Genomic DNA, 55,250 nt, shown 5'->3' with positions numbered 1-55,250 from the left:
CGCCACTGTCATCTGAGTTCACTGGATGATGCTGAATCGGATGGGCTCCGGCCCTCTGTCCGACCCGCCGTCCTGCGAGGTTACCTGCGAGGTTTGATGACGAACGTGACCGCCACCCCGAGGAAACTCCGGTCGATCTACCGCTCCCGGCTCCGGCCGTTGCTGGCCAGCACGCTGATGGCCGCGCTTCCTGCCCTCATGGTGCCTGCGCTTGTCACCCCGTTGCTTCTGACACCGGCCCTCATTACACAGGCTGAGGCAACGCAGAACACCCAGGCACCGGAACCGCAGCGCCCGGGCACACCGGACGACCTCAACATCACCCAGGCCGGCAGCTACCTTTCCGGACGGCTGGCGACCCGCGTCAATGATTTTGCCTCGGCGGCCGCGTTCTTTGAGGAAACACTCGCGACCGATCCGGAAAACCCGTTCCTGCTGGAACGCACCTTCATGCTGAAGATGGCCAATGGCGAAATCGACATCGCCACCGAACTGGCCCTCGACATGGACGCGATGAAGATCAGCAATCACCTCGGCCATCTGGTGACCGCCGTCAGCCTCGCCCAGGACGGAAAGTTCCGCTCTGCTGCCTCGGCGCTGAAGACGGACCCGGGCGGCGGACCGCTGGCAGAACTGACGCAGACGCTGGCCAAGGCGTGGATGGAAGCCGGTGCCGGGGAAGTCGACAAGGCCCTGTCGCGGATCGACGGTCTCAAGGGCCCCGAATGGTTCGACGTGTTCAAGGCCAACCATGCGGCGCTGATAGCGCAGAACGCTGGCCGGCCCAAGCTGGCGCTGGAGCGCATCGAGGCCGCCTATAACGCTGACCGCGGTGCACTGCGCGTTGCCGATTCCTACGCCCGCCTTCTGGCGACCAATGGCAAGAAGAAGGAAGCGCTGGCGGTCCTCGCTGAGTATGACGAGATCGTCCCCGGCCATCCGCTGCTCAAGCGCAGCCGCGAGCTGATCGAGTCCGGCAAGAAGATCCCGCCGCTGGTCAAGAGCCCGCTGCTGGGCGTTGCCGAGCTGCTCAACGGCCTCGGCTCTGCCATCGGCCGCGATGGCGCAGAGGAACTGGCTGCGGCCTACCTGCATCTGTCGCTTTATCTCGATCCGGACGCCGACTTTGCCGCCATCGCCCTCGGCGGGCTTTACGAGCGCATGGAGAACCCCGAGCGCGCCATCGAGGCGCTGGAACAGGTGCCCGATACCTCGCCGCTGAAGCGCGATGCAGAGATCCAGGTCGGTCTCAACTTCAACGCTATGGAGAAGGTGGACGAGGCCCGGGCGCATCTGGAGGCCCTGATCAAGCAGGACCCGAGCGATCTGGAGGCGGTCACGTCGCTGGGCAACGTGCTCAGGGCGCACAAGATGTTCGCTGAGGCCGAGAAGGTCTATACGGGCGGCATCGAACAGCTGTCTAAGGCCGAAGGCCAGCACTGGATCCTCTTCTACTACCGCGGCATCTGCCGCGAGCGGCTGAAGCAGTGGGAAGGCTCGGAAGCGGACCTGCGCCAGGCGCTGGCGCTCTATCCCGACCAGCCCATGGTCCTGAACTATCTCGGCTATTCGCTGGTTGACCAGAACCTGAAGCTGGACGAGGCGCTTGGCATGATCAAGAAGGCCGTCGCCCTGCGCCCGAGCGATGGCTACATCGTCGACAGCCTGGGCTGGGCCTATTACCGGCTTGGCCGCTACGAGGACGCCGTCAAGGAACTGGAACGGGCCGTCGAACTGCGCCCCGGCGATCCGACCATCAACGATCACCTCGGCGATGCCTACTGGAAGATCGGCCGCACCCTCGAAGCCCGGTTCCAGTGGAACCATGCCCGTGACCTGAAGCCGGAGCCTGAAGATCTGCCGAAGATCCTCGACAAGATCGCCAATGGCCTGAAGGACGAGCCGGCAACGCCCACGGCCGCCAACACCAGTGGCAACGGCGGCTGAGGTTGCGATGAGCGACAGGGATGAAAGCCCGGAGGCGCGGCGCGGACCGCCGCCGCCCCGGGTGCAGCTGGCGCGCGCCAAGGTCAATCTCGCATTGCATGTCACCGGACAGAGGGCAGATGGCTATCATCTGCTCGACAGTCTGGTGGTGTTTCCGGCCATCGGCGACGTGCTGCTGCTCGAACCCGCAGATCAGCTGGATCTGGCCATCGAGGGCCCGTTTGCCGGCGAGCTGAAAGGCGAAGATCCCGCCAGCAACCTCGTCCTGCGCGCCGTTCGGGCCTTGGCCCGGCGGCTGGAGATGGCGGAGCCGGCCTATCACCTGCGTCTCACCAAGCGCCTGCCGGTTGCCTCCGGCATCGGCGGCGGCTCGGCCGATGCGGCGGCAGCCCTGCGCTTGATGGCCCAGCACAGCGGCACGCCCGTTCCCGATGCAATGCTGGCGGAGATCGCGGCCAGCCTCGGCGCCGATGTGCCGGTGTGCCTCAGTCAGAGTGCCAGCCGCATGCGCGGCATCGGCGAGGAACTGTCGCCCTTGCCGAAACTGCCCCAGCTCGGTCTGGTTCTGGTCAACCCGCGCCAGAAGGTGGCAACGCCGGACGTATTCAAGGCCCTGACAAGACGCGACAATACCGCCCTGCCGGACCTTCCGGACGGCTTTGCCGACGCCGCCGCGCTGCTGGAGTATCTCAACAACGCGCGCAATGACCTTGAAGCACCGGCCATCTCCATATGTCCGGCCATCGGCGAGGTCCTGACGATTCTGAAGGCTGATCCACGCGTTTCCCTCGCGCGAATGTCCGGATCAGGTGCGACCTGCTTTGCCCTCTGCGCGGCGGCTGAGGTTCAAGGGCTGGTCAGCGACCTGTCACGCAAGCATCCCGGCTGGTGGGTTGCGGGAAGCCCAACGCTGCAGGCGTGACGTCTTGACCAACAGAAAAGGTCCCGGCTCAAGGCCGGGACAGCGCGGAGAGTAGTCTGGTTTCGATGACCGGAACCGGCTGGTTCGCGTCAGCTGACGCGGGCGATGCAGAATTCGACGGCATCGGCCAGTGCCTGACGGTGCGCGGTGTCCGGCAGCGCCTCAAGAGCAGCCAGGGCGCTGCCACCGTAGTGGCGCGCGCGCAGGATGGTCTCCTCGATCGCCCCATGCTGGCGCAGCAAGGCGATTGCATGGTCGAGATCGCCTTCGCGAATGTCGCCGGTTTCGAGGCACCTCTTCCAGAAGGCGCGGTCCTCGTCGGAGCCGCGCTCCAGCGCCACAACCACCGGCAAGGTGATCTTGCCTTCCCGGAAATCATCACCAACCTGCTTGCCGAGGTCAGCGGACGACCCGCCATAATCAAGGGCATCGTCGACGAGCTGGAACGCAAGGCCAAGGTCCATGCCATAGCGGCGGGCGGCGGCGCAAATCTCGGCGCTCTGGCCGGAAATCACCGGACCAACCTCGGCGGCAGCGGCAAACAGCGCCGCCGTCTTGGCTTCGATGACCTTGAGATAAGCGGCTTCCGTGGTGGCGATGTTCTTGGCCGCGCCCAGCTGCATCACCTCGCCTTCCGCGATCACGGCGGAGGCTTCGGCCAGAATGCGCAAGGCCTCGAGCGAGCCGACATCGACCATCATCTTGAAGGCCTGGCCGAGCAGATAGTCACCGACCAGAACGCTGGCCTGGTTGCCCCAGAGCTTGCGGGCGGCCAGCTTGCCCCGACGCATGTCGCTCTCGTCGACCACATCGTCATGCAGAAGCGTGGCGGTGTGCATGAACTCGACGCTGGCTGCCAGGATGACATGGCCGTTGCCGGCGTAGCCGAACATGCCGGCAAGCGCGAGGGTCAGCATCGGCCGGAGCCGTTTGCCACCGGAATCGATCAGATGCTTGGCGATGACCGGGATCAGCTCGACATTCGAACCCGCCTTCGACAGGATCAACTCGTTGACCTTCTGCATGTCGGCGGCAACGAGGTCCACGAGCAACTGGATGCCCGCCTTTGCGCGGTTTCTGTCCTGTGCGGAAGCGACAAGGGCTGCCAAATGCACTCTCCCAACGGGTCTGGCGAGGGGTCTGGTTTTGGCGGACAATAGGCACCTCGGCCGTCCGGGGCAAGGGAACAATCGTTTGACAAACCGTTGAACGAACTTGTCCACGATGCAGCAGGGAGAATAATGCTTGGCCTTGCCAAGGCCAGCGATGGCCAACATCTCTTCAGGGATCCGGATGATCATGGAAGAACTGCTCAGAACCAATGATCCCGTGATCATTTCTGTCGTCGCCTCCCTGCTGGGTCAGGCCGGCATTGCGCATTTTGTCGCGGATGGCAACATGAGCATCCTCGAGGGATCCCTTGGCATCATCCCGCGCCGCGTGCTGGTCGACAGCGACGACATCGACGCGGCCCGCCGCCTGATGCGCGACGCCGATCTCGGCCATGAACTGAGCGAGCCCCGGGCGTGAGTGACGACATCGACGCAAGGATGAGCCTGGGCGAGGACGCGGAGCCTGCCACCACGCGTGATGCGTTCCTGGGCGGCCTTGTCATGGTGGAACAGCCTGCCAAAGGCCGCCACCGGGCCGGTCTTGATGCGGTCTATCTCGCCGCCGCGCTGCCAGAGGGCACATCCGGACATGTGGTGGATCTGGGGGCCGGTGTCGGCACCGCCGGCTTCTGTGCCGCCGCGCGTCTGCCCGGCATCCGCGTCACGCTGGTCGACAATGATCCGCTGGTGCTCGAACTGGCCCGCCGCAGCCTGACCGATCCGCTGAACGCGGCCTTTGCGGGCCGTGTCGCGGTTCTGGCGGCAGACATCACCGCCAAGGGCAGCGCGCGCCATGCCGCCGGCCTGACGCCGGGCATGGCCGATCACCTGATCATGAACCCGCCCTACTACCCCGCGCACCAGTTCCGCTCCTCCCCGGCCAGCCGCAGGGCCGACGCCCACATGCTGGACGAGCGCGGGCTTGAACCTTGGGCCCGCACCGCGACAGATATCCTGCGCGAGGGCGGGTCATTGACGGTCATCTTCCGCGCCGACGGCCTGCAGGAGGTGCTGGATGTGCTGCAGGGCCGCTTCGGTGCCATCGACATCATCCCCTTGCGTCCGCGTCCGGACGCTGCCGCAACCCGCATCCTGCTGCGCGCCATCCGCGCCAGCCGTGCGCCCTTGCGCCTGATGCCGGGATTCGTGCTGCATGACGGTGACGGCTCGGACTTTCTCCCCGAGGCGAGGGCGGTCATGCGCGACGGCAAGGGGCTGGACCTGCAGCCAAGACCTTGAGTGGCAGATTTGGGGTCCAACCCCGCAGCATTTGAAATCTTCCCGTAGATCTTGGCACGAGGATGCTTCGGCAGCGTCACGACGGCGATGACGATGCAGACCTGATTGCATGAGAAATGCCAAGGAGTACGCTCATGTCGGAAACCGATCCGCTTATCCAGGCCCGCCAGCACATCGAGAAGCACCTGATCAAACGGGCCTCGACCGATGCCGCTTTCCGCGACCTGCTGAAGTCCAACCCGCATGCGGCCATCAAGGAACTGATCGGCACTGACCCGATCCCGTCCTACAAGATCACCGTGATCGAGGAAGCTCCGGGCGAGGCTGTTCTCGTGCTGCCGCGGTCCATCGCACAGGACGAGCTGCCGGATGAACTGCTCGATTTCGCGTCGGGCGGCACCGGCTTCTCGGCTTTCATCCTCTACGGCCCCCCTTATCCGAAGGGCCAGGGCTGCAAGAAGTGAGACAACAGGACTTCACCTGCATCGGCAAGGTGAAGTCCGGCCCACCTTCCGCGTCGCATTGGTGACGCCGAGCAGGTGCGGACCGCCAGAATTTTTGGCAACAGACGGACGGGCAGAGCCAAGCTCTGCCCGCTTTTTCATGCGCCCGTCGGCGTCAATGGATCAGGAATTCGCCCTTGGCGTAGCGCACGTCCATCGGGCCGATCAGGTCCTTGTGGGCAACGCGGACCGAGTGGATCAGAGCCTCGATCTCCCGCTCCCAGTAGGCGAGGAACCGGCGCAGCTCGGGAAACTGCGGTGCCTTGTCCTCGGTCTGCCAGAGAAAACTTTGCAAGAGCGCCGGATGGTCCGGCATGCGGTAGAGAATCTCTGCTGTCAGGATGCCGTATCCGGCGAACTGGCGGCGAAAACTTTCACTTGCCTGCATGGGTCACCTCATGACGTGGTTGCCACGAGGAAAGTGTCACGCCGGCGAAGTAAATGCGCAATTAAGAAATTGCCATATCACCTTAATGTTCAATATGTTAGCAGCACCTTTCCGCGAGTGCTGCCAACCCGTCCTTATTGAGCAGCCGGTCCACCCAGCGACTTCAGATAGGCGACGAAAGCGTCGATCTCGTCCGGCTCCAGCACCAGTTCCGGCATGTTTTCATGGCCGGCGACGATGCCTTCAGCCAGGCTCTCCTCAAGCTGCTCGACCGGATAGCGCTGCCACAGGTTCCGGAAGGCGGGCGCTGTCGCCATCGGGCTGGCCCCGTCGCGGCCAAGCGCATGACAGGTGGCGCAGTTCATTTCGGCAATGCCACGGCCGAGCTCGACCGGATCCAGCACCGGCTGGTTGTCGGTGGTTGCGGCATTGGCGAAACCGGACAGGCCCGTCAACAGACCAATGGTCAATGCGGCCGCAGGCCGGCGCAACACGTCGAATCGCATCGGGATCTCCCTCTTCGTCCCAGGGGGAAAGTGGCGGGCGCACCGCGCCGCCACAAGTCAGGCAAAACCCCAAGCACAAGCTTGGCGCGGCAGCAGCGTCACAATGTACCGCAGGGTGAGACGGTTTGCGGCCCTCGTCCGCGTTTCACCGCTGCCCAAGAGCAACGGCGCCTTATATGATCAGTTTGCGGGACTGCCCGCCAACAACTGCCCGCCCCGCGACCGGGAGTGGAGGGCAGCGACACATGCCGGGAGACCCCATGACGCCGACCCATCACGCGCCCAGCGCCCTGCCCGCCTCCATCGATGCCACTCTGGGGCTGCTGACCAGCGGCGGCTATGTCGCCAACCGGGCCTTGGCAACCGTGCTGCATCTGGCCCTGAAGATGGGCCGGCCTCTGTTTCTGGAAGGCGAGGCCGGCGTCGGCAAGACCGAGATCGCCAAGGTTCTGGCGGCGACTCTCGGCCGCGACCTGATCCGCCTGCAGTGCTATGAGGGGCTCGACATTTCCGCCGCCGTCTACGAGTGGAACTATGCCGCGCAGATGGTGGAGATCCGCGTTGCAGAGGCCTCCGGCGACACCGACCACAGCGCCCTGTCGCGCTCCATCTTCGATGAACGCTTCCTGATCAAGCGCCCGGTGCTCAGGGCACTGGAACCGTCGCTGAAGGGACCGCCGGTGTTCCTGATCGACGAGCTGGACCGCGCCGACGAGGCCTTCGAAGCGTTTCTGCTGGAAGTTCTGTCCGACAATCAGGTGACGATCCCCGAGCTTGGCACCATCCGCGCTGCCGAGCCGCCGATCGTCATCATCACCACCAACCGCACCCGCGAGATCCATGACGCGCTGAAGCGGCGCTGCCTCTATCACTGGGTCGACTATCCGGATGCGGAGCGGGAACTCGCCATCGTCCGGGGCAAAGTGCCCGGTGCCTCGGAACGGCTGACGGCGGAGATTGTCGCCTTCGTCCAGCGCCTGCGCGCCACCGAAGACCTGTTCAAGCAGCCGGGCGTCGCCGAAACGCTGGACTGGGCCACGGCGTTGACGGAACTCAACGAACTGGCCCTTGATCCCGACATGGCCTCTGACACGCTGGGCGTGCTGCTGAAATACCAGGACGACATCGAGCGGGTGCGCGGCTCGCGCCTGCGCCAGATCGTCGAGGACATCCGCAAGGAAGGCGCCCGCGACCTCGGCCAGCGCCCGGCCGGCGGGGCCTGAGCCGATGACCACTGCGGGACCGCTGACGACAGAGGCAGAGCGGCGCGGACGGATGGTGGAGAACATCGTCCATTTCGCCCGCACCCTGCGCCGCGCCGGACTGCCCGCCGGACCGGCCACTGTGGTGGAAGCCGTGCGCGCGGTCGAAGTGAGCGGCATCGAGAGCCGCGACGACCTCTACTGGACGCTGCATGCCCTGTTCGTGCAGAAGCGCGAGCACCGGGTGCTCTTCGACGAGGCCTTCCGCATCTACTGGCAGAGCCGCGGGCTGATCGAGAAGATGCTGGCGATCCTGTCGCCCGTCGCCCCGCCGCGTGGCGCCCCTGAAAAGGCCAAGGCCGGCCAGACCCGCGTCGCCCAGGCCTTCCAGGCCGCGCGCGAGCGGCGCGAGACGCTGGCCGAGCAGCCCGAGGTGGAGGTGGATGCCCGCTTTACCGTGTCGGGCCGCGAACTGCTGCAGGCCAAGGACTTTGCCCAGATGACCGCCGCCGAAATCACAGAGGCGAAGGCGGCGCTAAGGGCGATGCGGATCCCGAAGGACCTGATCTTGCACCGCCGCCGTGTCGCGGCCCCGCGCGGCCAGATCGACCCGCGCCGCACGTTGCGGGCGTCCTTACGCGCCGGCGGTGCCATCATCGACCTGAAGCACCGCGCGCGACAGGAAAAGCTGCCGCCCATCGTGGCGCTCTGCGACATCTCCGGGTCGATGAGCCAATATAGCCGCATCCTCTTGCATTTCCTGCATGGGATGACGGAGACGCGGCGTGACGTGCACACGTTCCTGTTCGGCACGCGGCTCACCAACGTCACCCGTTCGCTGCGCATGAAGGACCCGGACGAGGCGCTGGAAGCCTGCTCGGCCGGTGTCGCCGACTGGTCCGGCGGCACGCGCATCGCCACGGCGCTGCACCTGTTCAACCGCCACTGGTCGCGCCGGGTGCTGTCCGGCGGGCCGACCGTGCTGCTGATCACCGACGGGCTGGAGCGGGAGACCGACGAGGATCTTGCCCGCGAGATGGACCGGCTGCACCGCTCCTGCCGCCGGCTGATCTGGCTCAACCCGCTGCTGCGCTTCGACGGCTTCGAGCCCAAGGCCCGCGGTATCCGCGCCATGCTGCCGCATGTGGACGAATTCCGCGCCGTCCATTCGCTGGAGGCCGTCACCGATCTGGTGAAGGCCCTGTCGGGAACCGGAAACACCGACGCGAAGGTTGATCCCAGAGCCTGGCTCAAGGTGCGGTAGGAGCGTCGCGCGGGACGGAGCGTCCTTGCCGTGCCCCTGCGCTCAGAACACCCAGCCCCATACGAGCGGCAGGAGCAGCGCGGTTGCAAGCGCGTTGAGGCCCATGGCAAGTCCCGCGAAGGCGCCTTCGAGATCGCTCATCTGCAGCGCGCGCGCCGTGCCGATGCCATGCGCCGCCGTGCCGATGGCAAGCCCGCGCGAGGCCGGATCGCGTACGCCGAGGAGCGTCAGCAGCAGCGGGCCCAGCGCTGCTCCGATCACCCCGGTGATCATCACCAGCACAGCGGTGAGCGAGGGCAACCCGCCGAGCTTGTCGGCAATGCCCATGGCAACGGCCACCGTGACCGACTTCGGGGCGAGCGAGGCGAGAATGTCCGGCCCGGCCCCGAAAAAGGCACCGATGGCCACCGCCGTTGCCGCCGCCACCGCGCCGCCGGTGATGAGGCTGACCGTGATGGCAAGGGCCGAGCGCCGCACCCGTTCGATCTGCCGGTAGAGCGGCAAGGCCAGCGCAACGGTGGCCGGCCCAAGCAGGAAATGGACGAACTGCGCGCCCTCGAAATAGGTGCTGTAGTCGGTGCCGGTGACGAGCAACAATCCGACCAGCAACAGAACTGCCAGCAGCACCGGATTGGCAAGCGGGCTGAAGCCTGCCCTGGCCGAGATCCACATGCCGCATTGATAGGCGATCAGCGTCATGGTCAGCGCCGTCAGCGGGCTGGCAGCGAGATAGACCCAGAGTTCGGTCAGGCTGGCCGGCGCGCTCATGGCCGGTCTCCCGTCTCGCCCGTGCCCTCACCCGCCCGGGCCCGCTGGCGCCGGGTAAGCAGATGCATCAGGAGGCCAGTGACGGCGATGGCGATCAGCGTGCTGCCAAGAAGGGCCGCGCCCAGCGCCTTTGCCTCCCGCGCGATCAGCCCCATATGCAGCACGACGCCGACGCCGGCGGGAATGAACAGCAGCGACAGGTTGGAGAGAAACGCATCCCCCACCCGCGTCAGACCCTCTGGAATGCCGCCCCGGATGACGAGCCCGGCAAACAGCAGGATCATGCCGATCACCGGCCCCGGCATCGGCAGGCCAAGCCCGACGACAATCAGCTCGCCCGCGAGCTGGCAGACGAGAATGACAGTGAGATAGAACAACATCGCCCGCTCCGGCCCCTTCAGGAATCAAGGCTACAGAGTGTCCGGGCCAGCCGTCGGGCACAAGGTGGCAATGGGGCGCGGGAGCAGCCTACTGCGCCGACCGCAAAGGCTGCCGCAAAATGATCTTGCAGCGGTCCGATGCAACACGGCTCCAGTCATCGAGATAGACCTCGTGATAGCGCCCCTCCGGCTCAAGCCCCATGCGGGGCAGAAAATCGTCGTAAAGCCTTGCCAAAGTTTCAGGAATACCTGCTGGCGGTCCGACATGCAGCGTCTGGACGCATCTGCCCTCGGCCGTAACGTCGTAGCGGATCGGCCCAGCACCCTGGAGTTCGGCCTGCATGTCGGAGACAGACCGGGCCAAGTGATCGGCATCGGCCCAGATCGGCAAGGTAATCTGTACCCGCCAGTTCCAAGCCTCTCTGTTGCCCGCAGCAAGGTCGCGCATGTCTTGAGCCCAGTAGAGGATCTCCAGGGGAGCTTCGACAAAAGACTTGCCAGCGCGTTGACGCGCTTCGCGCCGGATCGGATAGATCGCCGTGAAAAGCGCTTTCACTGCAGGTTCAATCGCGGCCTGCACGGGAGGCCCGTCCCCATCGAGGACGGCGAACGGGAGCTTCGGCACTTCGACAATACTGAAGCCCCCCGCCGGAGGCGCATAGAGCGTGCGCAGCAGGGTTCTGTCCTTGGTCAAGTCGATCAGTCCATCGCCTAGCATGGCTTGCTCCTCATGTAGTCCAGGGTGGTGGTGATCCAGTGGCGTTCGGCCGCCAGCTGGCCCGCCAGGAAATCGAACAAGACCTCGACGTGATCCGGCATAGGCTGCCTTTGCCGACGCACGGACTCGAGCCGATCAATTTCCTGCGAAATGGATGAGAGGCGCGCTTCGAGGGCGCCCAGCGCCGCATCAAGCGTCAACGATTGCCAATGGACCATTCCCAGCAAGAGCGATGAAGAACTGGGGCGGTAGGCGCCAAGGGCTGAAACAGTCTGCTGCAGCAGAATTTCACGGCCAGCGGGAGTGATCGAGAACACCTTTCGTGCCTTGGCTCCGGCAGGCACCCCGGCAGACACAAAGCCCGCCTTCTCCAGCTTGCCGAGCACGAAATAGATCGATGAGAAGCCGATCTGCGTCCACTCGCGCATCCCGCGTTTTTCGATCAGCTGTTCCAGCTCATAGCCATGACGCGGCATCTCATCGACGAGCCCGAGCAGCAGCAGTTCAGCATCTGTAAGTCGCGTCTCCATATTCTAGTGCTAGAATATAAAATGGTGTTGGTCAAGTCAGCGCGTAGCGTGGCACCGGCGACCGACTTGCCAGTTTCAACGCTTGGGCACGGATGTTTGGAAAATGGCAGTCTAACGGCTTCGGAGCCTCATGCAGCCGATTTGAAGCCGGAAGAGACAGAGGCGGACGGTAGCGAGCGCTGGCTCAAAGCACGACGATGAAATATCCGCCTTACGGCAACGCCACGACCGGCGTGTTGACGGCGACGCGCTGGAACAGGTCGGCGATGTCGTCGTTATGCATGCGGATGCAGCCGTAGGAGACCGGGCGGCCGATGCTGTCGGGGCGATTGGTGCCGTGAATGGCAAATTCGCCGCCGGACAGGGTCAGCGCGGCGATGCCCATCGGATTGTTGGGCGCGCCGCCGGGAATGCGATCCGGCAAGGACGGGATGTCGCGCTTCACCTCGGCCGGCGGGATCCAGGCCGGCGTGACATATTTGCCGTCGACATAGGTCTGGCCGGTCCAGCTCTTGCCGCGCTTGCCGACCGCGACGGGATAGGCAAGCGCCCTGCCTTGCCCCACGACCAGATAGAGCCGCCGCTCGCCGTTGCGCACGACGATGGTGCCGGGGGCAAAGCGCGGGTCCTCGAAATGCACGAGCGTGCCGCCAGCATGGGCCGGACGGACCGTTGCCTCGGCAAGACCGAGAAGACTGACAAGCGCAAGACATGCGCCATATGAAACGAGGCGAAGCCTCCGCCCACCGCGATTTTCTGCCATTGCCATCCGCCGCCTGAACCAGACAAGACCTGCGGCAAGACTAGCAGTGGCCCGTTCGCGCGGCACCCGGCGGCGGGCAAAATCTGAACAAAGGGTTAATTGGTGACGTCAGCGGGCCGGAAGGCGCCGTCGCGCCAGTCAAAGAAGGCATAGCCCGGCATGTCCGCATCCCCGTCCGGGGTAAAGGCGACAGGGCCGATCACCGTCTCGAACCGGCCTTGCTGCAGGGCCGCTGCGACCTCGGCGAACTCCGTGTTTCCGGCATCAGCGACCGCTGCAGCATAGAGTTCGAGTGCGGCATAGGCCGGCAAGGTATAGCCGAGCGCCTCGTCCTTGCGGGCGCGCAGGCGCTCGACAATGTCCTGGGCGGCGGCAAGCCCTGTCGCATCGGGGAGGAAGCTGACGCTGATGCCGCTGGCGGCCTCACCTGCGGCAGCACCATATTCGGTGCTCATCACCGCATCGCCGGCAATGACAGGCACGTTCAGCCCGAGCCCGGCAAGTGCAGCCTTGAGATTGCCCGTATCGGCAGCGTGGGCGGCGATGAAGACGGCGTCGATGGTCTCGCCCTTCAACGTGGAGGCCAGGCCGCGAAAATCCTTTTCCCCCGGCTCGAAGGTCAGGTTTACGGCCTCGCGCAGACCGCCAGCATTGATCTTTTCCTTCACCGCATCGGACAGCGCCTTGCCATAGGCACTGCGGTCCGCGATCAGCGCGACGCGCTCCGTGCCAAACTGCTTCAGGAGCAGATCGGCGAGCGCTGTCGCCTGCGCGTCCTCGCGCCGCGCCAGACGGAAGAGGCCAGGGCCGGCGCGATCCTCGGTCAGACGGGGCGACAGGGTTGCCGGGCTGATCTGGACGATCCCGGCCTCGGCATAGACCTTGGCGGCTGCCAGCGAAGCTGCCGAGCAGACGTGACCGACGACGAGGCGAACCTTGCGGCCAACCAGCTGGTTGGCGACGGCCTCGGCCTTCTTCGCCTCGCAGCCATCGTCGACCGCTTCCAGCTTCAGCTTCTCGCCTGCAACCCCGCCACGGGCATTCAGATCCGCGATCGCCTCGCGCACGCCCGACAGCAGCTGCTGGCCAAGGGGAGCAAAGGGTCCGTTGAGGGGGGCGGCCACGCCAATGGCGATATCCGCCATTGCCACCGTTGCCCAGAGGCTTGCCAGAACCAAACCTGTCGCCGCCGCGATCCCCCGCTTCATCCCGTTCCGATCCTCAATCGCTTGCCAGTCAGCGCTGGCCTCAATCCGACGTTCCGTGTCCTAGTATCATCCGCGCGGGCAAACCGCTGCAACCAGACATGATTTTTTTCGCGTGGCCGACGCTTTACCGCAACCAAAAGGCCGGTCCGGGGTGCAAGTTCGGCAAGGCCGCGTTATATCCTTGCCGCCATACTGGCTTTCGCCATCGGACAGTCTGAGAAATACTCTGGCTGATGAGTGCATTGCCCCCGTGCCGAGCTTGCTGCCAGGCCACATTTTCGCGCGTTGACCGCAAGACGCAAGGGAAAGACCTTTTCGCCCATGTCTCCTCCTAACAAGTCTGCTCCTAACCAGCCTGATCCGACTGCACTCGCAGGCAAGGCCGCTGCCCTGCCGGCGCTCGACATCGCCCGTTTCCGCGAGGCGATGAGCCGAATCGCCACCGCTGTCCATGTTCTGACGACGGATGGCGTCAGCGGGCGCTGCGGCGCGACCGTGTCCGCGGCCTGTTCGCTGACCGACAGTCCGCCTGCACTGGTCGTCTGCGTCAACCGCTCCAGCCGCATCCACGCAGCCGTGATGGAGAACCGGGTGTTCTGCCTCAACACGCTGGCCGGACACCAGAGCGGGCTCTCGGACACGTTCGCCGGCCGCAATGGCGCGGACATGGAGCCGCGCTTTGCCAGCGCCGAATGGATCACCGGCGCAACTGGGGCACCCGTGCTGGTCGGCGCATTGATGAGCGCAGATTGCAGCCTGATGCAAAGCCACGATGTCGGCTCGCATTCGATCTTCATCGGCGCGCTTAAGGATGTGCGACTGGGCGAGGCGCATGACGCCCTGATCTACAAGGCCCGCTCCTATCACAGCCTCTGAGGTCGCAATCACGCCTTGCACCTGGGCCAAAAGCCGATCAGGCTCGGGGCGTCCGGAACCTTGTCCGTTCTCAGGTCCGGCTGACGGAGGACCGCTATGCCGGGATTGAGTGATACGCTGCGCAACCTCATCACCGACGTACCCGGACTGTCCGTGGGCTGGGCCGATGATCTTGACCTGAAGTCCGGCGTCACGGTCATCCTGCCCGACCAGCCGGCAGTGGCTTCGGTCGCCATTCATGGCGGCGCTCCAGGCACGCGCGAGATCGCACTGCTGGAACCCGAGCAAACCGTGGAAGCCGTTGATGCCATCGTGCTGGCCGGCGGATCTGCCTTCGGCCTTGATGCTGGTGCGGGCGTGCAGGGACGGTTGGCGGAAATGGGACGCGGCTTTCAGGTCGGCCCGGTGCGCGTGCCGATCGTTCCCTCGGCGATCCTGTTCGACCTCCTCAACGGCGGCAACAAGAGCTGGGGCGAGATGGCCCCCTATCGCGACCTTGGACGCGCGGCACTCGACACGGTCTCACGCGATTTCCCGCTCGGCTCGCACGGCGCCGGCTGCGGTGCGACGACGGCCAACCTCAAGGGCGGGCTCGGCTCGGCCTCGATCCGGCTGGAGAACGGGGTGACGGTTGGCGCCATCGTTGCCGTCAATGCGCTGGGCCGGGCAACCGTTGGCGATACGCGGCACTTCTGGGCCGCCCCTTACGAGCGCAACGGCGAGTTCGGCGGACTGGGCTATCCCACCCCCCTGCCCGAGGATACCGTCAGCGTGCGGACAAAGCTCGACGCGCTGTCAGCGGGCGCGAACACCACAATCGCGGCCGTCGCCACCGATGCGGTCCTGACCAAGGCGGAAGCCAAGCGCCTTGCCGTGATGGCGCATGATGGCCTCGCCCGGGCGCTGTGGCCGGCGCATACGCCGCTGGATGGCGACCTGGTGTTCGCAATCTCGACGGGCCAGAAAAAACTGGAGCGGCCGATGGCAGACATGGTGCAGCTGGGGGCAGCTGCCGTGTCCACCCTCGCCCGCGCCATTGCCCGGGGCATCTACCACGCCACACCGGCACCGGGGGATCCGGTGCCGACCTGGCAGCAGCGCTTCGGTTAGAGACTTAGACCAAGGCGCTGAGATGCTGACGCATCACGCCTTGAAAATGCTCAATCGCTGCACGGGCTTGACCAACTCTCGGTGAGTCAAGCTCACCGACAGTTGGTCTTACTCTGCCGCAGCCATGAACCCTTCAGAACCGTTGCCGGTAACGAGTTTCTGCATCAGCTGGGCGCGCTTGGCCTCGGCCTTGGCAAGGTTTGCTTCCTTCACCGGGCCAAAGCCACGCACCAGATCCGGCACGCGGGCGATCTCCACCAGAAGGCCGTAGCTCGCCGTGCCCAGGTGACCGGTGAGAACCGCGACATCGGCGCTGTAGCTGTCGACCAGCGCCCGTTCCGCCTTGCGCTCGGTGTTGTAGCCAAAGATGTCGAGCCTGGTGCCGCGCAGCGATTTGAACTTCGACAACAGGCGGAAGGCGGTGAAGATCCAAGGGCCGAAGCCGATCTTCGCCGGACGGCCCGTCTTCGGATCCTTGCGATGGGCCAGAAGCGGCGGGGCCAGCAGGACTTTCAGCTTCTTCGGATCATCGAACTGCGCCAGCAGCTTCGCCTTGAAGGCCGGGTCGGCATAGAGCCGCGCGACTTCATACTCGTCCTTGTAGGCCATCACCTTGTAGAGCATGTCGGCGACCGTCTCGGTGAGGCGGAAGGTGCCCGGACCATGGGTCGCGTCGGCCTTGCGCAGGTCGCCAACCAGCGCTGTGAAGCGGTCGGCATAGGCAGCGTTCTGGTAGGCAGTGAGTTCCCGGGCGTAGCGGGAGATCTTCTCGTCCAGCGTCTCGGGTGCCGGCTTTTCCTGGCCCGGCAGGGCGGACAGGATCTTCGCAGGATCGGCAGCCAGCACGCGCCCGGCGCGGAAGGCCTTGATGTTGCTGGCCACAGACGCGCCGTTCAGCTCCAGCGCGGCCTCGATGGCTTCGGCATGCAGCGGCAGGCCGCCGGCCTGATAGGCCATGCCGACCAGCATCATGTTGGCGTAGATGGCATCGCCGAAAAGCTTCTCGGCAACGCTCGCCGCATCAATCGGCAGGCAGGCGCGCGAGGCGGCTTCCAGCGACTTCAGCATCCGCGCCTCATCGAAGGACAAGGTCTGCTTCAGGACGAATTCGGCCGTCGGCGCCACGCGGGTATTGGCGACACTCAGCATCACCGGACGGTTGGCCAGCGCCAGCTGTTCGGCGTTGGTGGCAACGACCATGTCAGAGGCGATCAGCACATCGAGCGCGGCTGTCGGCACGCGCGGTCCCTCAATGCCCCGCTCAAGCGAGGCAAAGCGCACGTGCGAGGTGACCGGGCCGCCCTTCTGGGCAAGGCCGGTCATATCCAGTGTCGAGGCCTGGATGCCATCCAGATGCGCCGCCATGGCGAGCACGGCGGAGATGGTCGTCACGCCCATGCCACCGATACCGGCAACGAGCAGGTTGCGGGTGCGCTCCAGCCCCGGCAGCTCGACCTCGGGCAGGTCCGCCAGCATGGCGTCGATGTCGAGGCCCTTGGTGGTCGCCTTGCGCAGGGCCGCGCCGCCAACCTCGACGAAGGACGGGCAGAAGCCCTTCACGCAGGAGAAGTCCTTGTTGCAGCTCGACTGGTTGATCTGGCGCTTTTCGCCGAAGGCGGTCTTCAGCGGCTCGACGGAGAGACAGTTGGACTGCACCGAACAGTCACCGCAGCCCTCGCACACACGATCGTTGATGAACAGGCGCAGATCCGGATCGGGGAACGAGCCCTTCTTGCGGCGGCGGCGCTTTTCGGCCGCGCACGTCTGGTCATAGACGATGACGGTGACGCCCGGCACGGTCTGGAACTCGCGCTGCACATCCATCAGGAGATCGCGGTGCACGACCTGGGTCAGCGGGGCCAGATCGCTGCGGCCGATATAGGCATCGGGGTTTTCCGAGACGACGGCAATGCGGTCAACGCCTTCGGCCTCGAGCTGCCGGGTGATCTGCGGCACGGTGAGCGTGCCGTCATGCGGCTGGCCGCCCGTCATGGCGACGGCGTCGTTGTAGAGGATCTTGTAGGTGATCGGCATCTTCGCGGCGATCGACTGACGGATCGCCAGAATGCCGGAATGGAAATAGGTGCCATCGCCCAGGTTGGCGAAAACGTGGGTGTCGTTGGAGAAGTCCTTCTGGCCGACCCACAGCACGCCCTCGCCGCCCATGGCGATCTGGCCGTCGGTGGTGCGTCCGGCCTGCTCGGTCATGGCGTGGCAGCCGATGCCCGGCAGTGAGCGCGAGCCTTCCGGCGTCTTGGTCGAGGAGGAATGCGGGCAGCCGGAGCAGAAATAGGGCACGCGCGCGGCCCGTTCGGCATGGCCTTGCGCCCACATGACCTGCATCGTCATCTTTTCGCTGACGGCGCGCATCTCGTCGGTGACGATCTCGTCCGGCAGGTACTTCAGCAAGGCCTGCAGGATTTCCGCGACAGACAGCTCCAGCACATCCGACAGGAACGGCGAGCCATCCGGCGTGCGCTTGCCCCAGATCAGCGGGCGCGAGCCTTCCGGCCAGTGGTAGGAGATCGACTTGATCTGCGGCTCCATGAAGGCCCGCTTGTGCTCGACGACGAGCAGCTTGGACAGGCCCCGGCCGAATTCGGTGAAATTGTAGGGCTCCAGCGGCCAGGGCATGGCCACCTTGTAGACGGCAAGGCCGATGTCACGGGCGCGGGCCTCGGTGATGCCGAGAAGGTCCAGCGCCTGCAACAGGTCGCGGAAGGCCTTGCCGGTGGCGACAATACCGAAGCGAGGACGGCTGGCACCGAAGGCGATGGCATCCAGCCGGTTGGCACGGACATAGGCCTGGGCCGCCGGGATGCGCACGTCGCGCAGGAGGCGTTCGGTCTCGAGCCGGTTGCCCAGCAGCAGCACGCGGTTGAGATCCTGCTCGGCCCACGGATCGCTGTCCGGGCGCAGGAACTTCAGCCGCTGCGGGGCAACGGAAATGGTCGCCGACGCGTCCATCGTGTCGGCAAGGCAGATCATCGCAGTCCACAGACCGGCATAGCGCGACAGTTCGAAGCCGTGCAGGCCGTAGTCGAGAACTTCCTGGATATCGGCCGGATTGAGGACGGGCATTTCGGCGTGCTCGAAGAAGAACTCGCTTTGCGCCGGAAGGATCGAGGATTTGGCAAGGTGGTCGTCGCCGGCAAGGGCCAGAACGCCGCCGTTGCGATCGACCCCCGAGGCATTGGCCTGTTTCAGCACATCGCCAGCCCGGTCCACGCCGGGGGCCTTGCCGTACCAGATGCCGAAGACGCCGTCGTAGCTGGAACCGCGCCCGTGCTGGCGCACCTTCTGTGAACCCCAGACCGCAGTGGCGCCGAGCTCCTCGTTGACGCCCGGCTTGAACACCACGTCATGGGAGGCAAGATGCCGGCGCGCCCGGGTCAGCTCGGTGTCGTAGCCCGCCAAAGGGGAGCCGCGATATCCGGAAATGAAGCCTCCCGTCTTCAGTCCCGCGTCCCGGTCGAGGCGCTTGCGATCCAGCGCCAGACGCACCAGCGCCTGGATGCCGGTGAGATAAATTCGGCCGTCCAAGGCCACAAACTTGTCGTCCAGCGTTACGGACTTGCGGGCCAGATCGTCACGTGTGACGATGGGTGCATAGGCGTTCATCGGATCCCCTCCTCGGCCGGTCCGACGACGCTTTGACGGCATCGCCGGATCACTGCCTCTCGAAGAACCAATATCGTCCTTTTCCGCGATAATTTCTGTGCTAATGTGCCGGCACAAGAGCCTAAAGCGGCGCAATCCTTCCAAGAAGCCGGGAATGACCGAAAATTTTCTCCTAGACCCTTCCGACATCCGCGTGTTGCGGGTGCTGCAGCGGGACGCGTCCCAGTCCATTGCTGAAATTGCCAAGGCGGCCGGCATGAGCCAGACGCCGTGCTGGCGCCGTATCAAGAAGCTGAAAGAGATGGGGGTCATCCGTCAGGTCGTGGCTGTCGTCGACCGGGAATCAGTCGGTCTCGGCTTCGTCTCCTATGCCTTCGTGAAGCTGACCGTACCCAGCCGCGAGAACATGGAGACCTTCGACAAGCTGGTGCATCACTGGCAGGAGGTCGTGACCTGTGAGCGCATCACGGGCGCCGTCGATTACCTGATCAAGGTGGTGACCGAAGACATCAAGGCCTACGACAACTTCCTGCGCCTGAAGCTTCTCGACAACACGCTTGTGTCGGACGTGCAATCCCGCATCGTGGTCAACACGGTGAAGGACACCGTCGCCCTGCCACTGCGCGAGCGCTGAGGCGACAAGTCAAGCGGCATTCATCATCAAAACCGATTAGGCGACAGCGGGCCGGGATCCACGAAGGGGTCCTGGCCCGTGATCATTTCGGCGATCAGGCGGCCAGTGACCGGTCCGAGCGTGAAGCCGACATGGCCGTGGCCGAAGTTGAGCCACAGGCCGGCCTCGCCAGGCGCGGCGCCCGTGACGGGAAGAGAATCGGCAAAGCAGGGCCGCGCACCCATCCAGGGCTCGGATTCCGCCGGTGGTCCAAGCGGAAAGATCTCCTTCGCCCGCTCAAGCGCCTTGCCGATCTGCACCGGCGACGGCGGCGCATCTCGGTCGCGGAACTCGATCCCCGTGGTGAGACGGATGCCCTTTTCCATTGGCGTCAGGACATAGCCGTGTTCCATGTCGACGACCGGCCGCGTCAGGGTGGCGTTGGGCGGATGCTTGTAGTGCAGATGATAGCCACGCTTCACGATCATCGGAAAGCGCAGGCCGAAGGTCTTCAAGAGGTCCGGCGCCCAGGGCCCGAGACAGACGACGGCCGCCCGACCCCACACCGGCCCACGGTCCGTCGCCACAGCCCAGCCCCCCCGGGAGCGGCTGAGACGGCGCGCATCACCGAGGTAAAGGTGGCCGCCGCGGTCGACCACCGCCTTGGCAAAGGCCTTGGTGACACCACCGGGGCTGGAGACTGACTGACTGTCCGGCCAGTAGACGCCCTGGCAAGTGTCCGCCATCAGCGCTGGTTCCAGCTCGTTGATCTCCAGCGGACCCAGTTCCTGATACTCGGCCCCGAAGATCCGGGCAAAGTGTCGCTCGATCTCGGCGGCGCGGTAGGCCGGCTCGCTGCGATAGAGATGCAGCCAGCCGGTCTTGCGGTAGAATTTCTCGCAAGCCGCAAGACCAGCGAGCACCTGGTGCTCGGCAACCGCCTGCCGCTCAAAACTGTCGATGGCATGGGCAAAGCGCTGCAGGGCCGGCCGCGATGACTGCCGCTTCAGCGCGCGCAGCCAGGGCGCGATGCGCAGCAGGGTCTTCATGTCGTAGTTGACGGCCGGGCTGCGCTTCAGGGCGATGTCGAGAAGGAACCGCCATTCCTCGGGAAAGCCGATCGGCACGAAACCGTTGCGCTCGATGATGCCAGCGTTGCCATAGGAGGTTTCCTCGCCCGGCTGCCGGCGATCGATCAGGGCGACGTCAAGCCCCTTGCGCTGGAGCTGCAAGGCCGTCGAGGCCCCGACAATTCCCGCCCCCAGCACGATGACGTCTACACTTTGCACTCCCGCACCTGCCCGCGACGGTTAACCGGATGTTGCATCCGGCATTCTCCGGCATATACCCTGAAACGCAACAAGGCGCAGGGAAAATTCCGCAATGAAATTCGGCATCGGCAGCTCGCGGACCCTGGAAATGGCAGCCGCCGCCGCGATCTGGCCTGTTGCCATGGCAATACTGGCCGCCTTGCATGTGCTGCGCAGCGAGGAGGCCTTCACGCCGCGCGCCCTGGCGTTGATCTTCATCTTCGGTCTCGGCGGCCTGAGCGGCGCGCTGACCGCCTGGCCACTGGCCCTGTGGATTGCCGACCGCCGGGAAGCCGCAACCGCCCGCTTTGCCGCCCTGTTCCTGCTCCTGGGCCTTGGCACGGCCGGCATGACAGCGCTTCTCTATTTCCTGCAATTCCGCCTCTATTACGCTGCCTTTCACCAGACACCGTTCAGCCGCGACTGGGTGCTGGAGACGCTGGTGACGGGCGCGAATGCCGCCTACCTCTTTGCCATCGACGGGATCCGCATCCTGCTGCCGGCCGGCCTGCCGCTGCTCGTTGCGGCGGCACTGGTCTTTGTGCGCCGGCGAAGCCGCGAGGCGCGCCACGCTGATTGAGGTTATGGGCGCTACCTGCTATTGGCACCGCCAACATCCCTGAAAAGACGAGGCCCGCGATGATCCCGCGCTATTCCCGCCCCGACATGGTCGCCATCTGGTCGCCAGAGACGAAGTTCCGCATCTGGTTCGAGATCGAGGCGCATGCCTGCGACGCGCTGGCCGAGATCGGCGTGATCCCGAAGGAAGCGGCAAAGACCATCTGGGAAAAGGGCGGCCCGGCCACCTTTGACATCGAGCGCATCGACGAGATCGAACGCGAGACCAAGCATGACGTCATCGCCTTCCTAACCCATCTGGCCGAGATCGTCGGTCCGGATGCACGCTTCGTGCACCAGGGCATGACCTCCTCCGACGTTCTCGACACCTGCTTCAACGTGCAGCTGGTGAAGGCGACGGACCTTCTGCTGAAGGACATGGACGCGCTGCTCGCCGCCCTCAAGCGCCGCGCCTTCGAGCACAAGGACACCGTCACGATTGGCCGCTCGCACGGCATCCATGCCGAGCCGGTCACCTTCGGCCTGAAGCTTGCCCAGGCCTATGCCGAGTTCGACCGCTGCCGCACCCGCCTCCTGCATGCGCGTGAGGAAATCGCCACCTGCGCCATTTCCGGCGCGGTCGGCACCTTCGCCAACATCGACCCGCGCGTCGAAGAACACGTCGCCGAGGCCATGGGCCTGAAGGCCGAGCCGGTGTCGACCCAGGTCATCCCGCGCGACCGCCATGCGATGTATTTCGCCACGCTCGGCGTCATCGCCTCGTCGATCGAGCGCCTTGCGACCGAAGTGCGCCACCTGCAGCGCACGGAAGTGCTGGAAGCCGAGGAGTATTTCTCCCCCGGCCAGAAGGGCTCCTCGGCGATGCCGCACAAGCGCAACCCGGTGCTGACCGAGAACCTCACCGGTCTGGCCCGTCTGGTGCGCGGCTACGCCATCCCGGCGATGGAGAACGTGGCCCTGTGGCACGAGCGCGACATCTCGCATTCCTCCGTCGAGCGCATGATCGGCCCGGACGCGACCATCACCCTTGATTTCGCGCTCGCGCGGCTCACCACCGTCATCGACAAGCTGCTGGTCTATCCGGAGCGCATGATGGGCAACATGGACCGTCTCGGCGGCCTCGTGCATTCCCAGCGCATCCTGCTGGCTCTGACCCAGGCCGGTTCCTCGCGCGAGGACGCCTACCGTCTCGTCCAGCGCAACGCCATGAAGGTCTGGGAAAGCTACCAGGTCGCCGGCAGCGCCACGGTCGACTTCCTGACCGAGCTTCTCAACGACGCCGACGTGCGCAAGTATCTGTCGGAGGATGAGATCCGCGCCCGCTTCGACCTTGGCTACCACACCAAGGCGGTCGACGTGATCTTCAAGCGCGTGTTTGGCGAGGCGTAAGACGATGAAGACGGCAGAGGCTGAGATCCTGCTCATCCCCGGCTTCGGCAATGCCGAGGCCGGCCACTGGATGCGCCGCTGGGCGGACAAGATCTCGACCGCCCGAGTGGTCGAGCAGGACAACTGGTGGACGCCCTCGAAGAAGGTCTGGATGGAAACCCTGCTCGCGGAAATCGAGCGGGCAACCAAGCCGGTCGTGCTGGTCGCACATTCCCTGGGCTGCGTCTTCGTGGCCCATGGCGCGCATGTGCTGCCGAAGGACAAGGTCAAGGGGGCGTTTCTCGCCGCCCCCTCCGACTGGGACCGCCCCGGCCTCGTGCCGGAGTTCGACGGCGGCGACTTCGTGCCGGTGCCGCGCATGCCCCTGCCCTTCCGCACCCATGTGGTCGCCAGCCAGAATGACGAGTACTGCGACTTCGAGGTCGCGCGCGGGCTGGCCACAGCCTGGGGCGCCACGCTGCAGGACGCCGGTCACGCCGGCCACATCAACCTGGAAAGCGGCCACGGCCCCTGGCCGGAGGGCATGATGTCCTTCGCCCACTTCATGGCGCGGCTGTAACGCAGCGCCGGCACCCATTGCGGGGCAAGGCTTCAGTTGCCGGACGCTACAAGGCCAGCAGAACAGCGTTCGCGGGATGGTTGGGAGCGCCAATATTGCGGCGGTTATCCCCGCCTTGTGCGGGGATCCAGCTTTCGTCCCGAGGACGCCGGAAACTCACGGTACGCAGCAAGACCGGATGGATCCCCGCACGAGGCGGGGATGACTGCAGAATGTATTTCTACGCCCTTGGCGATACGCTCAGGCCAAGGGCGAGAGCGAAAGGTCATTCTTTTCCCGCACAGACCTCCCGCCCCTGCCCCTCACGCCAAGCGGCGCGGGCGGATGGCGTCATTGACCTTCTTGCCCACCACCAGGCTGACGGGAACCGCAACCAGAAGGCCGATGCCGGCTGCAATTGCCAGAAGCAGCGGGTTGAATTCATTGACGCCATAGACGGTCAGCGGCACGAGCGCACCGATGCCGGCAAGTGTCGGGCCGATGATGATGAAGAGGATGGCAGCAAGCTTCCACATGTGACGGGTTCCCTGACAAGGGGTTCAGCCGGAACAGGATCCGGCCCTGCTGTCACCGACCCGCCGTCCGGACGCATTCGCGCGTCCCGGGGATGACCTGGCAGGCAGGATGACCCGAGCCACCCTGCCCTGCCTTGACCCTTGTCAACCGATCCGGGCCAGCGTGTCCTTCAGCGCGGCGGAGAACAGCGTCAAATCGACGCCATGGGCGATGAAGCTGTAACCCATGTCCCTGGCCGGGCCGACGCCGGAGGCCTCCAGGCAGAAGATGCCGGCGATCTTGCCGGCAGCGCGCGTGCGTGCGGCGATATCCTGCGCAGCTGCCATCGTCATGTTGCCGCCCGGATCGAGCTTTGCCCCCTTGTTCAGCGTCAGCGACAGGTCGCTCGGGCCGACGAAGATGCCGTCGATCCCCGGCTCGGCAAGGATGTCATCGAGTGCGGCAATCGCTTCCGGCGTTTCGATCATCGCCAGCGAAAGAAGCTCGGCATTGGCGCTCGCCAGATAGTCGGCGGGCGACTTGCCGGCCAGCATCGCGCCACGCTGCGGCCCCCAGCTGCGTGCGCCAACCGGCGGATACTTCATCGCGTCGGCAAAGGCCTTGGCCTCGGCGGCGGAGTTGATCATCGGGGCGATGACCAGCTCCGCACCAAAGTCCAGCGCGCGGCTGGCCGTGCCCGATTCGCCGACCGGAATGCGGACGGCCCGGTGCGCACCCGAAAGCGCGATCGCCGCCAGCCCGTCCCGCAGGCTGGCAATGTCATGCATGCCATGCTGCATGTCGAGCGTGACGCATGGATACCCGGCCCGGCCCATGACTTCGGCAAGGATCGGAACGGCAAGGTTGGACCAGGCGGTCACGATGGTTTCGCCTGCGCGCAGACGCGTGGCGAGGCTGGGCTGGGTTGAGCTGGACATGATCTTGGATCCCTGAGCTGTCACGACTGCGCCGCGAGACGTTCGTCAGCGCTGTCCGGTTGGACCGGGATCAAAGCCGGTTCGCACTGCGACGGCAAGCCATGCGACACCGCAGGCTGTCCGGCACCCTCAAACAAGTGCACCGCTGGTCAAGACGCGCGTTTGCGGGGCCCAAAAACGAAGACCCCGCCGAAGCGGGGTCTGGAAGGCTCATCGGAGAAAGGCTTATTCGCCCTTCTGGATCTGGTCGATGGCGGTGTGCATCAGCTCGTCCATCGTGCGGCGAATCTGGTGGTCGGACTGCTCGACCTTGCCATTGTCGAAATCGCCACGGATCTTGCGGAACACGTCCTCGTCACCAGCCTCTTCGAAGTCGGAGCGAACGACTTCCTTGGCATAGGCAGCGGCTTCTTCGCCAGCGAGGCCAAGCTTGTCTGCAGCCCAGAGGCCGAGAAGCTTGTTGCGGCGTGCAGTTGCCTTGAAGCGAAGCTCCTCATCATGGGCAAACTTGCTCTCGAAGCCCTGCTCGCGATTGTCGAACGTGCTCATCTGGTGCCTCCTCATTGGCGGACAGCGTCTGTCCCCAATGTGGGGACTTTTTCGGGCTTCTCAATATCCTCCGGCGTTCGGCAAATCAACGCGATATCGCAAATGCGAGGGGGCATCGGCCGGCAAAGCAAAAGCCTGAGCCGCGCTCATTGTGCTTTTGCGAAGGATCGGTTAAGTTCCGCGCCGCTAATGCGGGGCTAAATGTCGATAACGCGGTGATTGGTCAGCGCTCGCGCCACCCGGAATCAGACGCCAAGGAGTTTCCCGCCTCGATGGATTTCCTCGAACGAACACGGTACGTGCCCATGAATCGCCGCCGGCGCATCTATGAAGGCAAGGGCAAGATCCTCTATGAGGGCCCGGAGCCTGGAACCTTGATCCAGCATTTCAAGGACGACGCGACTGCCTTCAATGCCAAGAAACACGAGATCGTCGATGGCAAGGGCGTCCTTAACAACCGGATCTCCGAGTACATCTTCAACCAGCTGAACGGCATGGGCATTCCGACCCATTTCATTCGCCGGATGAACATGCGCGAGCAGCTGATCCGCGAAGTTGAGATCATTCCGCTGGAAGTCGTGGTGCGCAATGTCGCGGCCGGCTCGCTGTCCTCGCGCCTCGGCCTCGAGGAAGGCACCCAGCTGCCGCGCTCGATCATCGAGTTCTACTACAAGAGCGATGCTCTGAACGACCCGATGGTTGCTGAAGAACACATCACCGCCTTCGGCTGGGCCACCCCGCAGGAGCTCGACGACATCATGGCGCTCGCCATCCGTGTCAACGACTTCCTGTCCGGCCTGTTCCTTGGCGTCGGCATCCGCCTCGTCGATTTCAAGATCGAATGCGGCCGCCTGTTCGAAGGCGACATGATGCGCATCGTCGTTGCTGACGAGATCTCCCCGGACAACTGCCGTCTGTGGGACATCACGACCAACGAGAAGATGGACAAGGACCGCTTCCGCCGCGACCTCGGCGGCATGCTCGAGGCCTATCAGGAAGTAGCCCGCCGTCTGGGCATCCTGAACGACAACGAGCGCCCCGGCGGCTCCGGCCCGACCTTGGTGCAGTAAGCATCCGGCATCGGTCCCTGAAACGGAAAACCCCTAGCGAACACTTCGCCGGGGGTTTTTGCTTTTCCGGGTCCTGAGCGGGAGCTTGGCTCTTTCGCGCTTGGCCTCTGTGGTGTAAGGAGCGCGCAACGGATGACCCTGTGGGGTCAAGGCGACAAGCGGAAAGACGACAGCGATGAAGGCACGTGTCACCGTCACCCTGAAGAACGGCGTTCTGGATCCCCAGGGCAAGGCCATCGAGGGGGCGCTTGGCGCGCTCGGCTTCGGCGGCATCGGCGGCGTGCGCCAGGGCAAGGTCTTCGACATCGAACTGAGCGACCGCGACGCTGCCAAGGCGCGTGAAGAGATCGCCGCCATGTGCGAGAAGCTGCTCGCCAACACGGTGATCGAGAACTACGCCATCGAGATCCTCTGACAACCCGGAGCAGGAATGGCCATGGATGAGGACAGCGCCCGCGCGATCCGCTTCCTTCTCCTCAAGGCCGCCGTGTTCATCCTGCTTCCCGCCGCCTTGAGCCTCCTGGCCGTGCTGGTCCTGCTCTAGGCGCAAACCTGACCAACGGGGAACCGAGATCATGAAGTCCGCCGTCATCCTCTGCCCAGGCCTCAACCGCGACCGCGACATGCTCTACGCGCTGGAGACGATCACCGGCAGCAAGCCGGCAACGGTCTGGCACACGGACACCGACATTCCGGACGTCGATCTCATCGTCATCCCGGGCGGCTTCTCCTACGGCGACTACCTGCGCTGCGGCGCCATTGCAGCCCGCTCGCCGGTGCTGCAGACCGTGATCGAGCGCGCTGCCAAGGGCGTGCATGTCCTCGGCGTGTGCAACGGCTTCCAGATCCTCACTGAGGCGGGCCTGCTGCCGGGCGCCCTGATGCGCAATGCCGGCTTGAAGTTCATCTGCAAGGAAGTGCAGCTGAAGACCGTCAACGCCCGCACCGCCTTCTCGAATGCCTTCAAGGAGGGCGAAGTCTGGCGCTGCCCGATTGCCCACCATGACGGCAACTACTTCGCCGATGCCGAAACGCTGAAGGCCATCGAGGACAACGGCCAGGTCGTCTTCCGCTATGCGGATGGCCAGAACCCCAACGGCTCGCTGAACGACATCGCCGGCATCGTCAACGCCAAGGGCAATGTCCTCGGCATGATGCCGCATCCGGAGAACCTGATCGAGGATCTGCAGGGCGGCAGCGACGGCCGCAAGCTGTTTGAGAGCCTCGTCGGCCAGCTGGTCGCCTGACCAGAGACACCACAGCGCGGGGACAGGACATGAGCAAGCTCGAACTGCCCCGCGACCTCCAGAGTGACATCGCAAGCCGCCTTGCCGCCTTCTGCCGCAGCGAGCTGGACATCGATATCGGGAACATGGACGCGCTGCGACTCCTCGATTTCCTGAGCCAGGAAGCCGGCAGCGCCTTCTATACGCAAGGCGTGCGCGACGCCGCCGCCCTCGCCGCCCGCCGCTTCGATGATCTCAGCGACGATCTCTCCGCCCTGGAGCGCCACGACCGGCGGTGAGCGGCTGAGACGCCAGTTTGTAATCGGGTCTGCTGCTGCCCCCCACCCCTTACCCCTCCCCACGAGGGGGAGGGGCGGCTGGCGCTTCGACCTGTTGCCTTGTTTCAAGGGCCCGGCATCTCAGCTCCCCTCCCCCTCGTGGGGAGGGGTTGGGGGTGGGGGGCAAGCGCCGCCATTGGTACGCCGGTCTTGAAGCCGCTCCCCTCCCCTTGCCGCCCCCGGTGCCGTTGTGCATGCTGGCTCAAAACGGGGGGAACTGATGACAGGCGATGATTTCTTCCAGCCGGTGTCCGGCTTTGATCTGCCGCGCTTTGCCGGAATACCGACGTTCATGCGCCTTCCGCATGTCCATTTGCGCGATGACCGGGCGGCAGACGTGGATATCGGTCTCATCGGCGTGCCCTGGGACGGCGGCACCACCAACCGCGCCGGCGCCCGCCACGGGCCGCGCCAGCTACGCGACCTGTCCACCATGATCCGCCAGGTGCATCCGCACACGGGCGTCAATCCGTTCAAGCTCGCACGCTGCGCCGACCTTGGCGATGCCCCGGTCAACCCGGCGGATGTGCAGGACGCACTCGCCCGCATCACAGGCTTCTACGACCAGGTGATGGATCTCGGCATCACGCCGCTGTCGGCTGGCGGTGACCATCTGGTGTCCCTGCCGATCCTGAGAGCCCTTGCCCGGCAAGGACCGCTCGGCATGGTGCATTTCGATGCCCATACCGATCTGTTCGACGGCTATTTCGGCGGCTTCCGCTACACCCATGGCACGCCGTTCCGCCGTGCCATCGAGGAAGAGCTGCTGGATCCGGAAAGGGTCGTCCAGATCGGCATCCGCGGCACGATGTATGACGGAGAAGACATCGAGTGGGGTGAAGCCCAGGGCGTGCGCATCATCATGATCGAGGAGCTGATGGAGCGCGGCGTTGAGCATGTGATGGACGAGGCACGCGAACGTGTCGGGCGCGAGCCCACCTATGTCAGCTTTGACATCGATGGCATCGACCCGGCCTTTGCACCGGGCACAGGCACGCCGGAGATCGGCGGGTTTACCTCGTTCCAGGCGCAGCGGATGATCCGCAAGCTCTCCGGCCTCAACCTGATTGGCGCGGATCTGGTCGAGGTCTCCCCGCCCTTCGATCCCTCTGGCGGGACCGCATGGCTGGGAGCCTCTCTAATGTTCGAACTGATGTGCGTGCTGGCCAGCGCGCGCCTGGAGCAGGGCTGAGACTCAGCCCTTCAGCAAGGCATCGATGTGGCGGATGACTTCGGTTGATGCCTTTTCCATCTCCGCCAGCGCCTTCAGTGCCCCCTCACGATCGCCCTTGGCGTGGAGGCTCGCTGCGAGCTTGCCATTGCGGTGTACGGCTTCGTGGACAGGCAGCAAGGCCGAGAACGAGGGATGACGGCGGAGCGACTGATCGGTCACGCTGTCGTACCACTTGCCCAGTCGGCAATGGTGGTGGTCGTTGAGCTCTTCCGTCTTCAGGCTCTTCAGACCAACGAACATCTCCGACAGGCGCTTCTTCCAAAGAAGATGATCCGACTTCGCCCGGTGCAGCACGTAGTTGGCGATGTCGCGCTTGTCGAGTTCGACGAACTGGGCGTTGATCACAGCTTCAGAACTGCCAACGGCCCGGATGACTTCCTCCGTGAAGCGCGTTGCGGCTTGTGAGTGGCGGGCGATGGCGTGAATGCCAGTCGCGATTTCCCGGACCGCCTCGCTCTGCTGGCTCAGGAGACCGGCGATGGCGTTCATGCGTGAAGCGTTGCTGCCCACATGCTCCAGAACCGAACCGATTTTGGTCGCGGCATCTTCAGACTGCTCGGCGCTTTCCCCGACAAGGCTTTGCACTTCGTCGACGGAGGTCATGACCTCGCCAACATGCACCTGCAGTCGCTCGATGCGGGCGCGGATGTCGTCGGTCGCCTTCTGGGTCTGACCGGACAGCTGCTTCACTTCGCTGGCAACCACCGCAAAGCCCTTGCCGGCTTCACCGGCGCGCGCGGCCTCGATGGTGGCATTCAGCGCAAGAAGGTTGGTCTGCTGGGCAAGACCATCGATCGTCGCCACGAAGGTTCCGATCTGTTCGGCAGCCATCGCCAGCTGGCGGGCGCTCTCGCTCATCTTGTCGAAGGACGAGCCGATGCGCAGCGACGAGGTCGCCGCGTTGCGCGTTGCCGTTGCCCCGCCATGCAGGGCGCCGTGCGCCACATCCATCGCCGTCGCGGCCTCGTTGGCGGTATGTGAAATCTGCTCGATCGAGGCCGTCAGCTCATCGACGCCTGCCGACATCATGCGGGCCTGCTGATCGGTATCGCGGATTTCACCGGTGATGCGCGCGGTCGCGGCCATGGCCTCGCTCGCCTGCACAGAATAGTCCACCGTCTGGCGCAGCTGTGTCTCGTCATGGCGGCCCAGCGTTGCCGCCAGCGAAGTCAGCGCATCCGCCAGTTCCCGCGGCAGAGCATCCAGACCTTCAAGGCGGGCGTGGGCTTCAAGTGCACGCAGCGCCGATACAACCGCCATCACAGGCAGCTCAGGCGTTTTACTTACGTTGCTGCTCTCTGCCGCCGTTGCCGATTTGAATCGAAACATATTCTTCCCCTTCGTCATTTATAACGATAGGTAAGTTCACAGACTGAATGAACTCTTAACAGCGCAAGTCCAGTCAGAAAAAATGCTCCACATTTGCATCACCCGGACAGCTCCAACGTTCCAGCAAAAGTGGCCAGGCACAGCCGCCCCCTTCTCGACTGTGTTTTGAGCCGTGAAGCACTCCCATTCCGCGCGGTGATCTGTTAAAGGGGGCGCGAGCCGCCACAGGCCTTGTCCCTTGCGCAACGAAGCGGATGCCCATGATCCCCAACGACATCAAGATCACCCCTGACCTCGTCGCGGCCCACGGGCTGAAGCCTGACGAATACCAGCGGATCCTCGACCTGATCGGCCGTGAGCCGACCTTCACGGAACTGGGCATCTTTTCCGCCATGTGGAACGAGCATTGCTCGTACAAGTCTTCCAAGAAGTGGCTGAAGACGCTGCCGATCACTGCCCCGCGTGTGGTCCAGGGCCCGGGTGAAAATGCCGGCGTGGTCGACATCGGCGACGATGACGTTGTCGTCTTCAAGATGGAAAGCCACAACCACCCGTCCTACATCGAGCCCTACCAGGGCGCGGCGACGGGCGTCGGCGGCATCCTGCGCGACGTCTTCACCATGGGCGCGCGCCCTGTTGCGGCGATGAACGCGCTGCGCTTCGGCGCGCCGGATCACCCGCGCACCCGCCATCTCGTCTCCGGCGTCGTCGCTGGCGTCGGCGGCTATGGCAATTCCTTCGGCGTGCCGACGGTTGGCGGCGAGGTGGAGTTCCACGCCCGCTACAACGGCAACTGCCTCGTCAACGCCTTCGCGGCGGGCCTTGCCAAGAAGGACGGCATTTTCCTGTCCAAGGCGGAAGGCGTCGGTCTCCCGGTCGTCTATCTCGGCGCAAAGACCGGCCGTGACGGCGTCGGCGGCGCAACCATGGCCTCGGCCGAATTCGACGACAGCATCGAGGAAAAGCGCCCGACCGTTCAGGTGGGTGACCCCTTCACCGAAAAGTGCCTGCTGGAAGCCTGCCTTGAGCTGATGGCGTCCGGCGCTGTCATCGCGATCCAGGACATGGGCGCGGCCGGCCTGACCTGCTCGGCCGTCGAGATGGGCGCCAAGGGCGACCTCGGCATCGAGCTCGACCTCGACAAGGTGCCGGTGCGCGAGGAGCGCATGACCGCCTACGAGATGATGCTGTCGGAAAGCCAGGAGCGCATGCTCATGGTGCTGCGACCGGAGAAGGAAGAGGAAGCCAAGGCGATCTTCGTCAAGTGGGGCCTCGACTTCGCCATCGTCGGCATGACCACCGACACGCTGCGCTTCATCATCAAGCACCAGGGCGAGGTAGTCGCCGACCTGCCGATCAAGGAGCTTGGTGACCAGGCGCCGGAATATGACCGCCCGTGGGTGGAAAGCCCGAAGCGTCCGCTGATTGCCGCCAGCGATGTGGCCGCACCTGCGGACTATGCAGACGCGCTCTTGAGGCTCGTCGGCGGGGCCAATGGCTCGTCGCGCCGCTGGGTTTACGAACAGTACGACACCCTGATCCAGGGCAACACCGCCCAGCGTCCGGGCGGCGATGCGGGCGTCATCCGCGTCAACGCCGCCGGCAAGGGCCTCGCCTTCTCCGCCGACGTGACGCCGCGCTACTGCGAGGCCGATCCGGTCGAAGGCGGCAAGCAGGCCGTGGCTGAAGTCTGGCGCAACCTGACGGCCGTAGGCGCCGAACCGCTGGCGATCACCGACAACCTCAACTTCGGCAACCCGGAAAAGCCGGAGATCATGGGTCAGTTCGTCGGCTGCATCAAAGGCATCGGCGAAGCCTGCCGCGCCCTCGATTTCCCCGTCGTCTCCGGCAACGTGTCGCTCTACAACGAGACCCACGGCCAGGCCATCCTGCCGACCCCTGCGATTGCCGGTGTCGGCCTCCTGGACAATGTTGCCAACCGCGCAAGCATCGCTTTCGCCAAGCCGGACGAGGCGATCCTGCTGATCGGAGGCCATGGCACGCATCTGGGTGCCAGCCAGTATCTCAGCGATATCCTCGGCCGCGAGGAAGGCGCCCCTCCCCCGGTTGATCTGGCAGCGGAGCGCCGCAATGGCGATCTGGTGCGGGACTGGATCCGCAGCGGCCGGACGACAGCCGTGCACGACATTTCCTCCGGTGGCCTCGCCGTCGCGTTGGCCGAAATGGCCATGGCAGGCAATCTTGGCGCCACCGTCGCGGTCGAGGGCCTCGCCCATGCCGCGCTCTTCGGCGAGGATCAGGGCCGTTATGTCGTGACCGTCGCGGCAGACGAGGCTGATGCCGCCATCGAGGACGGCCTTGACGCCGGACTGGAGATCCAGCGGATTGGCACCACCGGCGGCGCGGATTTGACTGTGGAGGGCATCCTCACCATATCCGTTGCAAAGCTGCGCGCGGCGCATGAAGAATGGTTCCCTGGCTTCATGTCGGCGCGCTGATCTTCATGGTCAGGCCGCGACCGGCGGAACGCAACGCAAGGCCCGGCAGCCCCTGCTGCCGGGACACAGGACTTCAGAGGGAAGAGGGTCTCACCGATGCCGATGGACGCGAATGAAATCATCACCCTGATCAAGGCAGCCCTTCCGGACGCCCAGGTCGAGGTGCGCGATCTGGCTGGCGATGGCGATCACTATGCGGCCAACGTTGTCTCGGAGGCCTTCCGGGGCAAGAGCCGTGTCCAGCAGCACCAGATGGTCTATCAGGCGCTCAAGGGCAACATGGGCGGCACGCTGCATGCGCTGGCGCTGCAGACCAACGCGCCGGACTGACACCATCAACCGCCGATGGCGCAAACGAATGCCGGGCCAAGCATGGCCAATGGAGACGAGGACGAAACGATGAGCATTCAGGACTGGATCAAGAACGAAGTCGAGAGCAACGACGTTGTGCTGTTCATGAAGGGCACGCCGAACTTCCCGCAGTGCGGCTTCTCCGGCCAGGTCGTCCAGATCCTCGACTACCTCGGCGTTCCCTACAAGGGCATCAACGTGCTCGAGGACGCAGACCTGCGCCAGGGCATCAAGGACTACGCCAGCTGGCCGACCATTCCGCAGCTCTACATCAAGGGCGAGTTCGTCGGTGGCTGCGACATCGTGCGCGAGATGTTCCAGAACCAGGAACTGCAGGCCGTGTTCGCCGAAAAGGGCGTCACCACCGCCTGATGCCGCAAGGGCAGAATCCTGTGGACCGGCCGTGCAGCGCGCGGCCGGTCTTCTTATGTCTGCTAGGCAAAATTTGCCGACTCGCCTAACCTGAATGGCAGGTGAATGCCGGATTAAGGGTCAGTACAGTCGTGTACCGCCATTCTCCGTACCAGGATCCGGCAGAGGCCGGACAACAGGGAGCGGGGACTATGCTGAAGACCACCAGCCTGATTGCCTGTGCAGCCTCAGTGCTCATTCTCAGCGCCGTTGCGCTGGCCAATACGCCGAGATCGGTCAATGACGAGGACCTGACGCGGATCAGCTGCGCCAGCCTGACCTTGTTTGTTGCCGCCGCGGGTGCCTCCGAAGCCGACCTCTGCCGTCCGCATGGCGGGCTGGCCGCCGCAGATGCAGCGCCCAGCAGCGAAGGCCTGGTTATCCTCGTGCGCAACACGCCTGTCGGCGGGTTCAAGGGCCGGTCGGGCTCCTGAGCGCCTACTCGGCGGCGAAGAGGTTCCGCGTCATCGCAAGACCGGCGCCGCATGGCTCCTCGTTGTCGCGCGCGGGCCCGCCATTGTTCTCGCCCGGGCGAACCGAGACGAAATCGAACAGCGACCGGTCAAGCAGATGCGACGGCCGGGTGTGGGCCAGCGCCCGCGCCATGACGCCGAGACGGCCCGGAGACGCACGTTCCCAGTCCATCAGCATGCGCTTGACCTCTTCGCGCTGCAGACCATCCTGCGAGCCGCAGAGATTGCAGGGAATGATCGGAAACTGCATGCCGGCGGCGTATTTCGCCACATCGCTTTCCGCGCAATAGGCGAGCGGCCGCAGCACCAGGATGTCGCCCTCGTCATTGACCAGCTTCGGCGGCATCGACGCCAGGCGCCCGCCGTGGAACAGGTTCATGAAGAAGGTCTCGAGGATGTCCTCACGGTGGTGCCCGAGCACGATCGCCTCGCAGCACTGCTCCCGCGCAATGCGATAGAGAATGCCGCGGCGCAGGCGTGAGCACAGCGAGCAATAGGTCTTGTGCGCCGGGATCTTCGACGTGACGATCGAATAGGTGTCCTCACGCACGATGATGTTCTCGATGCCGTTCTTCTCGAAGAAGGCCGGCAGGATCTCGGGCGGGAACCCGGGCTGAGCCTGATCGAGATTGCAGGCCAGCAGATCCACCGGCAGCAGGCCGCGCCACTTCAGATCCATGAGCACGGCCAGCAGCGTGTAGCTGTCCTTGCCACCAGACAGGCAGACAAGCCACTTGGGACGCTTCTGATGCGCATCCGGCGCCACCATGCCGTAGTCGTCGATCGCCTGCCGCACCTCGCGCAGCAGCCGCTTGCGCAGCTTCTTGAACTCCACCGTCGAAGGCGCCGCGCGCAGCATGGCCGGGCAATCAGCGTCCATGCCCTCGTCGGCGTCCGGCATCTGGCTTTCCGTTGCAGTGGTCATCTGGGATCCTGATCCTCAAGCAGGCGCGCCTCGCGCAGCGTCCGCGTTTCTGGTGCTATGCCGTCCTGCCCCGGCTTTGTAAAGGGCATGGCCGGGCGGACAGCGCCGAAAAAGAAACGGCCGCCCGGGTGGGCGGCCAGTTGAGAGGAGTCTTGGGAGACAGGAGACTTGGAAAGAGCTTACTGATACTTCGCGACGATCGCGGCCTGGGTGCCATCATCAATCATCGACTTCAGGGCACCGCGCATCTTGTCGAGCGTACCGGCGTCCGTGCTCAGGTTGCAGGCCATAGACAGGGTCGTCTCGTTCAGCACGAACGCTTCCTCGACTGCAGCCCCCGATTTCTTCAGGCTGTCGAAATAGGAGCCCGACACCGTGACCAGATCGACGCGGCCAGCGTCGAGTTTCTTCAGGGTCGTTTCGAGGTTATTCGCAGGATCGATGGTCGGGAAGCCGGCCGACTTGAGCAGATCCTCCAGTATAGTCCTTGGCCTGCGTCCCGATGCGATAGCCCTTGGCCTCCTCGACGGACTTCGGCGCAATGGCCGAGCCGGCCTTCCGGATCAGCAGCGTGCGATCAACGAACAGAGGCTCGACCCAGGCAAAGCGCTTGTCGCGCTCCGTGCTGTGCGATGCGGTGAAGACGCAGGTATTGGCATCCTTTTCGGCAAGTCCGATGGCACGCGACCACTGCATCATCTCCGCCTTGTAAGGAACGTCGGCACGCTTCATGAGTTCAAAGACCTGATCCGCACCGATACCGGTAATTTTGTCACCGGTCATGAAGTTGTACGGCTTGTAATCTTCTGTCGTCAGCGTGATTTCGGCGGAGTTTGCTGCGCCGATGAAGCACATGAGCGCGACTGCGGAGAGGATAAGTTTCTTCATTCACATGTTCCCCTGGGCACGAGGCGAAAGTTGCCTTCGTTTTTCATAAAATGACCCTGCGGCAGATTTATTACTTAGCCCTTACCCCGTTTCGGGAGAGCTGGCCGTTTCAAGGAGAAAATGCGCGATACGTTAGGTTTGAGGTCACTTCCGTGCGGCATGGTAAGAACAAGTTTTAACGGGAGCGAGCAATTCGACATGACCTATTGTCTGGGCATTCTCCTTGAGCGCGGCCTGCTGCTGGCATCGGATTCCCGGACCAATGCCGGCGTCGACCAGATCGCGACCGTGTCCAAGCTGTCGGTCTTTGCAACGCCGGGCGAACGGCTCATGACCATCCTGTCGGCGGGCAACCTTGCAACGACCCAGGCCGTGATCTCGGCACTTCGGCAAGCCTATGGAACGGGCGAGACACACCGGGACATCGCCACATCAACGTCGTTGTTCGACGCGGCACAGAAGATTGGCGATTGCCTGCGCGACGTGCTGGCGCGCGAGGCAAGCTTCGTTCACCCCTATGGCGATCCGTCGGCCTCGTTCCTTCTGGGCGGGCAGATCCTTGGCGAGGAACGACGCCTGTTCCAGATCTATTCCGCCGGCAACTTCATGGAAGCATCTGAGCGCACGCCGTTCCTGCAGATCGGCGAGACGAAATATGGCAAGCCGATCCTCGACCGTCTGCTGCGGTTTGACACCAGCCTTGAGGAAGCAGCCAAGCTGACGCTGCTGTCCTTCGACGCCACCATGCGCTCGAACCTCTCGGTCGGCGCACCGATCGACCTGCTGCTCTATGAAAATGGCTCGCTGGAGGCCCGGCGGATGCGCTCCTTCGATGAAGGAGATCCTTATCTTGCCGGCCTGCGGCAGGGATACGCCGCCGGCCTGACAACGCTGGTCGAAGCCCTGCCCCTCCCCGACATGTGACCCCAAAACAAAAAGGCCGCCCGATGGGCGGCCTTTCCATAAGTCTGAAGACCAGACCGATCAGCGCGAATAGAATTCGACGATCAGGTTCGGTTCCATCTGGACCGGGTACGGCACTTCGTTGAAGGCCGGGACGCGGTTCAGCTTGACGGTCATCTTGCCGTGGTCGACTTCCAGGTACTCCGGAACGTCGCGCTCGGACGACTGGGTCGCCTCGATGACCAGGGCCATCTGCTTGGAGCGGTCGCGGACCTCGATGAGGTCGCCCGGACGGCAACGGTAGCTGCCGATGGTGACGCGCTTGCCATTGACCTTGACGTGGCCATGGTTGACGAACTGACGGGCTGCGAAGACGGTCGGGACGAGCTTGGCGCGGTAGACGATCGCGTCGAGACGGCGCTCCAGCAGACCGATCAGGTTCTCGGAGCTGTCACCCTTCATGCGCGACGCTTCGACGTAGGTCTTGTGGAACTGCTTCTCGGAGATGTTGCCGTAGTAGCCCTTGAGCTTCTGCTTGGCGCGCAGCTGCACGCCGAAGTCGGACATCTTGCCCTTGCGGCGCTGGCCGTGCTGGCCCGGGCCGTATTCACGCTTGTTGACCGGGCTCTTCGGGCGACCCCAGATGTTTTCGCCCATGCGGCGGTCAATCTTGTACTTAACGCTGTGGCGCTTCGACATCGCTGTTTCCTTTGTCGTTTGGCTCGTTTTTTAAGGAAACGCGCCCTCCTTTATCGGATCCGCCTCGACATTTGCCAAAGCGATCTGATCGACAGGGGTCCAGCTGAACTGCGCCGGCTGGAAAATCCCCACGGGTGCGTAGACCGACAGGGCAAGCCCCGTACGGATCGCGGGTCAATAGACGAGACGACCGGGATTGTCAAACGCGCGGACATGGTCTCCGCACGAAAAAAGCCGGAAATCCGGCCATTTCCTAAACCAGAGGCGACAGACCAAAGCCCTGGACCAGGCGCTGGGTGGCAAAATCCGGCGCATCAGAGGTGAACACGACACGGTCCGGACGGGAATCGGCCTTGAGCCGGTCCAGCGCAGGCACCAGCCGACGCGCCTGCCGGGCGATTGCCTCGGCCGGGTCAAGCCAGTCGACCGGCCAAGGCGCAAGGCGGCGGAACACATTCACCAGGAACGGATAATGCGTGCAGGCCAGAACGACGATGTCGGTGCGTGCGCCCTCCCGCTCCTGGAAGCAACCGAAAATCTCGGCCCGGACATCGTCGTCCGACAGCGTCTCGCCGCGAATGTAAGCCTCCGCCATGCTGGCAAGCTTCGGCGAGCCGACGAGCTGCACATGGCATTGGCTGGCGAAAGACTGGATAAGGTCCCGGGTATAGGCCCGCTTGACCGTGCCAGGCGTTGCCAGCACGGAGATAAGGCCAGAGCGGGTGCGTTCCGCCGCCGGCTTGATCGCCGGCACCGTGCCGACAAAGACCGTGCCGGGAAAGGCGGCTCGCAGATCGGCACCTGCCAGCGTGAAGGCGGTGTTGCAGGCCACCACGGCCACTTCCGGATCGAACCGGTGCAGGAGGTCCTTGAACAGCGACAGTAGCCGCGCCTTCAGCGCCTCTTCCTCCCAGCCGCCATAAGGAAAGCCGGCATCATCGGCGACATAGACAAAGCTGCGCTCCGGCATGAGCACGCGCGCCTCGCGCAGGACCGTCAACCCGCCGATACCGGAATCGAACAGGAGGACGGGCCGGCTCATTGGTCTGGTGTCTCCGTCTGTGGCTCGGTTGCGGCAGCGTCCTGATCCTTGCGCGGCCGCGTCGGGCGCCCCTCCAGCGCGGCGATGATGCCGCGCAGGGTCTTCACTTCCTGATCGGTCAGCTCGGCCTTCTGGAAGATGTTGCGGATGTTGCGCACGATATGCGGCCGCCGTTCCACCGGACGGAAGAAGGTCACCCGGTCGAGGGCCCCCTCCAGATGCTCGAAGAAACGAAGCAGGTCGTCCTTCTGCACCGGCGGATTGGCTTCTGTGTCGAGCACGAAAGGCAGCGCGCCGTTGGTTGCCGTCTTGCGCCACTCATAGGCGCAGACCAGAACCGCCTGGGCGATGTTGAGCGAAGCAAAATTCGGATCGACCGGCAAGGTGACAATGGCGTCAGCCAGCGCGACTTCCTCATTGTTGAGGCCCCAGCGCTCGCGCCCGAAGATATAGCCGGTGGCAAGCCCCTGCGCGCCAAGGCCGGTAACCTTGGCGGCTGCCTCATCCGGCCCCTGCACGGGCTTGGCGACCTCGCGTGAGCGCGCCGTCGTGGCATAGACGAAGGTTAGGTCGGCGATGGCCGCCTCGAGACTGTCAAAGACCTGGACCTTGTCGATCACATGGTCGGCGCGCGAGGCCGCAGCCCGGGCCTTCTCGCTCGGCCAGCCATCGCGCGGATTGACGATGCGCAGATCGGTCAGGCCGAAATTGGCCATGGCGCGGGCGGCGGTGCCGATGTTCTCGCCCAGCTGCGGTTCGCACAGGATCACTGCCGGCGGACGGACGTCGACGGTCAGGGCTTCATCGCGGATGTTTGCGTTTCGTGTCATGATAGCCGGGATTTACCGGATGTTTGCGGCAAACTCCAGACCTACAGTCAACCGCATACCCGTCACGCTGAAGCCTGTTTCCAGACGCAGAGACAAAGGAAATCGTCATTTTTCACGAGGCTGTAACGCCTGACATTTCATCATCTGGCTGACGAGTCGCGCAAGGCGCGCGGCGCGGCAGACGTGAAACACGGAGCAAGATCCATGAGCCATGACCAAGACCTCGAATCCATCGCGGCCCGCGTGCGGGAAAACTGGGGCTGGTTTGTTGCCCTCGGGGTCATCCTTGTGCTGGGCGGGCTCGTGATCATCGCCGCACCGCTGGCCGCGTCGATCGCCGTGACGCTTTTCATTGCAGCCGTGCTGGTCATCGGTGGGGCGATCCAGATCTATCAGTCGTTCAAGGTTCAGGGCTGGGCCGGCTTCCTCTGGTCGCTGATCACCGGCGCCATCGCACTGGCCGGTGGCATCATCATCTATACCAACCCGCTCGCCGGAACGCTGGCCCTCACGCTGGTTGTCGCCGCCGTCTTTGTGGCGCAGGGTATTTCGCAGATCGTCTTTGCCCTCCGCCTGCGGCCCCATACCGGCTGGGTCTGGGTGCTGATCGCCGGTCTCGTCTCGCTCGCCGCAGGTGGCATGATCTGGGCGGAACTGCCCGCGTCGGCGGACTGGGCCCTCGGCCTGATGGCCGGCATCTCCATCCTGTTCAACGGCTGGAGCTATATCGCCATCGGCCTCGCCGCCCGCGCGACCGCCGAATAATCCTTGCATGTTGGCCGGCGGCAGACGTCGCCGGCCTTCGCGATCCTGACGCATTTGCGAAACGCGACCCGGCTTGCGGTTTGGGCTGCGGCTTTCGGTTGATTGCCTTTTCCCCCCTGTTTGCTAGAACACCCTGCAAATTGTTGCGGCTGCGCCTTCGCAAATATTGCGCACAACTGTATACGAGTTCTCGATTGAGAATCCGGGCCGTGCGCCCGCACCACCGACGTTCCGTCCTCATGTTCCAGGAAGCAAACGACATGGCCGACATCATTTACACCAAGGTCGACGAAGCCCCTGAACTGGCCAGCGCCTCGCTGCTGCCGATCATCAAGGCCTTCGCCAAGCCGGCCGGCATCACCATCGGCACCAAGGACATTTCGCTGGCCGGCCGCATCCTGGCCAACCTGCCCCAGTACCTGACCGACGCGCAGAAGCAGCCGGATGACCTGGCCGAACTCGGCCGCCTGGTGATCGAGCCGGATGCGAACGTCATCAAGCTGCCGAACATCTCCGCCTCGCAGCCGCAGCTGAACGCCGCGATCAAGGAACTGCAGGCCCAGGGCTATGCCATTCCCTCCTACCCGGACGCACCGGCCACGGACGAGGAAAAGGCCGTCAAGGCGATCTATGACGCCATCAAGGGCTCGGCCGTGAACCCAGTGCTGCGCGAAGGCAACTCCGACCGCCGCGCACCCAAGGCCGTGAAGGAATTCGCCAAGAAGAACCCGCATTCGATGGGCGCCTGGGCGCCGACCTCCAAGACCCATGTCGCCACCATGGGCAAGAACGACTTCGCCGCCAACGAGAAGTCGGTCACCATCGCGGCCAGCTCCGCCGGCACCGCGAGGATCGAGCACGTGGCCAACGACGGCACCGTCACCGTTCTGAAGAACAACCTGAAGCTTGACGCCGGTGATGTGCTCGACGGCACGTTCCTGAGCGCCAAGGCGCTGGATGCCTTCCTCGCCGCCGAGATCGCCGACGCCAAGGCGCAGGGCATCCTGTTCTCCGTCCACCTCAAGGCGACGATGATGAAGGTCTCTGACCCGATCATCTTTGGCCAGGTGGTCAAGGCCTTCCTCAAGGACTTCTTCGCCAAGCACGGCGCAGCGCTCGCAGCTGCCGGCGTCAATCCGGATCTCGGCCTTGGCGATCTGGAAGCCAAGATGGCCGCCCTGCCGAATGCTGCCGAGCTGCAGGCCGATCTGAAGGCCGCGCTCGACGCCGGCCCGGCGCTCTACATGGTAAACTCGGACAAGGGCATCACCAACCTGCATGTCTCGTCCGACGTCATCATCGATGCCTCCATGCCGGCCCTCATCCGCGCCGGTGGCAAGGGCTGGGGCCCGGACGGCAAGGAGCACGACACCAAGTGCGTGATCCCGGACAGCTCCTATGCCGGCGTCTATGACGCGGTCATCGAGTTCTGCAAGAAGAACGGCGCGCTTGATCCCTCCAAGATGGGCACCGTGCCGAACGTCGGCCTGATGGCGCAGAAGGCCGAGGAATACGGCTCGCATCCGCAGACCTTCAAGGCCGCCAGCGACGGCACCATCCGCATCGTCGACGCTGCCGGCACCACACTGATTGCGCATGAGGTCGAGGCCGGCGACATCTGGCGCGCCTGCCTCACCAAGGATGCCCCGATCCGCGACTGGGTGAAGCTCGGCGTCAGCCGCGCCCGCCTCTCCGGCATGCCGGGCGTGTTCTGGCTGGACAAGGCCCGTGCCCATGATGCGGAGCTGATCAAGAAGGTGGAGGCCTACCTGCCGGAGCACGACACTTCCGGTCTGGACCTCCAGATCATGTCGCCGAGCGAGGCTGCCCGCTATTCGACGGAGCGGATCGCCAAGGGTCTCGACACCATTTCCATCACCGGCAACGTGCTGCGCGACTACCTGACGGACCTCTATCCGATCCTGGAAGTTGGCACCTCGGCCAAGATGCTCTCCATCGTTCCTTTGATGAACGGCGGCGGCCTGTTCGAGACCGGTGCCGGCGGCTCTGCGCCCAAGCATGTGCAGCAGCTGATGGAAGAGAACTACCTGCGCTGGGATTCGCTCGGCGAGTTCTGCGCCCTCGGCGCCTCGCTGGAGCATCTGGCCAACGTCAAGTCCAACGCCAAGGCCCAGGTTCTGGCCGACACGCTGGACGGGGCCATCGAGAAGCTGCTCGACAACGACAAGTCGCCGCAGCGCAAGGTCGGCCAGCTCGACAACCGCGGCAGCCACTTCTACATCGCCCTCTACTGGGCGCAGAACCTTGCCGCACAGGACAAGGACGCCGAGCTGAAGACGCACTTCGCCCCGATCGCCAAGGCCCTGACCGAGAACGAGGCCAAGATCGTCGCCGAACTGAATGCCGTCCAGGGCCAGCCCGTCGATCTCGGCGGCTACTACCACGCCCCGGCCGACAAGGTCACCGCTGCCCTGCGCCCGAGCGCCACGCTGAACGCCATCATCGGCTGAGGCAGGTCCTCGGAGGTTTGAACGGAAAAGGGCGGCTCAACGGGCCGCCCTTTTTGCTGATGACGAACCCTCTTTAGTCATCCCGGACGCAGCGAAGCGGAGATCCGGGACCGGAGAGCCAAGGTCTCTCTGGTGTTCACTGACCGAAACATTGACGCCTCGACTCTCCGGTCCCGGCTCGGCGCTCCGCTTGGCCGGGATGACTTCGGTAAGGTCGAGGTTTGTCATCAACCTCGAGGGCGGTCCCACGGGCCGCCTTTTTTGTTTGGCACGCTCGCTGCGGCACTGAATGTGCTCGGCGGTCGACCAGGCCCCCTCTCCCCCCTTGAGGGGGAGATGTCTGCGTCAGCAGACAGAGGGGGGTGGCTGCGCCTCCGCGCAGGACCAACGCCGGCAGCGACGACAGTCCGATACCCCCCTCTGCCCCCTCCGGGCGCATCTCCCCCTCAAGGGCGGAGAGGACGCATGCGGCAAGGCCTCGACGCGTCGTCATGTGTTCTGCGACAACAATCGCAAGACAGCGGGCGGCCCTCGTTGAACACCGCCTCTCCCTCTCCGCGCTGTCCCGGCCTTGAGCCGGGACCTGTGATGGGCCGTGCATGATCACCATGGACATGTCCGTCTTGCGGGCAACCACCCAAAAGCCTCACCCCGCAGGCAATCTCAACCGCACATATGCGTTCCCCGGGACCTCGACGCGCTCCACCTCGGAGCAGCCCATGCGGGCGTAGAAGGCGAGCGCTTCGGCGTTGCCAGGAGCGCATTTGAGGTGAACCGGCGGATGCAGGCGGGAGATGGCAAGGCGCAGCAAGGCCTCGCCCACGCCCTGGCGGCGGTAGCGCCCGTCGACCAGCAAGAAATGGACGAAAGGCTCCTCAAGCCAGAGCGAGACAAATCCGGCAAGGCCCCGGTCACCGGGAATCACGAAGATCTCTTCGCCCATGGTTTGCCGGGCGAACTCCTCGTCGGGTGGAAGCGGCGTACCCGAAAAGGCCTCTGGCCAGGTCTCGCGCCAGATGCGCAGGCATTCGCCCTGATCGGCCGGCTCGGCTGGCCTCAGCCGTTGAAGACAAGCGCGGGGCGCCTGCGCAGGCATCGCCACATCTGCGCCACTGTCCAGTTCAACACCCAAGCCTGCCACCTGAAACTGCATCCGCGTCGCCGCGCGCAGTGTCGCAGGTCCACAAGTGCCGTCAACCAGCTTGCCCGCAAGGCGTGACTTCACCCCGCACCCAGTCCAGATAGTCCCCACTGCCCCGAACCACCTCGAAGGCGTAGATCGCCGGCAGGTCATAGGAATGGTGCTGTTGGATCAGCGTCTCCAGCGCCGGATAGGCCTCAGCCGTCGTCTTCATCGTCAGGCGGAACTCACGCCCCTCCTGCACGTCGCCCTGCCAGACATAGATACTGGCGATCTCGTCAATGTGGACGCAGGCTGCAAGCCGCGCCTCGACACACGCCCGGGCAATTTTTTGCGCTTCTTCACGACTTTCGGTCGTTGTGCAGACGGCAAGCGTCATGTTTCTGCCCTACCCTTCTCTGTGAGCTGAACTTCCGGCAAAATCCTGATGCGAGGCAGCACTTGCCTGAACGGGAACAAAATCGTATACAGCCGCACACAATCCTTCATCCCTAAACGAGGTCTCCCCCATGGCAAAGATCAAGGTAGCGAACCCCGTCGTCGATATCGACGGCGACGAGATGACCCGCATCATCTGGCAGTTCATCAAGGACAAGCTGATCTTTCCCTATCTGGACCTGACCCTCGACTATTACGACCTGTCGATCCAGAAGCGCGACGAGACGGAAGACCAGATCACCATCGACGCGGCCAATGCGATCAAGAAGCACGGCGTCGGCGTCAAATGCGCGACCATCACCCCCGATGAGGCGCGCGTGACCGAGTTTGGCCTGAAGAAGATGTGGAAGAGCCCGAACGGCACCATCCGTAACATCCTCGGCGGCGTGATCTTCCGCGAGCCGATCATCATGAGCAACGTGCCCCGTCTGGTGCCGGGCTGGACCCAGCCGATCATCGTCGGCCGCCACGCCTTCGGTGACCAGTACCGCGCCACCGACTTCAAGTTCCCGGGCAAGGGCAAGCTGACCATCAAGTTCGTCGGCGACGATGGCACCGTGATCGAGCATGACGTCTATGACGCGCCGTCCGCCGGCGTCGCCATGGCGATGTACAACCTCGACGACTCGATCATCGACTTCGCCCGCGCCTCGTTCAACTACGCCCTGCAGCGCGGCGTGCCCTGCTACCTGTCGACCAAGAACACGATCCTCAAGGCCTATGACGGCCGCTTCAAGGACCTGTTCCAGGAAGTCTTCGACCGGGAATTCAAGGCCGCCTACGAGGCCAAGAAGATCTGGTACGAACACCGCCTGATCGACGACATGGTTGCCTCGGCGCTGAAGTGGTCGGGCGGCTATGTCTGGGCCTGCAAGAACTATGACGGCGACGTGCAGTCGGACATCGTCGCCCAGGGCTTCGGCTCGCTCGGCCTCATGACCTCGGTGCTGATGACGCCGGACGGCCAGACCGTTGAGGCGGAAGCTGCCCATGGCACCGTTACCCGCCACTACCGCCAGCACCAGCGCGGCGAGCAGACCTCGACCAACCCGATCGCGTCGATCTTCGCCTGGACCCGCGGCCTTGCCCATCGCGCCAAGCTGGACAGCAACGATGCGCTCCTGAACTTCGCCCTGACGCTGGAAAAGGTCTGCATCGACACGGTCGAATCCGGCTTCATGACCAAGGATCTCGCCCTGCTGGTTGGCCCGGATCAGGGCTGGATGACCACCACCGGCTTCCTCGACAAGATCGACGAGAACCTGAAGAAGGCGATGGGCGCCTGAGGGCATCCTTTCCACCAATGACACACCTCAAGGCGCGGCCCCCAAGCCGCGCCTTTTGCTTGAACGCTGCTCTCGCTCCGTCATGCCGGACAAGGTGAGCGAACGCGAACCGCAGATCCGGGGCTTCGCTGACGCTCAACTGGGCCGGGATGACGTGGGCTCTGCTAAGGCACTTCCGCGAACATCCCTCCCCTTGAGGGCCTGTCTTGCATCCCCCACCAACTCCACCCCGTATGTTTCGCGCCCTGCCGCCGCGCCGACATTCCGAAACAGGGACACACCGGCTATCGTCACGGCCAGTGTCTCAGCCTGATTCGAGGATGGCCATGTTCCGGAAGACCAGCCTGATTGCCGCAGCAAGCCTTGCGCTGACCCTTGCCTTCGCAGAGCCGTCTCTTGCCGCAGGCGCCTATGAGCCCCCGCGTGGCAGCGCCGAGCGGGCCGCGATCAACGATGCCGTCCGGCCGATGATGGAAGCCCGGCTCGGCGCGCCGGTCGAATTCGTCGTGGAACGGATGCAGGTGGCCAATGGCTGGGCCTTTGTCATCCTGCTGCCGCAGCGTCCGGGCGGCAAGGCGATTGACCTCAGCCAGACGATGCTGGCGGACCTCGCCGAGATCAGCGGCGACGCCAGTCTCTATGCCCTGCTGCGCGAAGCGAATGGCCGCTGGAACATCATCGACTTCGCCATCGGCCCGACCGATGCCTTCTGGTACGGCCAGCCACTCTACGAACAGCTGCCCGCCGGCCTGGTGCCGCAGTAAGCGGGCACACCTGTCAGTTTTCGGGACTGGCCGGCACCTCAAGCGCTTCGGCTTGGATCAGCTCTTCCTCGGCAATGTCGCCGACATTCTGCCGCCCCCTTGCCTCGCGGATCTCCGCCTCATGAAGGATCCGCCGGGCGATCTGCGGGTTGCGGTCCATGAGGTGTTGCAGAGCGCCCGCGTCCAGCACCAGCAGCTGCGTCCGGGTGATCGCCTTCACGTTCGCCCCGCGCCGGCGTTGCCGCAGCAGCGCCAGTTCACCAAAGAAAGCGCCTTCGCCAAGACGAACCGTCTCATCCGGCAATTCGACTTCCACTTCCCCGGACGCGACAAAATACATGCAGCGCGCATCGTCGCCGCGCTCGGCAATGGTGTCGCCCGCCTTCACGACATGTGACCGCAACAGCTTGGTCACTTCCGCCACTTCCGTCGCTTTCAGATCCTCGAACAGCGGTACCCGGGACACCATCGACCAGGTCACCACGAAGTCGCGGCTGTGCACCTCCTGGGCAAAAGCGGAGGCAATGATCCCGACCGGCAAGGCCAGCAGCGCATAGCCGGTCAGCATCACCAGTCCGGCAATGATCTTGCCCAGCGTCGTGACCGGGACCACGTCACCATAGCCGGTTGTCGTCGCGGTTGTGACCGCCCACCAGGCCGCCAGCGGAACGCTGCCAAACACGTCCGGCTGCGCCTGATGCTCGACAAGGTACATCAGCGTCGAGGCAACCAGAATGACGCCGCAGACAATGAACATGCTGGCAGCAAGCGCCTGCCGCTCCTGCACGACTGCCGACGTCAGCGAACGCAAGGCCGGCGAATAACGGACCAACTTGAGAAAGCGCAGCAGCCGGAACACGGTCAGCACAGGCAGGGAGGACACAGGCAGGACCAGAACGAGCACGAGCGGCAGCACGGCCAGCAGGTCAATGATCGCCATCGGCTGCAGAGCATAATGAAGCCGAGCCCGGAAGGCACCATATCGCCTGAGCGGTGGATGCAGGTCCGCGACATACAGGCGGCACAGATACTCCAGCAGAAACACAAGCCCGAAGCCAAGCTGCAGGTCAGCCAGAAGTCGCCCCCAATCAGGGAGAACGTCGGGTACGGTTTGCAAGATCGAAATGACCACCGTCACAAGTACTAACGCGATCAGCAGCCGATCAAGCAGGCGCGACGCATGGTCGTTGCCCCGGCTGTCCTCAAGCAGGCGGTACAGGCGATTCTTCAGTGGTGTCATGAAGTTGCTCCGGGTCTTGCGGAGTTTATACGCATTTGTACCAGAGCCTGCAAATCTCGCATACACCATCAAGACACGAAGGCAGCAACTAAAAATATTCGCAAATACTCTGATAAATTGCAGATACGGGCACCTCTCACCCATAAGCTTTCCAAATTAACACATCGTTGAATATTGAATGAGAGGCTTTTGTACCAAGATAGGCGGGTGATTATTTGGCTTCCTCTATGGCATCTTACATGGTCAAATCCAACCTTGAGGAAACTTACAGAGCCATGGACATGCTCCCGCATGGCGTCTGGGTGATCGATCGTGCCGGTTGCTACATCTACCAGAACCGCATGGATCGGGATTCCTTCGGCGATCTTTGCGGCAAAGTGCCCGAAGAAACCTGGTTGCCGCCAGATCAGGCCTCGGACTGGGCTGCCGCGCATCAGCGGGCGCTGAAGGGCGAGGTCGTGCGCTATACGCGCAAGGTCACGACCCGGCGCGGCCACAGTTATTTCGACACGACCATCGTGCCGGTGCATGACGGCGTCACCATCGTTGCCGCCATGGGCATGGCCGTCAACAACGACCCCTGGATCGCTGCGCAGCGAGAGGCCGAGGAGGCCCGGGCGCTGCTGGATGACGTGGTCGAGACCATTCCGGACGCCATCGCCGCCTATGATCGCGACGACCGCCTGATCCTGTTCAATGCCGCCTATCGCAAGCTCTATGAGCTATCTGCGCCTTCCATCCGGGTCGGCGCGCGGTTCGAGGACATTTTGCGCTACGGGCTTGCGGCCGGTCAGTATGTCGATGCCGGGACCGCAAGCGAACAGCACGAGGCCTGGCTCGGCACGCGTCTTGCTGCCCATATGGACCCTGCCCCGCGTGCGTTGCTGCAGCAATTGCCCAACGGACGCTGGCTGCATGTGCGCGAACGCCGGTCGGCTTCCGGCAACATCGTCGGCGTGCGAACAGATGTTTCCGCGTTGAAGGAAGCCGAGGCGGTCATCCGTCACACCGCCGAGACCGACGCGCTGACTGATCTCGCCAACCGTGCTGTCATGCTGGAAGCGCTGAATGCCGTCCTGAAAGGCCAGCGCAAGGAGGATCAGTCCGGCGCACTGTTCATGCTGGACGTTGACCACTTCAAGGCCATCAACGACACGCTCGGCCACGCCGCCGGTGACCAGGTGCTGCGAACCATGGCGGACCGGCTCAAGCGGTCCCTGCGCTCGGAAGACACGATCGCCCGGCTCGGCGGCGATGAATTTGCCGTCCTAGCAACGGGTTTCAGTCAGGAGGACGCTTGCGAAGTCGTCGCCCGCAATCTGCACCGCGCCCTGTCCGAGGAGATCAACATTCAGGGCCGCCTGCTGCGCCCCAGCGTTTCCATCGGCGTCGCACTGTTCCCCCGCGACGGGCTGACCGCAGACGAGCTGTTCAAGAACGCGGATACCGCCCTCTACCGCACCAAGGAAAACGGGCGCAACGGCTGGACGCTGTTCAACCACGAGCTTGGCGAGCGCCTGCGCCGGCGCAGCCAGCTGCGCGATGATCTGGCGCAGGCCATGATGGTCGACGACATCCGTGCGGCCCTGCAACCTGTCGTCAGCGTCGCCACAGGTGAACATGTGGGGTTTGAATCGCTCGCCCGCTGGACTCGCAACGGCGAACCTGTCCCGCCAATGGAGTTCATCGCGGTTGCCGAGGACGCCGGCATGGGCCTGGCGCTTGGGCAGAACATCCTGAATCGCACCTGTCGGAAGCTCGCAGCCCTGATCGCCGAAGGGCTGGAACCGGGCTTTGCCGCCATCAACCTTGGCACCACCCAGCTGAAGTCACCCGGCTTTGCCGATACGCTGATGGCCTGCGTCCAGCGTCACGGGTTGGATCCGGCGCATATCGAGCTGGAGATCACCGAGAACATCCTGCTCGACCGCTCCATCGAGCAGATCAACCAGGCGCTTTGCCGCCTGCGCGAGATGGGCTTCCGGCTGATCCTGGACGACTTCGGCACCGGCTATGCGTCACTCACGCATCTGAAGCAGTTTCCCGTCTCCGGCATCAAGATCGACCGCTCGTTCATCATGAATGTCGAGACCAGCCCGCAGGACGCTGTCATCGTCCGGGCAATGGTCGAGCTCGCCCATGGCCTCGGCATGACGGTCGTAGCCGAAGGCGTCGAAACACAAGGCCAGATGAACTTCCTCGCCTCGATCGGCTGCGACATGGCGCAGGGCTATTTCTTGTGCCGTCCGACGACGGACAAGGCAGCCATTCGCAGCTGGCTGATGCAAAACCGCAAATCCTGAATGCAAAAGGCCGCCGGGCGAACCGGCGGCCTCTCGATAAAGCTGCATGGAACCGGCTGTCAGAGCGCGGCCAGATGTGCCTCGACCGCAGCAACGGCAGCCTCAGCCTGCGACGCATCGGGTCCGCCGGCCTGGGCCATGTCCGGACGGCCGCCGCCGCCCTTGCCACCCATGGCTTCCGCACCGATGCGAACCAGATCCACGGCGCTGACAGACGCCGTCAGATCCTTGGCAACCGCCGTCACGATGGCGGCCTTGCCATCTTCCGAACGGCTGATCAGCACGACGACGCCGGAGCCGACCTGAGCCATGGACTCATCCGCCAGACCCTTCAGGTCCTTCGGATTGATGCCATCGACGATCCGTGCCAGCAGCGCGAACCGGCCGGCCTGGCGGACAGCTGCTGCCGAGCCTTCACCGCCAGCACCACCCATGGCCAGACGCTTCTTGGCTTCGGCCAGTTCCTTTTCCATGCGGCGGCGGTCTTCCACCAGCTGCGCCACGCGCGCGGTGATTTCGCCGGCACCAACCTTCAGGAGGCCGGCGATGTCGCGCACGCGCTGGTCCTGCTCGTCGAGATAGGCCCGAGCGGCTTCGCCGGTAAGCGCCTCGATGCGGCGCACACCTGCGGCGACCGCGCCTTCAGCCACCAGCCGGACGAGGCCGATGTCACCAGTGCGCTTCACATGCGTGCCGCCGCAAAGCTCGACGGAATAGGACTTGCCCGCCTTGGCCCCATGCAGCGCGGTGCCCATGGTGACGACGCGCACTTCATCGCCGTACTTCTCGCCGAACAGCGCCATGGCACCGCTCTCGATCGCATCGTCGACGGCCATCAGGCGCGTGTCGACGGGCGCGTTCTGCAGCACGATCTGGTTGGCATAGGTCTCGACGACCTTCAGTTCCTCATCCGACATCGGCTTGGGATGGGAGAAATCGAACCGCAGGCGGTCAGACGTCACCATCGATCCCTTCTGGGCCACATGCGTGCCAAGCACCTCGCGCAGCGCCTCGTGGATGAGGTGCGTGGCGGAGTGGTTGGCGCGGATCTGGCCGCGGCGGCCGTGATCAACGACGAGATCAACTGCAAGACCGGCCGTCAGGCTGCCTTCCTCGACGGTGACCGCATGGATGAACAGGCCATCGGCTTTCTTCATCGTGTCCGTGACCCGAGCAAGAATGCCGGTGGCCTTCAGCAGACCGGTGTCGCCGACCTGACCACCCGATTCGCCATAGAATGGCGTCTGGTTGACGATGACAAAGCCGCTCTGGCCAGCGCCTAGCTCAGACACTTCCTTGCCTTCGTTGACCAGTGCGAGGATCGCGCCTTCGGCCTGTTCGGTCTCGTAGCCGAGGAACTCGGTCGCTCCGCATTTTTCCTTCAGCGCAAACCAGACGGTGTCCGTTGCCGCTTCGCCCGAGCCCGACCAGGCGGCCCGCGCCTCGGCCTTCTGCCGTTCCATGGCCGTGGCAAAGCCGGAGGTGTCGACGCCGATGCCACGGGCGCGCAGGGCGTCCTGGGTCAGGTCGAGCGGGAAGCCGTAGGTGTCATAGAGCTTGAATGCGGTCTCGCCATCCAGCTCGCCGCCTTCGGTCAGCGACGCGGTGGCGCTGTCCAGGAGGCCAAGGCCGCGCTCCAGCGTCTTGCGGAAGCGGGTTTCTTCAAGCCGCAGTGTCTCGGTGATCAGCGCCTCGGCGCGCACCAGTTCCGGATAGGCACGGCCCATCTCGCGGATGAGAGCCGGCACCAGCTTCCACAACAGCGGCTCGCGCGCGCCCAGCAGATGGGCGTGACGCATGCCGCGGCGCATGATGCGGCGCAGCACATAGCCGCGCCCCTCGTTGGACGGCAGCACGCCATCGGCGATCAGGAAGCAGGAGGAACGCAGGTGGTCGGCAATGACGCGGTGGCTCGACCGTGCCGCGCCGTCTGCCTCGACGCCGGTTGCGTTGACCGAGGCGGAGATCAGGGCGCGGAACAGGTCGATGTCGTAGTTGTCGTGCACGCCCTGCAGCACGGCGGCAATGCGCTCGAGGCCCATGCCGGTGTCGATGGACGGGCGCGGCAGCGGCAGACGGCCTTCATGGGTCTGCTCATACTGCATGAACACGAGGTTCCAGATCTCGATGAAACGATCCCCGTCCTGCTCGGCCGATCCCGGAGGGCCGCCCCAGATGTGGTCGCCATGGTCGTAGAAGATTTCCGAGCACGGGCCGCAGGGGCCGGTGTCGCCCATGGTCCAGAAATTGTCCGAGGTCGGGATGCGGATAATCTTGTCGTCGGTCAGGCCGGCGATCTTCTTCCACAGGCCGTGCGCCTCGTCGTCTTCGGAGAACACCGTAACCGTAAGGCGTTCCTTCGGCAGTCCGTATTCCTTGGTGATCAGGTTCCACGCCAGTTCGATGGCGCGTTCCTTGAAATAGTCACCGAAGGAGAAGTTGCCGAGCATCTCGAAGAAAGTGTGATGACGCGCGGTGTAGCCGACATTGTCGAGGTCATTGTGCTTGCCGCCGGCGCGAACCACCTTCTGCGAGGTTGCGGCGCGGGCATAGTCGCGCTTCTCGAGCCCGGTGAAGACGTTCTTGAACTGCACCATGCCGGCGTTGGTGAACATCAGCGTCGGATCGTTGCGCGGCACCAGCGGGCTGGAGTCCACCACCTGGTGATCGTTCTTGGCAAAGTAGTCCAGAAACGCTGATCTGATCTCGTTTACGCCGCTCATCTGGGTCTCGCTCTCGGGCTTCTCGGGCTTGGGTCAAAACTTAAGGCCCTGCGCCACAGCGGACGCAGCACCGGTTTTCACCGTGCAAGCAGTTCAATGCCTTTTATCTTTCACCCCATTGTGTGTCCAGCGGCGCGGGCCTTGCCGCTGTCCGCCAAACAAAATCCCCGGAGCGTGGCCCCGGGGAGTGAAAGGTCAGAATTGACGCTCAGCTGCGCGTGCGATCACTCGTCGGCGCTGTCGCCGTCACCATCGCTGTCGCCGACCGTGATCGCATCGGCCAGAAGGCCGGCATTCTGGCGGATTGCCAGTTCGATCTCGTCGGCGATGGCCGGGTTGTCGCGCAGGAACTGCTTGGCGTTCTCGCGGCCCTGGCCAAGGCGCTGGCTGTTGTAGGAGAACCAGGCACCGGACTTCTCGACGATGCCTGCCTTGACGCCGAGATCGACCAGCTCGCCCGACTTCGACACGCCTTCGCCGTAGATGATGTCGAATTCGACCTGACGGAACGGAGGCGCGAGCTTGTTCTTCACGACCTTGACGCGGGTCTGGTTGCCGACAACTTCCTCGCGGTCCTTGATCGACCCAATGCGGCGGATGTCGAGACGGACAGAGGCATAGAACTTCAGCGCGTTACCGCCGGTGGTGGTCTCGGGCGAGCCGAACATCACGCCGATCTTCATGCGGATCTGGTTGATGAAGATCACCATGCAGTTCGACTTGGAGATCGAGGCCGTCAGCTTGCGCAGCGCCTGGCTCATCAGGCGCGCCTGCATGCCGGGAAGGCTGTCGCCCATCTCGCCTTCAAGTTCCGCCTTCGGCGTCAGGGCCGCCACAGAGTCGATGACCAGAACTTCGATGGCACCAGAGCGGACCAGCGTGTCGGCGATTTCCAGCGCCTGCTCGCCGGCATCCGGCTGCGAGATCAGCAGGTCGTCGAGATTGACGCCAAGCTTGCGGGCATAGATCGGATCCAGCGCGTGCTCGGCATCGACGAAGGCGCAGATGCCGCCGGACTTCTGCGCCTCGGCAATGGTATGGAGGGCGAGCGTCGTCTTGCCGGAGGATTCCGGGCCGTAGATCTCGACGATACGGCCCTTCGGCAGGCCGCCGATGCCGAGCGCGATATCAAGCCCGAGCGAGCCGGTCGAGATTGTCTGCACCTCGACCACCTGGCCGGCACCCATCCGCATGATGGATCCCTTGCCGAAGGCCCGTTCAATCTGCGACAGCGCGGCGTCGAGCGCTTTGGTCTTGTCCATCTGGCTGCTCTCTACAAGGCGAAGTGAACTTTGGGACATATGCGAGGCTCCTTATTCCACGATGGACTCGCCGTTTCAAACTGAGCTTTTGTACCTTTTTTGTTCTCACTTGCCAAGCGAGATTATACCGCTGTTTTTTCTCCTTAAATTTCAAATCGTTCTTTGTATGTTCGCACCACGCGCTCGCAAAACTTACGCAGCGTAATTTCACAGGTTGCAAATGCAATTTCGCAAGCTTGCGGGAATCAGTTGCCTTGTCCGGATCGCCGCGCCCTGCTACCTCGGCAAGTCCGCACCTGTCCGGGTGCCCGGCCTCAGGTTGCCCATTCAGGTTGCCCATGAAGACCCCAAGTGCCATTGCCTGCATCGGCGCCGTCCACGCTGACCTCATCGCCCACGCCGCACATGAGGTCCGGCGCGAGACTTCGACTCCTGGAACCATCACCCTGTCGCCCGGCGGCGTGGGCACCAATGTCGCCCGCGCCCTCGCCCGCCTTGGCGTGCCCGTGCATCTGGCTGGAGCCGTCGGGACCGATGCCGACGGCGCAACGCTGTGCCGGATTCTCGCCGAGGACGGGCTTGAGCTGTCCGCGCTGGCCCGGGCCGACCTCCCGACCGGGCGCTATGTCGCCCTTCATGATCCGGACGGCAGTCTCGCCGCCGCTGTCTGTGACACGTCGATCACCGACAGCCTCGACGCAGACTTCATCGCCGATGCCGCAACGCGCCTTGCTGACTGCCCGATCTGGTTTGCCGAGGCGAACCTGCCAGAAGACGCGCTCAGCGAACTGACAGAGCGCGTTGGCGAACGGTTCCTCGCCGCCGATGCAGTCTCCAGCGCCAAGGCACCAAAGCTTGCAGCTCTCGCCGGGCGGTTGGATCTGGTGTTTCTCAACCGGGCAGAAGCTGCCGCCTGGACGGGCTTTGCCGAAGGCACGCCCGCCATTCCGCTCGCCCTCGCCGTCTCGGCCCTGGGGCCCCGGCAAGTGGTGCTGAGCGACGGGGCCGGCCCCTTGACCCTCGTCGAGGATGGCACCCCGTGGCAGATCGAGCCGCAGCCCGTTGCGGTCACGGATGTCACGGGCGCGGGCGACGCGCTGATTGCCGGCACCCTGGCGGGTCTGGCGCGCGGCCTGACGCTGGACGAGGCCGCCCAGGCCGGGATCGCTGCCGCAAGACTAACCCTCGCG

56 protein-coding genes (1 of these 56 cut by a window edge) are annotated in these 55,250 nt (G+C 64.2%); 30 read left to right on the top strand and 26 right to left on the bottom strand.

The window, feature by feature from the left end; genetic code table 11:
- The first annotated feature begins 96 nt into the window (after positions 1-96).
- Both OVA12_RS07130 and OVA12_RS07125 read left to right on the top strand, forming a co-directional pair.
- Positions 97-1,947: a tetratricopeptide repeat protein gene (locus OVA12_RS07130; RefSeq protein WP_268135781.1), complete on the top strand. Its 1,851-nt coding sequence runs from the start codon at positions 97-99 to the stop codon at positions 1,945-1,947.
- 7 nt (positions 1,948-1,954) lie between these two features.
- Positions 1,955-2,869: a 4-(cytidine 5'-diphospho)-2-C-methyl-D-erythritol kinase gene (locus OVA12_RS07125; RefSeq protein WP_268135779.1), complete on the top strand. Its 915-nt coding sequence runs from the start codon at positions 1,955-1,957 to the stop codon at positions 2,867-2,869.
- A gap of 89 nt (positions 2,870-2,958) precedes the next feature.
- Here the strand turns inward: OVA12_RS07125 and OVA12_RS07120 are convergent, their stop codons facing one another.
- Positions 2,959-3,894 carry a polyprenyl synthetase family protein gene (locus OVA12_RS07120; protein WP_268137041.1) on the bottom strand — a complete coding sequence of 312 codons (936 nt, stop codon included), beginning with the start codon at positions 3,892-3,894 and terminating at the stop codon, positions 2,959-2,961.
- A 274-nt stretch (positions 3,895-4,168) separates the two neighbouring features.
- Here OVA12_RS07120 and OVA12_RS07115 point away from each other — a divergent pair, with 274 nt between their 5' ends.
- The 3 genes from OVA12_RS07115 (at position 4,169) to OVA12_RS07105 (ending at position 5,684) form a co-directional block, all read left to right on the top strand.
- Positions 4,169-4,399 (top strand): putative signal transducing protein, encoded by a 231-nt coding sequence (locus OVA12_RS07115; RefSeq protein WP_268135777.1) that lies wholly within the window; start codon positions 4,169-4,171, stop codon positions 4,397-4,399.
- Positions 4,396-5,220, top strand: a complete 825-nt coding sequence (locus OVA12_RS07110) for a tRNA1(Val) (adenine(37)-N6)-methyltransferase (RefSeq protein ID WP_326493892.1) — start codon at positions 4,396-4,398, stop codon at positions 5,218-5,220. Before OVA12_RS07115 ends, OVA12_RS07110 begins: the two co-directional genes overlap by 4 nt.
- Positions 5,221-5,354: 134 nt before the next feature.
- Complete coding sequence (locus OVA12_RS07105) at positions 5,355-5,684, top strand: NHLP leader peptide family natural product precursor (protein WP_268135775.1); 330 nt, start codon at positions 5,355-5,357, stop codon at positions 5,682-5,684.
- A 154-nt stretch (positions 5,685-5,838) separates the two neighbouring features.
- Here OVA12_RS07105 and OVA12_RS07100 read toward each other — a convergent pair whose 3' ends face one another.
- Complete coding sequence (locus OVA12_RS07100) at positions 5,839-6,111, bottom strand: usg protein (RefSeq protein WP_268135773.1); 273 nt, start codon at positions 6,109-6,111, stop codon at positions 5,839-5,841.
- Between the two features lie 134 nt (positions 6,112-6,245).
- On the bottom strand, positions 6,246-6,617 hold the full coding sequence (locus OVA12_RS07095; protein ID WP_268135771.1) for a c-type cytochrome: 372 nt from the start codon (positions 6,615-6,617) through the stop codon (positions 6,246-6,248).
- A 260-nt stretch (positions 6,618-6,877) separates the two neighbouring features.
- Between OVA12_RS07095 and OVA12_RS07090 the strand changes: the two genes are divergently transcribed.
- Both OVA12_RS07090 and OVA12_RS07085 read left to right on the top strand, forming a co-directional pair.
- Positions 6,878-7,840 (top strand): AAA family ATPase, encoded by a 963-nt coding sequence (locus tag OVA12_RS07090; protein WP_268135769.1) that lies wholly within the window; start codon positions 6,878-6,880, stop codon positions 7,838-7,840.
- A 4-nt stretch (positions 7,841-7,844) separates the two neighbouring features.
- Positions 7,845-9,083 carry a vWA domain-containing protein gene (locus tag OVA12_RS07085; protein WP_268135767.1) on the top strand — a complete coding sequence of 413 codons (1,239 nt, stop codon included), beginning with the start codon at positions 7,845-7,847 and terminating at the stop codon, positions 9,081-9,083.
- Positions 9,084-9,125: 42 nt separating this feature from the next.
- On the opposite strand, the gene OVA12_RS07080 is transcribed toward OVA12_RS07085, so the two are convergent.
- From OVA12_RS07080 to OVA12_RS07055, 6 genes are all read right to left on the bottom strand, one after another.
- Positions 9,126-9,851, bottom strand: coding sequence for an LrgB family protein (locus tag OVA12_RS07080; RefSeq protein WP_268135765.1), 726 nt, complete (start codon positions 9,849-9,851; stop codon positions 9,126-9,128).
- Entirely contained in the window at positions 9,848-10,231 is a 384-nt protein-coding gene (locus OVA12_RS07075; protein WP_268135763.1) for a CidA/LrgA family protein, read from the bottom strand. Before OVA12_RS07075 ends, OVA12_RS07080 begins: the two co-directional genes overlap by 4 nt.
- An 88-nt stretch (positions 10,232-10,319) precedes the next feature.
- Positions 10,320-10,949 carry a GyrI-like domain-containing protein gene (locus tag OVA12_RS07070; protein ID WP_268135761.1) on the bottom strand — a complete coding sequence of 210 codons (630 nt, stop codon included), beginning with the start codon at positions 10,947-10,949 and terminating at the stop codon, positions 10,320-10,322.
- Entirely contained in the window at positions 10,943-11,479 is a 537-nt protein-coding gene (locus tag OVA12_RS07065) for a PadR family transcriptional regulator (protein ID WP_268135759.1), read from the bottom strand. Before OVA12_RS07065 ends, OVA12_RS07070 begins: the two co-directional genes overlap by 7 nt.
- Positions 11,480-11,690: 211 nt before the next feature.
- Complete coding sequence (locus OVA12_RS07060; RefSeq protein WP_268135757.1) at positions 11,691-12,242, bottom strand: L,D-transpeptidase; 552 nt, start codon at positions 12,240-12,242, stop codon at positions 11,691-11,693.
- A gap of 95 nt (positions 12,243-12,337) precedes the next feature.
- Positions 12,338-13,450 (bottom strand): branched-chain amino acid ABC transporter substrate-binding protein, encoded by a 1,113-nt coding sequence (locus OVA12_RS07055; protein ID WP_268135756.1) that lies wholly within the window; start codon positions 13,448-13,450, stop codon positions 12,338-12,340.
- Between the two features lie 321 nt (positions 13,451-13,771).
- On the opposite strand from OVA12_RS07055, the gene OVA12_RS07050 reads away from it, so the two are divergent.
- Together OVA12_RS07050 and OVA12_RS07045 are read left to right on the top strand one after the other, a co-directional pair.
- On the top strand, positions 13,772-14,326 hold the full coding sequence (locus OVA12_RS07050; protein WP_268135754.1) for a flavin reductase family protein: 555 nt from the start codon (positions 13,772-13,774) through the stop codon (positions 14,324-14,326).
- Between the two features lie 96 nt (positions 14,327-14,422).
- On the top strand, positions 14,423-15,436 hold the full coding sequence (locus OVA12_RS07045) for a P1 family peptidase (protein WP_268135752.1): 1,014 nt from the start codon (positions 14,423-14,425) through the stop codon (positions 15,434-15,436).
- Between the two features lie 108 nt (positions 15,437-15,544).
- Here the strand turns inward: OVA12_RS07045 and OVA12_RS07040 are convergent, their stop codons facing one another.
- Positions 15,545-19,057 carry an indolepyruvate ferredoxin oxidoreductase family protein gene (locus tag OVA12_RS07040; RefSeq protein WP_268135750.1) on the bottom strand — a complete coding sequence of 1,171 codons (3,513 nt, stop codon included), beginning with the start codon at positions 19,055-19,057 and terminating at the stop codon, positions 15,545-15,547.
- A 154-nt stretch (positions 19,058-19,211) separates the two neighbouring features.
- On the opposite strand from OVA12_RS07040, the gene OVA12_RS07035 reads away from it, so the two are divergent.
- Complete coding sequence (locus OVA12_RS07035; protein ID WP_268135748.1) at positions 19,212-19,691, top strand: Lrp/AsnC family transcriptional regulator; 480 nt, start codon at positions 19,212-19,214, stop codon at positions 19,689-19,691.
- 26 nt (positions 19,692-19,717) lie between these two features.
- Here OVA12_RS07035 and OVA12_RS07030 read toward each other — a convergent pair whose 3' ends face one another.
- Positions 19,718-20,959 (bottom strand): NAD(P)/FAD-dependent oxidoreductase, encoded by a 1,242-nt coding sequence (locus OVA12_RS07030; RefSeq protein WP_268135746.1) that lies wholly within the window; start codon positions 20,957-20,959, stop codon positions 19,718-19,720.
- A gap of 94 nt (positions 20,960-21,053) precedes the next feature.
- Between OVA12_RS07030 and OVA12_RS07025 the strand changes: the two genes are divergently transcribed.
- The 3 genes from OVA12_RS07025 to OVA12_RS07015 are packed head-to-tail and all read left to right on the top strand — an operon-like array spanning position 21,054 to position 23,507.
- The gene (locus OVA12_RS07025) at positions 21,054-21,560 is read left to right on the top strand and encodes a hypothetical protein (protein WP_268135744.1); all 507 of its coding nucleotides are present in this window, start codon (positions 21,054-21,056) and stop codon (positions 21,558-21,560) included.
- Between the two features lie 59 nt (positions 21,561-21,619).
- Positions 21,620-22,948 (top strand): adenylosuccinate lyase, encoded by a 1,329-nt coding sequence (purB, locus tag OVA12_RS07020; protein ID WP_106752902.1) that lies wholly within the window; start codon positions 21,620-21,622, stop codon positions 22,946-22,948.
- A 4-nt stretch (positions 22,949-22,952) separates the two neighbouring features.
- Positions 22,953-23,507 carry an RBBP9/YdeN family alpha/beta hydrolase gene (locus OVA12_RS07015; protein ID WP_268135741.1) on the top strand — a complete coding sequence of 185 codons (555 nt, stop codon included), beginning with the start codon at positions 22,953-22,955 and terminating at the stop codon, positions 23,505-23,507.
- 302 nt (positions 23,508-23,809) lie between these two features.
- Here the strand turns inward: OVA12_RS07015 and OVA12_RS07010 are convergent, their stop codons facing one another.
- The 3 genes from OVA12_RS07010 to OVA12_RS07000 form a co-directional block, all read right to left on the bottom strand.
- A complete protein-coding gene (locus OVA12_RS07010) occupies positions 23,810-24,022 on the bottom strand; it encodes a hypothetical protein (protein ID WP_268135739.1) in 213 nt (70 codons plus the stop codon).
- A gap of 144 nt (positions 24,023-24,166) precedes the next feature.
- Entirely contained in the window at positions 24,167-24,940 is a 774-nt protein-coding gene (locus OVA12_RS07005; RefSeq protein WP_268135737.1) for an HpcH/HpaI aldolase family protein, read from the bottom strand.
- Positions 24,941-25,165: 225 nt separating this feature from the next.
- Complete coding sequence (locus tag OVA12_RS07000; RefSeq protein ID WP_268135735.1) at positions 25,166-25,489, bottom strand: DUF1476 domain-containing protein; 324 nt, start codon at positions 25,487-25,489, stop codon at positions 25,166-25,168.
- A gap of 272 nt (positions 25,490-25,761) precedes the next feature.
- Between OVA12_RS07000 and purC the strand changes: the two genes are divergently transcribed.
- The 6 genes from purC to speB all read left to right on the top strand — a co-directional run bounded on the left by purC (position 25,762) and on the right by speB (position 29,315).
- Positions 25,762-26,559 carry a phosphoribosylaminoimidazolesuccinocarboxamide synthase gene (gene purC, locus OVA12_RS06995; protein ID WP_268135733.1) on the top strand — a complete coding sequence of 266 codons (798 nt, stop codon included), beginning with the start codon at positions 25,762-25,764 and terminating at the stop codon, positions 26,557-26,559.
- A 175-nt stretch (positions 26,560-26,734) separates the two neighbouring features.
- Positions 26,735-26,974 (top strand): phosphoribosylformylglycinamidine synthase subunit PurS, encoded by a 240-nt coding sequence (gene purS / locus OVA12_RS06990; RefSeq protein ID WP_106752908.1) that lies wholly within the window; start codon positions 26,735-26,737, stop codon positions 26,972-26,974.
- A gap of 15 nt (positions 26,975-26,989) precedes the next feature.
- Positions 26,990-27,103: a phosphoribosylformylglycinamidine synthase-associated small membrane protein gene (locus OVA12_RS06985; RefSeq protein ID WP_268135731.1), complete on the top strand. Its 114-nt coding sequence runs from the start codon at positions 26,990-26,992 to the stop codon at positions 27,101-27,103.
- Positions 27,104-27,134: 31 nt separating this feature from the next.
- Entirely contained in the window at positions 27,135-27,806 is a 672-nt protein-coding gene (gene purQ, locus OVA12_RS06980) for a phosphoribosylformylglycinamidine synthase subunit PurQ (RefSeq protein ID WP_268135729.1), read from the top strand.
- A gap of 29 nt (positions 27,807-27,835) precedes the next feature.
- Positions 27,836-28,084: a DUF2164 domain-containing protein gene (locus OVA12_RS06975; RefSeq protein ID WP_268135727.1), complete on the top strand. Its 249-nt coding sequence runs from the start codon at positions 27,836-27,838 to the stop codon at positions 28,082-28,084.
- 259 nt (positions 28,085-28,343) lie between these two features.
- A complete protein-coding gene (speB, locus tag OVA12_RS06970) occupies positions 28,344-29,315 on the top strand; it encodes an agmatinase (RefSeq protein ID WP_268135725.1) in 972 nt (323 codons plus the stop codon).
- Between the two features lie 3 nt (positions 29,316-29,318).
- Here speB and OVA12_RS06965 read toward each other — a convergent pair whose 3' ends face one another.
- Positions 29,319-30,617 carry a methyl-accepting chemotaxis protein gene (locus OVA12_RS06965; protein ID WP_268135723.1) on the bottom strand — a complete coding sequence of 433 codons (1,299 nt, stop codon included), beginning with the start codon at positions 30,615-30,617 and terminating at the stop codon, positions 29,319-29,321.
- 329 nt (positions 30,618-30,946) lie between these two features.
- Between OVA12_RS06965 and purL the strand changes: the two genes are divergently transcribed.
- From purL to OVA12_RS06945, 4 genes are all read left to right on the top strand, one after another.
- Positions 30,947-33,145, top strand: coding sequence for a phosphoribosylformylglycinamidine synthase subunit PurL (purL, locus tag OVA12_RS06960; RefSeq protein ID WP_268135721.1), 2,199 nt, complete (start codon positions 30,947-30,949; stop codon positions 33,143-33,145).
- Between the two features lie 96 nt (positions 33,146-33,241).
- A complete protein-coding gene (locus OVA12_RS06955; protein ID WP_268135720.1) occupies positions 33,242-33,475 on the top strand; it encodes a BolA family protein in 234 nt (77 codons plus the stop codon).
- 69 nt (positions 33,476-33,544) lie between these two features.
- Complete coding sequence (gene grxD, locus OVA12_RS06950; protein WP_268135718.1) at positions 33,545-33,868, top strand: Grx4 family monothiol glutaredoxin; 324 nt, start codon at positions 33,545-33,547, stop codon at positions 33,866-33,868.
- A gap of 191 nt (positions 33,869-34,059) precedes the next feature.
- On the top strand, positions 34,060-34,341 hold the full coding sequence (locus OVA12_RS06945) for an antitermination protein (protein WP_268135717.1): 282 nt from the start codon (positions 34,060-34,062) through the stop codon (positions 34,339-34,341).
- Between the two features lie 4 nt (positions 34,342-34,345).
- On the opposite strand, the gene ttcA is transcribed toward OVA12_RS06945, so the two are convergent.
- The 3 genes from ttcA to OVA12_RS06930 all read right to left on the bottom strand — a co-directional run bounded on the left by ttcA (position 34,346) and on the right by OVA12_RS06930 (position 36,193).
- Positions 34,346-35,305, bottom strand: a complete 960-nt coding sequence (ttcA, locus tag OVA12_RS06940; RefSeq protein ID WP_442793820.1) for a tRNA 2-thiocytidine(32) synthetase TtcA — start codon at positions 35,303-35,305, stop codon at positions 34,346-34,348.
- Positions 35,306-35,484: 179 nt separating this feature from the next.
- Complete coding sequence (locus tag OVA12_RS23975; protein ID WP_268135716.1) at positions 35,485-35,679, bottom strand: hypothetical protein; 195 nt, start codon at positions 35,677-35,679, stop codon at positions 35,485-35,487.
- A 52-nt stretch (positions 35,680-35,731) separates the two neighbouring features.
- The gene (locus OVA12_RS06930; RefSeq protein WP_268135715.1) at positions 35,732-36,193 is read right to left on the bottom strand and encodes a substrate-binding periplasmic protein; all 462 of its coding nucleotides are present in this window, start codon (positions 36,191-36,193) and stop codon (positions 35,732-35,734) included.
- Between the two features lie 198 nt (positions 36,194-36,391).
- Between OVA12_RS06930 and OVA12_RS06925 the strand changes: the two genes are divergently transcribed.
- Positions 36,392-37,117 (top strand): peptidase, encoded by a 726-nt coding sequence (locus OVA12_RS06925; RefSeq protein ID WP_268135714.1) that lies wholly within the window; start codon positions 36,392-36,394, stop codon positions 37,115-37,117.
- Between the two features lie 60 nt (positions 37,118-37,177).
- Here the strand turns inward: OVA12_RS06925 and rpsD are convergent, their stop codons facing one another.
- From rpsD to OVA12_RS06910, 3 genes are all read right to left on the bottom strand, one after another.
- Positions 37,178-37,795, bottom strand: a complete 618-nt coding sequence (gene rpsD, locus OVA12_RS06920; RefSeq protein WP_106752919.1) for a 30S ribosomal protein S4 — start codon at positions 37,793-37,795, stop codon at positions 37,178-37,180.
- Between the two features lie 253 nt (positions 37,796-38,048).
- A complete protein-coding gene (gene murI, locus OVA12_RS06915; protein WP_268135712.1) occupies positions 38,049-38,837 on the bottom strand; it encodes a glutamate racemase in 789 nt (262 codons plus the stop codon).
- Complete coding sequence (locus tag OVA12_RS06910; RefSeq protein ID WP_106752921.1) at positions 38,834-39,667, bottom strand: RNA methyltransferase; 834 nt, start codon at positions 39,665-39,667, stop codon at positions 38,834-38,836. The genes murI and OVA12_RS06910 overlap by 4 nt, the downstream gene beginning before the upstream one ends.
- A gap of 204 nt (positions 39,668-39,871) precedes the next feature.
- On the opposite strand from OVA12_RS06910, the gene OVA12_RS06905 reads away from it, so the two are divergent.
- Positions 39,872-40,432, top strand: coding sequence for an HdeD family acid-resistance protein (locus tag OVA12_RS06905; protein WP_268135711.1), 561 nt, complete (start codon positions 39,872-39,874; stop codon positions 40,430-40,432).
- Between the two features lie 260 nt (positions 40,433-40,692).
- A complete protein-coding gene (locus OVA12_RS06900) occupies positions 40,693-42,903 on the top strand; it encodes an NADP-dependent isocitrate dehydrogenase (protein ID WP_268135710.1) in 2,211 nt (736 codons plus the stop codon).
- A 646-nt stretch (positions 42,904-43,549) separates the two neighbouring features.
- Here the strand turns inward: OVA12_RS06900 and OVA12_RS06895 are convergent.
- Both OVA12_RS06895 and cutA read right to left on the bottom strand, forming a co-directional pair.
- Complete coding sequence (locus OVA12_RS06895; protein WP_268135709.1) at positions 43,550-44,035, bottom strand: GNAT family N-acetyltransferase; 486 nt, start codon at positions 44,033-44,035, stop codon at positions 43,550-43,552.
- A gap of 61 nt (positions 44,036-44,096) precedes the next feature.
- Positions 44,097-44,423 (bottom strand): divalent-cation tolerance protein CutA, encoded by a 327-nt coding sequence (cutA, locus tag OVA12_RS06890; RefSeq protein ID WP_268135708.1) that lies wholly within the window; start codon positions 44,421-44,423, stop codon positions 44,097-44,099.
- A gap of 130 nt (positions 44,424-44,553) precedes the next feature.
- Here cutA and OVA12_RS06885 point away from each other — a divergent pair, with 130 nt between their 5' ends.
- Positions 44,554-45,768, top strand: a complete 1,215-nt coding sequence (locus tag OVA12_RS06885; protein WP_268135707.1) for an NADP-dependent isocitrate dehydrogenase — start codon at positions 44,554-44,556, stop codon at positions 45,766-45,768.
- Between the two features lie 326 nt (positions 45,769-46,094).
- On the top strand, positions 46,095-46,532 hold the full coding sequence (locus OVA12_RS06880; RefSeq protein ID WP_268135706.1) for a hypothetical protein: 438 nt from the start codon (positions 46,095-46,097) through the stop codon (positions 46,530-46,532).
- 13 nt (positions 46,533-46,545) lie between these two features.
- On the opposite strand, the gene OVA12_RS06875 is transcribed toward OVA12_RS06880, so the two are convergent.
- Positions 46,546-47,772, bottom strand: coding sequence for a cyclic nucleotide-gated ion channel (locus OVA12_RS06875; RefSeq protein ID WP_268135705.1), 1,227 nt, complete (start codon positions 47,770-47,772; stop codon positions 46,546-46,548).
- Between the two features lie 275 nt (positions 47,773-48,047).
- Here OVA12_RS06875 and OVA12_RS06870 point away from each other — a divergent pair, with 275 nt between their 5' ends.
- Entirely contained in the window at positions 48,048-50,075 is a 2,028-nt protein-coding gene (locus OVA12_RS06870; RefSeq protein ID WP_268135704.1) for a putative bifunctional diguanylate cyclase/phosphodiesterase, read from the top strand.
- Between the two features lie 59 nt (positions 50,076-50,134).
- Here the strand turns inward: OVA12_RS06870 and alaS are convergent, their stop codons facing one another.
- Complete coding sequence (gene alaS / locus OVA12_RS06865) at positions 50,135-52,798, bottom strand: alanine--tRNA ligase (RefSeq protein ID WP_268135703.1); 2,664 nt, start codon at positions 52,796-52,798, stop codon at positions 50,135-50,137.
- 224 nt (positions 52,799-53,022) lie between these two features.
- A complete protein-coding gene (recA, locus tag OVA12_RS06860; RefSeq protein ID WP_268135702.1) occupies positions 53,023-54,099 on the bottom strand; it encodes a recombinase RecA in 1,077 nt (358 codons plus the stop codon).
- Positions 54,100-54,398: 299 nt separating this feature from the next.
- On the opposite strand from recA, the gene OVA12_RS06855 reads away from it, so the two are divergent.
- On the top strand, positions 54,399-55,250 hold the 5' portion of the coding sequence (locus tag OVA12_RS06855) for a PfkB family carbohydrate kinase (RefSeq protein ID WP_268135701.1). 63 nt of this gene lie beyond the right edge of the window; only the first 852 of its 915 coding nucleotides appear in the window; the start codon lies at positions 54,399-54,401; its stop codon lies off the right edge, out of view.

It is taken from the genome of Pannonibacter sp. SL95, assembly GCF_026672425.1.
Classification (GTDB): domain Bacteria; phylum Pseudomonadota; class Alphaproteobacteria; order Rhizobiales; family Stappiaceae; genus Pannonibacter.
This window is presented reverse-complemented; position numbering and strand designations above follow the sequence as displayed.

Bases quoted from the DNA above. Each gene is read 5' to 3' on its own strand.
- OVA12_RS07130 (WP_268135781.1), top strand. From the start codon at position 97: ATGACGAACGTGACCGCCACCCCGAGGAAACTCCGGTCGATCTACCGC.
- speB (WP_268135725.1), top strand. From the start codon at position 28,344: ATGACAGGCGATGATTTCTTCCAGCCGGTGTCCGGCTTTGATCTGCCG.
- OVA12_RS06930 (WP_268135715.1), bottom strand. From the start codon at position 36,193: ATGAAGAAACTTATCCTCTCCGCAGTCGCGCTCATGTGCTTCATCGGC.
- murI (WP_268135712.1), bottom strand. From the start codon at position 38,837: ATGAGCCGGCCCGTCCTCCTGTTCGATTCCGGTATCGGCGGGTTGACG.
- purS (WP_106752908.1), top strand. From the start codon at position 26,735: ATGAAGGCACGTGTCACCGTCACCCTGAAGAACGGCGTTCTGGATCCC.
- OVA12_RS06885 (WP_268135707.1), top strand. From the start codon at position 44,554: ATGGCAAAGATCAAGGTAGCGAACCCCGTCGTCGATATCGACGGCGAC.
- OVA12_RS06965 (WP_268135723.1), bottom strand. From the start codon at position 30,617: ATGGCGGTTGTATCGGCGCTGCGTGCACTTGAAGCCCACGCCCGCCTT.
- rpsD (WP_106752919.1), bottom strand. From the start codon at position 37,795: ATGTCGAAGCGCCACAGCGTTAAGTACAAGATTGACCGCCGCATGGGC.
- purQ (WP_268135729.1), top strand. From the start codon at position 27,135: ATGAAGTCCGCCGTCATCCTCTGCCCAGGCCTCAACCGCGACCGCGAC.
- OVA12_RS07035 (WP_268135748.1), top strand. From the start codon at position 19,212: ATGACCGAAAATTTTCTCCTAGACCCTTCCGACATCCGCGTGTTGCGG.
- OVA12_RS07050 (WP_268135754.1), top strand. From the start codon at position 13,772: ATGTCTCCTCCTAACAAGTCTGCTCCTAACCAGCCTGATCCGACTGCA.
- OVA12_RS06905 (WP_268135711.1), top strand. From the start codon at position 39,872: ATGAGCCATGACCAAGACCTCGAATCCATCGCGGCCCGCGTGCGGGAA.
- purL (WP_268135721.1), top strand. From the start codon at position 30,947: ATGATCCCCAACGACATCAAGATCACCCCTGACCTCGTCGCGGCCCAC.
- OVA12_RS07085 (WP_268135767.1), top strand. From the start codon at position 7,845: ATGACCACTGCGGGACCGCTGACGACAGAGGCAGAGCGGCGCGGACGG.
- OVA12_RS07060 (WP_268135757.1), bottom strand. From the start codon at position 12,242: ATGGCAGAAAATCGCGGTGGGCGGAGGCTTCGCCTCGTTTCATATGGC.
- OVA12_RS07115 (WP_268135777.1), top strand. From the start codon at position 4,169: ATGGAAGAACTGCTCAGAACCAATGATCCCGTGATCATTTCTGTCGTC.
- OVA12_RS07075 (WP_268135763.1), bottom strand. From the start codon at position 10,231: ATGTTGTTCTATCTCACTGTCATTCTCGTCTGCCAGCTCGCGGGCGAG.
- OVA12_RS07000 (WP_268135735.1), bottom strand. From the start codon at position 25,489: ATGAGCACGTTCGACAATCGCGAGCAGGGCTTCGAGAGCAAGTTTGCC.
- OVA12_RS07045 (WP_268135752.1), top strand. From the start codon at position 14,423: ATGCCGGGATTGAGTGATACGCTGCGCAACCTCATCACCGACGTACCC.
- OVA12_RS07080 (WP_268135765.1), bottom strand. From the start codon at position 9,851: ATGAGCGCGCCGGCCAGCCTGACCGAACTCTGGGTCTATCTCGCTGCC.
- alaS (WP_268135703.1), bottom strand. From the start codon at position 52,798: ATGAGCGGCGTAAACGAGATCAGATCAGCGTTTCTGGACTACTTTGCC.
- recA (WP_268135702.1), bottom strand. From the start codon at position 54,099: ATGTCCCAAAGTTCACTTCGCCTTGTAGAGAGCAGCCAGATGGACAAG.
- OVA12_RS07040 (WP_268135750.1), bottom strand. From the start codon at position 19,057: ATGAACGCCTATGCACCCATCGTCACACGTGACGATCTGGCCCGCAAG.
- OVA12_RS06875 (WP_268135705.1), bottom strand. From the start codon at position 47,772: ATGACACCACTGAAGAATCGCCTGTACCGCCTGCTTGAGGACAGCCGG.
- OVA12_RS07125 (WP_268135779.1), top strand. From the start codon at position 1,955: ATGAGCGACAGGGATGAAAGCCCGGAGGCGCGGCGCGGACCGCCGCCG.
- OVA12_RS06900 (WP_268135710.1), top strand. From the start codon at position 40,693: ATGGCCGACATCATTTACACCAAGGTCGACGAAGCCCCTGAACTGGCC.
- OVA12_RS07055 (WP_268135756.1), bottom strand. From the start codon at position 13,450: ATGAAGCGGGGGATCGCGGCGGCGACAGGTTTGGTTCTGGCAAGCCTC.
- purB (WP_106752902.1), top strand. From the start codon at position 21,620: ATGATCCCGCGCTATTCCCGCCCCGACATGGTCGCCATCTGGTCGCCA.
- OVA12_RS06975 (WP_268135727.1), top strand. From the start codon at position 27,836: ATGAGCAAGCTCGAACTGCCCCGCGACCTCCAGAGTGACATCGCAAGC.
- OVA12_RS07015 (WP_268135741.1), top strand. From the start codon at position 22,953: ATGAAGACGGCAGAGGCTGAGATCCTGCTCATCCCCGGCTTCGGCAAT.
- OVA12_RS07090 (WP_268135769.1), top strand. From the start codon at position 6,878: ATGACGCCGACCCATCACGCGCCCAGCGCCCTGCCCGCCTCCATCGAT.
- ttcA (WP_442793820.1), bottom strand. From the start codon at position 35,305: ATGACCACTGCAACGGAAAGCCAGATGCCGGACGCCGACGAGGGCATG.
- OVA12_RS06925 (WP_268135714.1), top strand. From the start codon at position 36,392: ATGACCTATTGTCTGGGCATTCTCCTTGAGCGCGGCCTGCTGCTGGCA.
- OVA12_RS06910 (WP_106752921.1), bottom strand. From the start codon at position 39,667: ATGACACGAAACGCAAACATCCGCGATGAAGCCCTGACCGTCGACGTC.
- OVA12_RS06880 (WP_268135706.1), top strand. From the start codon at position 46,095: ATGTTCCGGAAGACCAGCCTGATTGCCGCAGCAAGCCTTGCGCTGACC.
- OVA12_RS07100 (WP_268135773.1), bottom strand. From the start codon at position 6,111: ATGCAGGCAAGTGAAAGTTTTCGCCGCCAGTTCGCCGGATACGGCATC.
- OVA12_RS07120 (WP_268137041.1), bottom strand. From the start codon at position 3,894: ATGCAGAAGGTCAACGAGTTGATCCTGTCGAAGGCGGGTTCGAATGTC.
- OVA12_RS07070 (WP_268135761.1), bottom strand. From the start codon at position 10,949: ATGCTAGGCGATGGACTGATCGACTTGACCAAGGACAGAACCCTGCTG.
- purC (WP_268135733.1), top strand. From the start codon at position 25,762: ATGGATTTCCTCGAACGAACACGGTACGTGCCCATGAATCGCCGCCGG.
- OVA12_RS06955 (WP_268135720.1), top strand. From the start codon at position 33,242: ATGCCGATGGACGCGAATGAAATCATCACCCTGATCAAGGCAGCCCTT.
- OVA12_RS07095 (WP_268135771.1), bottom strand. From the start codon at position 6,617: ATGCGATTCGACGTGTTGCGCCGGCCTGCGGCCGCATTGACCATTGGT.
- OVA12_RS07105 (WP_268135775.1), top strand. From the start codon at position 5,355: ATGTCGGAAACCGATCCGCTTATCCAGGCCCGCCAGCACATCGAGAAG.
- OVA12_RS07065 (WP_268135759.1), bottom strand. From the start codon at position 11,479: ATGGAGACGCGACTTACAGATGCTGAACTGCTGCTGCTCGGGCTCGTC.
- OVA12_RS07005 (WP_268135737.1), bottom strand. From the start codon at position 24,940: ATGTCCAGCTCAACCCAGCCCAGCCTCGCCACGCGTCTGCGCGCAGGC.
- OVA12_RS06945 (WP_268135717.1), top strand. From the start codon at position 34,060: ATGCTGAAGACCACCAGCCTGATTGCCTGTGCAGCCTCAGTGCTCATT.
- OVA12_RS06985 (WP_268135731.1), top strand. From the start codon at position 26,990: ATGGCCATGGATGAGGACAGCGCCCGCGCGATCCGCTTCCTTCTCCTC.
- cutA (WP_268135708.1), bottom strand. From the start codon at position 44,423: ATGACGCTTGCCGTCTGCACAACGACCGAAAGTCGTGAAGAAGCGCAA.
- OVA12_RS07025 (WP_268135744.1), top strand. From the start codon at position 21,054: ATGAAATTCGGCATCGGCAGCTCGCGGACCCTGGAAATGGCAGCCGCC.
- grxD (WP_268135718.1), top strand. From the start codon at position 33,545: ATGAGCATTCAGGACTGGATCAAGAACGAAGTCGAGAGCAACGACGTT.
- OVA12_RS06870 (WP_268135704.1), top strand. From the start codon at position 48,048: ATGGACATGCTCCCGCATGGCGTCTGGGTGATCGATCGTGCCGGTTGC.
- OVA12_RS07010 (WP_268135739.1), bottom strand. From the start codon at position 24,022: ATGTGGAAGCTTGCTGCCATCCTCTTCATCATCATCGGCCCGACACTT.